This window comes from Lactobacillus sp. 23-2 (assembly GCF_044902225.1).
Lineage (GTDB): Bacteria > Bacillota > Bacilli > Lactobacillales > Lactobacillaceae > Lactobacillus > Lactobacillus absianus.
Map to the genome: position 1 here is coordinate 1 of NZ_JAOQBX010000011.1, position 57,071 is coordinate 57,071.

53 protein-coding genes, 1 tRNA gene and 1 pseudogene are annotated in these 57,071 nt (G+C 53.6%); 46 read left to right on the forward strand and 9 right to left on the reverse strand.

Annotation, left to right across the window (positions count from 1 at the left end):
* Positions 1-520: pseudogene (locus OCH80_RS05560) on the reverse strand (transposase); the annotation flags it as partial.
* A 282-nt stretch (positions 521-802) separates the two neighbouring features.
* Between OCH80_RS05560 and spxA the strand changes: the two are divergent.
* From spxA to OCH80_RS05580, 4 genes are all read left to right on the forward strand, one after another.
* Entirely contained in the window at positions 803-1,204 is a 402-nt protein-coding gene (gene spxA / locus OCH80_RS05565; RefSeq protein ID WP_154549422.1) for a transcriptional regulator SpxA, read from the forward strand.
* Between the two features lie 121 nt (positions 1,205-1,325).
* Positions 1,326-2,087 carry an adaptor protein MecA gene (locus OCH80_RS05570; RefSeq protein WP_404538733.1) on the forward strand — a complete coding sequence of 254 codons (762 nt, stop codon included), beginning with the start codon at positions 1,326-1,328 and terminating at the stop codon, positions 2,085-2,087.
* A gap of 46 nt (positions 2,088-2,133) precedes the next feature.
* The gene (locus OCH80_RS05575; RefSeq protein WP_154549420.1) at positions 2,134-2,403 is read left to right on the forward strand and encodes a PspC domain-containing protein; all 270 of its coding nucleotides are present in this window, start codon (positions 2,134-2,136) and stop codon (positions 2,401-2,403) included.
* Between the two features lie 160 nt (positions 2,404-2,563).
* Entirely contained in the window at positions 2,564-3,418 is an 855-nt protein-coding gene (locus OCH80_RS05580) for a competence protein CoiA family protein (RefSeq protein ID WP_404538736.1), read from the forward strand.
* A gap of 47 nt (positions 3,419-3,465) precedes the next feature.
* On the opposite strand, the gene OCH80_RS05585 is transcribed toward OCH80_RS05580, so the two are convergent.
* A complete protein-coding gene (locus tag OCH80_RS05585; RefSeq protein ID WP_404538738.1) occupies positions 3,466-4,107 on the reverse strand; it encodes a DsbA family protein in 642 nt (213 codons plus the stop codon).
* 95 nt (positions 4,108-4,202) lie between these two features.
* Entirely contained in the window at positions 4,203-4,814 is a 612-nt protein-coding gene (locus OCH80_RS05590; RefSeq protein ID WP_404538741.1) for a CYTH domain-containing protein, read from the reverse strand.
* A gap of 71 nt (positions 4,815-4,885) precedes the next feature.
* On the opposite strand from OCH80_RS05590, the gene OCH80_RS05595 reads away from it, so the two are divergent.
* From OCH80_RS05595 to OCH80_RS05605, 3 genes are read left to right on the forward strand one after another with little or no spacing between them, the layout of a single operon-like run.
* A complete protein-coding gene (locus OCH80_RS05595) occupies positions 4,886-5,524 on the forward strand; it encodes a GTP pyrophosphokinase family protein (RefSeq protein ID WP_154549416.1) in 639 nt (212 codons plus the stop codon).
* Entirely contained in the window at positions 5,521-6,318 is a 798-nt protein-coding gene (locus OCH80_RS05600) for an NAD kinase (protein WP_154549415.1), read from the forward strand. Before OCH80_RS05595 ends, OCH80_RS05600 begins: the two co-directional genes overlap by 4 nt.
* Positions 6,318-7,226, forward strand: a complete 909-nt coding sequence (locus OCH80_RS05605; protein ID WP_154549414.1) for an RluA family pseudouridine synthase — start codon at positions 6,318-6,320, stop codon at positions 7,224-7,226. Before OCH80_RS05600 ends, OCH80_RS05605 begins: the two co-directional genes overlap by 1 nt.
* A 91-nt stretch (positions 7,227-7,317) precedes the next feature.
* Here OCH80_RS05605 and OCH80_RS05610 read toward each other — a convergent pair whose 3' ends face one another.
* Genes OCH80_RS05610 through OCH80_RS05620 form a run of 3 tightly spaced genes read right to left on the reverse strand, consistent with a single transcriptional unit; the run spans position 7,318 to position 9,411 of the window.
* Complete coding sequence (locus OCH80_RS05610) at positions 7,318-7,506, reverse strand: hypothetical protein (RefSeq protein WP_154547630.1); 189 nt, start codon at positions 7,504-7,506, stop codon at positions 7,318-7,320.
* Between the two features lie 51 nt (positions 7,507-7,557).
* Complete coding sequence (locus OCH80_RS05615; RefSeq protein ID WP_404538746.1) at positions 7,558-8,385, reverse strand: undecaprenyl-diphosphate phosphatase; 828 nt, start codon at positions 8,383-8,385, stop codon at positions 7,558-7,560.
* A 12-nt stretch (positions 8,386-8,397) separates the two neighbouring features.
* A complete protein-coding gene (locus tag OCH80_RS05620; protein WP_404538749.1) occupies positions 8,398-9,411 on the reverse strand; it encodes a lactonase family protein in 1,014 nt (337 codons plus the stop codon).
* A 166-nt stretch (positions 9,412-9,577) separates the two neighbouring features.
* Here OCH80_RS05620 and OCH80_RS05625 point away from each other — a divergent pair, with 166 nt between their 5' ends.
* The 13 genes from OCH80_RS05625 (at position 9,578) to OCH80_RS05685 (ending at position 24,383) form a co-directional block, all read left to right on the forward strand.
* Positions 9,578-9,958: a PTS glucitol/sorbitol transporter subunit IIA gene (locus OCH80_RS05625; protein ID WP_154547624.1), complete on the forward strand. Its 381-nt coding sequence runs from the start codon at positions 9,578-9,580 to the stop codon at positions 9,956-9,958.
* 12 nt (positions 9,959-9,970) lie between these two features.
* Entirely contained in the window at positions 9,971-11,152 is a 1,182-nt protein-coding gene (locus OCH80_RS05630; protein WP_404538753.1) for an AI-2E family transporter, read from the forward strand.
* Entirely contained in the window at positions 11,152-11,706 is a 555-nt protein-coding gene (locus OCH80_RS05635) for a tRNA (cytidine(34)-2'-O)-methyltransferase (RefSeq protein ID WP_154547620.1), read from the forward strand. Before OCH80_RS05630 ends, OCH80_RS05635 begins: the two co-directional genes overlap by 1 nt.
* Before the next feature lie 44 nt (positions 11,707-11,750).
* Entirely contained in the window at positions 11,751-12,146 is a 396-nt protein-coding gene (locus tag OCH80_RS05640; RefSeq protein ID WP_404538756.1) for a DUF1149 family protein, read from the forward strand.
* 19 nt (positions 12,147-12,165) lie between these two features.
* Positions 12,166-14,583, forward strand: coding sequence for a DNA translocase FtsK (locus OCH80_RS05645; protein ID WP_404538759.1), 2,418 nt, complete (start codon positions 12,166-12,168; stop codon positions 14,581-14,583).
* An 11-nt stretch (positions 14,584-14,594) separates the two neighbouring features.
* Positions 14,595-15,800, forward strand: coding sequence for a M16 family metallopeptidase (locus tag OCH80_RS05650; protein ID WP_404538762.1), 1,206 nt, complete (start codon positions 14,595-14,597; stop codon positions 15,798-15,800).
* On the forward strand, positions 15,797-17,086 hold the full coding sequence (locus OCH80_RS05655) for a pitrilysin family protein (RefSeq protein WP_154547612.1): 1,290 nt from the start codon (positions 15,797-15,799) through the stop codon (positions 17,084-17,086). Before OCH80_RS05650 ends, OCH80_RS05655 begins: the two co-directional genes overlap by 4 nt.
* Before the next feature lie 8 nt (positions 17,087-17,094).
* Entirely contained in the window at positions 17,095-17,823 is a 729-nt protein-coding gene (ymfI, locus tag OCH80_RS05660) for an elongation factor P 5-aminopentanone reductase (protein WP_404538766.1), read from the forward strand.
* Between the two features lie 56 nt (positions 17,824-17,879).
* Positions 17,880-19,082, forward strand: coding sequence for a helix-turn-helix domain-containing protein (locus OCH80_RS05665; RefSeq protein WP_404538769.1), 1,203 nt, complete (start codon positions 17,880-17,882; stop codon positions 19,080-19,082).
* 54 nt (positions 19,083-19,136) lie between these two features.
* Complete coding sequence (gene pgsA, locus OCH80_RS05670; protein WP_154547606.1) at positions 19,137-19,700, forward strand: CDP-diacylglycerol--glycerol-3-phosphate 3-phosphatidyltransferase; 564 nt, start codon at positions 19,137-19,139, stop codon at positions 19,698-19,700.
* Positions 19,701-20,048: 348 nt separating this feature from the next.
* The gene (gene recA, locus OCH80_RS05675) at positions 20,049-21,182 is read left to right on the forward strand and encodes a recombinase RecA (RefSeq protein WP_154547604.1); all 1,134 of its coding nucleotides are present in this window, start codon (positions 20,049-20,051) and stop codon (positions 21,180-21,182) included.
* Positions 21,183-21,354: 172 nt separating this feature from the next.
* Positions 21,355-22,995, forward strand: a complete 1,641-nt coding sequence (rny, locus tag OCH80_RS05680; protein WP_404538774.1) for a ribonuclease Y — start codon at positions 21,355-21,357, stop codon at positions 22,993-22,995.
* A 185-nt stretch (positions 22,996-23,180) separates the two neighbouring features.
* The gene (locus OCH80_RS05685; RefSeq protein ID WP_302187312.1) at positions 23,181-24,383 is read left to right on the forward strand and encodes an MraY family glycosyltransferase; all 1,203 of its coding nucleotides are present in this window, start codon (positions 23,181-23,183) and stop codon (positions 24,381-24,383) included.
* Positions 24,384-24,418: 35 nt separating this feature from the next.
* Here OCH80_RS05685 and OCH80_RS05690 read toward each other — a convergent pair whose 3' ends face one another.
* The gene (locus OCH80_RS05690; protein ID WP_404538778.1) at positions 24,419-25,084 is read right to left on the reverse strand and encodes a YigZ family protein; all 666 of its coding nucleotides are present in this window, start codon (positions 25,082-25,084) and stop codon (positions 24,419-24,421) included.
* A gap of 45 nt (positions 25,085-25,129) precedes the next feature.
* Between OCH80_RS05690 and OCH80_RS05695 the strand changes: the two genes are divergently transcribed.
* The 18 genes from OCH80_RS05695 to whiA all read left to right on the forward strand — a co-directional run bounded on the left by OCH80_RS05695 (position 25,130) and on the right by whiA (position 46,849).
* Entirely contained in the window at positions 25,130-26,413 is a 1,284-nt protein-coding gene (locus OCH80_RS05695) for a DEAD/DEAH box helicase (protein WP_404538780.1), read from the forward strand.
* Complete coding sequence (locus OCH80_RS05700; protein ID WP_404538783.1) at positions 26,410-27,135, forward strand: ComF family protein; 726 nt, start codon at positions 26,410-26,412, stop codon at positions 27,133-27,135. The genes OCH80_RS05695 and OCH80_RS05700 overlap by 4 nt, the downstream gene beginning before the upstream one ends.
* Before the next feature lie 78 nt (positions 27,136-27,213).
* Positions 27,214-27,774: a ribosome hibernation-promoting factor, HPF/YfiA family gene (gene hpf / locus OCH80_RS05705; protein ID WP_154547592.1), complete on the forward strand. Its 561-nt coding sequence runs from the start codon at positions 27,214-27,216 to the stop codon at positions 27,772-27,774.
* A 168-nt stretch (positions 27,775-27,942) separates the two neighbouring features.
* A complete protein-coding gene (secA, locus tag OCH80_RS05710) occupies positions 27,943-30,345 on the forward strand; it encodes a preprotein translocase subunit SecA (RefSeq protein WP_154547590.1) in 2,403 nt (800 codons plus the stop codon).
* A 154-nt stretch (positions 30,346-30,499) separates the two neighbouring features.
* Positions 30,500-31,616, forward strand: a protein-coding gene (gene prfB, locus OCH80_RS05715) for a peptide chain release factor 2 (protein WP_404538828.1) whose coding sequence is annotated in 2 segments (ribosomal slippage) — positions 30,500-30,571 and positions 30,573-31,616 — 1,116 coding nt in all. Because the reading frame shifts where the segments join, the coding sequence is not laid out codon by codon here.
* A 45-nt stretch (positions 31,617-31,661) separates the two neighbouring features.
* Positions 31,662-31,958 carry a hypothetical protein gene (locus OCH80_RS05720; RefSeq protein ID WP_404538788.1) on the forward strand — a complete coding sequence of 99 codons (297 nt, stop codon included), beginning with the start codon at positions 31,662-31,664 and terminating at the stop codon, positions 31,956-31,958.
* 83 nt (positions 31,959-32,041) lie between these two features.
* Positions 32,042-33,022 (forward strand): HPr(Ser) kinase/phosphatase, encoded by a 981-nt coding sequence (hprK, locus tag OCH80_RS05725; RefSeq protein ID WP_404538791.1) that lies wholly within the window; start codon positions 32,042-32,044, stop codon positions 33,020-33,022.
* Between the two features lie 37 nt (positions 33,023-33,059).
* Positions 33,060-33,893 (forward strand): prolipoprotein diacylglyceryl transferase, encoded by an 834-nt coding sequence (gene lgt / locus OCH80_RS05730; protein ID WP_302187304.1) that lies wholly within the window; start codon positions 33,060-33,062, stop codon positions 33,891-33,893.
* Positions 33,894-33,927: 34 nt separating this feature from the next.
* Positions 33,928-34,944: an NAD(P)H-dependent glycerol-3-phosphate dehydrogenase gene (locus OCH80_RS05735; protein ID WP_302187303.1), complete on the forward strand. Its 1,017-nt coding sequence runs from the start codon at positions 33,928-33,930 to the stop codon at positions 34,942-34,944.
* Positions 34,945-35,015: 71 nt separating this feature from the next.
* On the forward strand, positions 35,016-35,945 hold the full coding sequence (gene trxB, locus OCH80_RS05740) for a thioredoxin-disulfide reductase (protein ID WP_404538796.1): 930 nt from the start codon (positions 35,016-35,018) through the stop codon (positions 35,943-35,945).
* 188 nt (positions 35,946-36,133) lie between these two features.
* A complete protein-coding gene (uvrB, locus tag OCH80_RS05745) occupies positions 36,134-38,170 on the forward strand; it encodes an excinuclease ABC subunit UvrB (RefSeq protein WP_404538799.1) in 2,037 nt (678 codons plus the stop codon).
* Positions 38,170-41,016: an excinuclease ABC subunit UvrA gene (gene uvrA, locus OCH80_RS05750; protein WP_404538802.1), complete on the forward strand. Its 2,847-nt coding sequence runs from the start codon at positions 38,170-38,172 to the stop codon at positions 41,014-41,016. Before uvrB ends, uvrA begins: the two co-directional genes overlap by 1 nt.
* Positions 41,017-41,175: 159 nt before the next feature.
* Positions 41,176-41,718 (forward strand): DUF308 domain-containing protein, encoded by a 543-nt coding sequence (locus OCH80_RS05755; RefSeq protein ID WP_206987541.1) that lies wholly within the window; start codon positions 41,176-41,178, stop codon positions 41,716-41,718.
* Between the two features lie 260 nt (positions 41,719-41,978).
* A complete protein-coding gene (locus OCH80_RS05760; RefSeq protein WP_404538807.1) occupies positions 41,979-42,791 on the forward strand; it encodes a M55 family metallopeptidase in 813 nt (270 codons plus the stop codon).
* Between the two features lie 10 nt (positions 42,792-42,801).
* Positions 42,802-43,914, forward strand: a complete 1,113-nt coding sequence (locus OCH80_RS05765; protein WP_404538810.1) for a P1 family peptidase — start codon at positions 42,802-42,804, stop codon at positions 43,912-43,914.
* Between the two features lie 68 nt (positions 43,915-43,982).
* Entirely contained in the window at positions 43,983-44,858 is an 876-nt protein-coding gene (gene rapZ, locus OCH80_RS05770; protein WP_154547568.1) for an RNase adapter RapZ, read from the forward strand.
* Between the two features lie 9 nt (positions 44,859-44,867).
* Positions 44,868-45,893 (forward strand): uridine diphosphate-N-acetylglucosamine-binding protein YvcK, encoded by a 1,026-nt coding sequence (gene yvcK / locus OCH80_RS05775; RefSeq protein WP_154547566.1) that lies wholly within the window; start codon positions 44,868-44,870, stop codon positions 45,891-45,893.
* A gap of 23 nt (positions 45,894-45,916) precedes the next feature.
* Positions 45,917-46,849: a DNA-binding protein WhiA gene (whiA, locus tag OCH80_RS05780; RefSeq protein WP_154547564.1), complete on the forward strand. Its 933-nt coding sequence runs from the start codon at positions 45,917-45,919 to the stop codon at positions 46,847-46,849.
* A gap of 80 nt (positions 46,850-46,929) precedes the next feature.
* Here whiA and OCH80_RS05785 read toward each other — a convergent pair whose 3' ends face one another.
* On the reverse strand, positions 46,930-47,553 hold the full coding sequence (locus OCH80_RS05785; protein ID WP_154547562.1) for an ATP-dependent Clp protease proteolytic subunit: 624 nt from the start codon (positions 47,551-47,553) through the stop codon (positions 46,930-46,932).
* A 207-nt stretch (positions 47,554-47,760) separates the two neighbouring features.
* Here OCH80_RS05785 and OCH80_RS05790 point away from each other — a divergent pair, with 207 nt between their 5' ends.
* The 4 genes from OCH80_RS05790 (at position 47,761) to OCH80_RS05805 (ending at position 52,289) form a co-directional block, all read left to right on the forward strand.
* Complete coding sequence (locus OCH80_RS05790) at positions 47,761-49,272, forward strand: SH3-like domain-containing protein (RefSeq protein ID WP_404538815.1); 1,512 nt, start codon at positions 47,761-47,763, stop codon at positions 49,270-49,272.
* Positions 49,273-49,643: 371 nt separating this feature from the next.
* Positions 49,644-50,636 (forward strand): tryptophan ABC transporter substrate-binding protein, encoded by a 993-nt coding sequence (trpX, locus tag OCH80_RS05795; protein ID WP_404538818.1) that lies wholly within the window; start codon positions 49,644-49,646, stop codon positions 50,634-50,636.
* Positions 50,633-51,529 carry an ABC transporter permease gene (locus tag OCH80_RS05800; protein WP_404538821.1) on the forward strand — a complete coding sequence of 299 codons (897 nt, stop codon included), beginning with the start codon at positions 50,633-50,635 and terminating at the stop codon, positions 51,527-51,529. Before trpX ends, OCH80_RS05800 begins: the two co-directional genes overlap by 4 nt.
* Positions 51,522-52,289 carry an ABC transporter ATP-binding protein gene (locus OCH80_RS05805; protein ID WP_404538823.1) on the forward strand — a complete coding sequence of 256 codons (768 nt, stop codon included), beginning with the start codon at positions 51,522-51,524 and terminating at the stop codon, positions 52,287-52,289. Before OCH80_RS05800 ends, OCH80_RS05805 begins: the two co-directional genes overlap by 8 nt.
* A gap of 126 nt (positions 52,290-52,415) precedes the next feature.
* Here the strand turns inward: OCH80_RS05805 and OCH80_RS05810 are convergent.
* A tRNA-Arg gene (locus OCH80_RS05810) sits at positions 52,416-52,487 on the reverse strand.
* 297 nt (positions 52,488-52,784) lie between these two features.
* Here OCH80_RS05810 and OCH80_RS05815 point away from each other — a divergent pair.
* The 4 genes from OCH80_RS05815 to tpiA all read left to right on the forward strand — a co-directional run bounded on the left by OCH80_RS05815 (position 52,785) and on the right by tpiA (position 56,969).
* On the forward strand, positions 52,785-53,828 hold the full coding sequence (locus tag OCH80_RS05815) for a sugar-binding domain-containing protein (RefSeq protein WP_206987524.1): 1,044 nt from the start codon (positions 52,785-52,787) through the stop codon (positions 53,826-53,828).
* 36 nt (positions 53,829-53,864) lie between these two features.
* Complete coding sequence (gene gap / locus OCH80_RS05820; protein WP_154547546.1) at positions 53,865-54,881, forward strand: type I glyceraldehyde-3-phosphate dehydrogenase; 1,017 nt, start codon at positions 53,865-53,867, stop codon at positions 54,879-54,881.
* A gap of 100 nt (positions 54,882-54,981) precedes the next feature.
* A complete protein-coding gene (locus OCH80_RS05825) occupies positions 54,982-56,193 on the forward strand; it encodes a phosphoglycerate kinase (RefSeq protein WP_154547544.1) in 1,212 nt (403 codons plus the stop codon).
* 17 nt (positions 56,194-56,210) lie between these two features.
* Entirely contained in the window at positions 56,211-56,969 is a 759-nt protein-coding gene (gene tpiA / locus OCH80_RS05830) for a triose-phosphate isomerase (protein ID WP_154547542.1), read from the forward strand.
* Positions 56,970-57,071: the final 102 nt, after the last annotated feature.

Genomic DNA, 57,071 nt, shown 5'->3' on the forward strand with positions numbered 1-57,071 from the left:
CATCGATCTCGCGAATGAAGCGCGAGATTGTAGAGTCGCTGTAAATCTTGTTCTGTGGCGTCATCAATGGGTGGTTGTAGGCATAATCCGGGAAGTGCTGAGCCACGTTGCTTTCTGCGATAACTGAATACGCGGCGAGATCAAGAAGCAGTCCTTTTCCCCGGTCATCCCAACGCTTCAAATGTTCAGCCAGCTTGTAGTCTTCAATAATTCGTCTGACTACAGAGAAGGCACCAATGCGGATACAGCTGCTTCTGGATTCGCTGACTGGCTCAGCCGCCGTTCCTTCGGCGGGAATCTCGATATCTGGGAAGAACTTTTCGAAGTTGAGGTTAGGAAACATCATTCCAGGATGATCTGGGTCAGCTTTCCCAATGGTCGTTCTTCTAGCAACGTTGTATTTCTTCTCGGGAAGGTACTCTCTAGCATAAGTGTATTCGATGTAGGTAGTCTTACCCCGTTTATTTCTGGAAATTTTACCAGTGTTCTTAGGAATATTAACCAGGCAGTTGTAGTACATGATGGCCTCCTTTGTTGAGTATGATATCATACTCGAATTATAACATAGAAAAGCACATCAATGCAAGCAAAGATGTGCTAAAAATACAGTATTTTTGCGGGTTTAGGGCACTTTCTCAGAGGACTTGAGTTTGATTGCCCTGGGAAGTTAGCATTCAAAGAATCATTAAGAAATTCCAAAGAAGTGGCAAATGCCCCTTCCTTTTTGTAAGTACGAGTGATACACTATAATTCAATCATGAATGTGTGTTCATGCAATATAGTCTTAAAGGAGCGTGGGAATATGGTTGATTTATATGTTTCTCCAAGCTGCACTTCCTGCCGCAAGGCAAAGCAATGGCTTGAAAAGCACAACATCCCTTACAAGGAAAGAAACATTATTGCGGATCCCTTGAGCAGGGACGAAATTGTCCACATCTTAAGAATGACCGAAGAAGGCACGGAAGAGATCGTGTCTACTCGCTCTAAGGCTTTTCAAGAATTGAATATTGACTTGGATGAGATCTCAATGAACGAACTGATCGACTTGATTGAAAAGAATCCAAGCCTGCTTAGAAGACCAATCATTCTTGATGACCGGAGAATGCAGGTCGGCTACAACGAAGATGAGATTCGCCGTTTCTTGCCTAGAAGCGTGCGCCGCTTGGAAATGGCCAAGGCAAAGCGCCTCGCCGACCAAGATTAGCTTGACCGAAATTAATAGTTTGGCGTTGGTTCATTCTTTTTGAATGAGCTAACGCTTTTATTTTTGGCCGGCTTTAGGTTACAATATCCATAAGCTGTTTAGCGATTAAGGAGGGATGACGATGCGAGTTGAGAAGGTAAATGACAATACGCTCCGCGTCAGCATGACCCGCGAGGACCTCAACAAGCGAGGCCTCAAGATTTTGGACCTTTTGGGCAACCGGGAACGGGTACAGGAATTCTTCCTGTCCATCCTCCATGAGGTTGACAAGGAGCATTCTTTTGCCAGCGATGCTCCCGTAACTTTTCAAGTAATGCCGAATGATGGCGGCATCGACTTGCTGATCACCAAGATGAAGGGGGATAGCGGCGGCATGTCGGAAGAAGTGCGCCGCTTCTTTGACCCCAGCGATGGCCAAGACGATGATGATGACGCCTATGGGGAAGAGTATGAGGCTGGAGGCGATGAGCCGCGGCCTTACTTTGACTTGGATCCAAATGATGACGCCAACACGGAGATGGACCCGGTCGTCATGAAGGATTTAAACCTGGATGCCAATGACGGCGATGACGACTACTGGAATTACCAGGACCACCACTGCGTCAGGTTTGCCGATTTTGACGATCTGCTGGCTTTGGCCGACGGCCTGAAAGTCAGTGACCTGGCGTCCAGCGTCTACTATTTTAATGGCCAGTTCTACCTTAAGCTGGCCTTTATGGACGAGAACTACGAGGAGATCAAGCCGGCCGATGCCTGGGCCATTGCCAATGAGTTTGGCTACCGGGTTGAAGATGACGAGATGGGCAAGGCGCAGAAATTGGGCCAGTGCATCTTCCAGCAGGACGCCTTGGGGGCCTTGCGTCGTCAGCACGCGGGCAAATGAGGCTGATGAAAAGCGGAATTTGTTTTATTAGATTTGAGGCACAATTATGAAACGCTTGTACAAGTCCAACAAGGACATTATGATTGCCGGCGTTTGCGCCGGGATTGCAGAATACTTTAATGTTGATCCAACCCTCATCCGGCTTTTGTGGCTGATTTTCGGCCTGACTGGCGGGACAGGGATTTTCGCCTACATCGTGGCGTCAATCATCATCCCGCGGCGGCCGGATGACTGGGAAGGCGGCAGCCACCCAAAGCGCCACTTCACGGAAAGCGACCACGAGGATGACGATATTGACATTGACGACGGCGATTAAGCTGGGTCAACCAGAACAGAAAAAATAGCAAAAAAAACGGAATTCAGGCGAATTCCGTTTTTTTGTTGCGCTTGACTTGATTCTGAATTAACTTGAAATTTTTTAAAAAAATTTCGGTAAAATTGGCTTTTTTCGGGTAATTAATCTATGGGGGATTAATTTGTATGCTGCACTTTTAAAAGATGAACTGGTGCTGGCCGTAACCGAAGCGGCCAAGGCCAGAGCTGACATGTCTTATTTAAACCGTGAGCCCTATCGCTGTCCCAATTGCCGCCAGCGGGTAATCTTAATCCTGTCGGAGCAGGCGGAGGCCTTCTTCAAGCACCTGCGCAGCTATCAAGGAAGCGCGGGCGAGCAGGCTGAACACCATACGGCCAAGATGATGCTTAAAGCGGCCCTGACGGCGGCTGGCTTTCCAGCCCAGGTAGAGGTGCCGCTGGCCGGCGGGGGCATCAGGGCGGACGTATTGGCTAATAGCTGCCTGGCCTTTGAGGTCCAGTGCGCTCCTTTGGGGCAGGCCGAGTTTGCCCACCGCCATGCCTTGTACCAAGAAGCCAGGGTCAAGGATATCTGGGTCGTGGGTCAGCGGCATTATTTGCGCGGAAAGCTGAAGCAGACCCAGCTGATCTATTTTCGCGAAAACCCGCACTGGCAGAGCTACTATCTGGAAGTCGACCCGGTCCGGGGGCTCTTGCGCCTGAAATACCAGGTTCTTCAGGAGCCCTTGACGCAGAACTTGGTTTACCGCCAGCAGGATTTCACCCTTGACGCCAAAGGGATTGCCAGCTTGTGGCACTACCGCCCGCCCAAGCTGCCTGACTTTCAGGCCGACTGCCGCCGCCAGCGGCAGTACCTGCAGGGACAAATCCAGCAGAAGACGCGCTTTGGCCTCAAAATCGCGGAGGCCATGTACTTGAAGCACTTGACTCTGGCTGACCTGCCAAGCGCGGCTTTTGCCAGCTGGCGCAAGCCAGGGGAAGCATCATGGCTGGAGCGGTATCTGGGGTCAAAATAAAGCAGCTCCAAGCTTGTGGCTAGGAGCTGCGAAGCGTTTATTGGAGGTTAGAGCAGGCGCAGGTGGCTGGAGCAGTCAGACCAGTAGAAGGCGTCATTGTCGGCCACGTCCAAGCAGGCGCTGGCTGATGGATCCGTAAAGATCTCGCGCAGGTCGTCGTAGCTGAGGTCGCCGTCCAGCAAGAGGCCGGAGTCATCGCTTTCGTCGTTGAAGACGACTGTGGATGGCAGGCTGGTAACGTTGAACTTGCTGGCTAAAGTGGAATCCTGGCTGATGAATTCGCGCAGGCAGGTGTCAGTCAGGGAATTCTTGACCTTTTCCAGATTAAGGCCCAGGTCTTGGACCAGGGTTTCGGCTAGGGCTTCGGAATAATTGGTCTTGCCATCGCTCAAAGCTTCCTGCAGCTTGAAGAGGAACAGTCTGGCCCGCTTCTTGCCGTAGGCAATCTGGATGGCGTAATAGAACTTCTGCACGCTCAAAGAAGCCAGGTGGTAGTTGGTCAGGTTGATGGAAGTGTTGAAGTTCCAATTGCGCTTGACCAGGTCCTGCTTCATGGCAGTCATGGTTACCAGTGGAATGTAGTTGATGCAGATGTCCAAATCGAGTTCTTCGGCAATTTTTCTAATTTGTTTTTCGAGATGGTAGCAGCTGAGCCCCAGCGGATTGATAAATAGAAAAAGTTCGAACATGTCCGACCTCCAAAAAATTATTCATCTGTTACTTTAGCAAAAGTTTTCTAGGAAAACAAAAAATAAGTTTTGGAAAGGACGCTGCGGTGACTGGATTACTTTTTAAGGGCGTGCTGGCTGGCCCGGGCGATTTTACTTAAATTATTGGCATTCTTGGCTGAAAAAGCAAATTTTTCGCTCAAGATGGCCAAAGCCCGCTTAATGGCGGCTGGATCAGGATTTTCGACTTCCAGCTCATAGTCGGAATACCCATCCGGGTAGCGGGTGTGGTCTAAAGTCAGCTCACAGTCCTCCGGCCCGTTCAAGAGGGTCCGGTGGGTCTTGGACCAGGTAAAGGCGGCAATCTTGTCCCAGTCGTCTGGGTAAGTCTTCTTCAAATAGTCGCCAACGCTGCCGTCAAGCTTGAGCGCGGCATTTTGCAAGAGCTCGCGGGCCTGCGTCAAGGACAGCTCATCGTTGATTTCGATTACTTCATGGTACTTGTCCTGAACCTGCTTTTGACTTGGCACCTTGATCGTTTCCTCCGCGTGATCGGCGAAGGTGCGGATGCGCAGGGCGTTGCGGTGCGCCTTCAAAAGCTGCTTGTCCGTGTCGTAGTAGGTATTGGTCTGGCGGAAGTCCTCCTTGACCGGGTAGGCTGCTTTGATGGCTTCATAGGTCTGCTTGTCCAAGGATACCTTGGCTTCGATTTCACGGTTTTTGCTCATGATTTAGAATCTCCTTTACTAGTTGTTTTCTGAATATATGTTAAAATGAATTTGTTTGATAGGGAAGGAAAATGTCTGTGATTAAAGACTGGGATACTTTTTTATGGCCATACAACCAGGCCGTCAAAGAATTAAAAGTTAAATTTAGGGCTCTCCGGCAAGGCTTTTTGACCAAAGGAGAGCATTCGCCAATTGAATTCGTGGTTGGCCGGGTCAAGACCGTGGACTCCATCAAAGAAAAGATGAAGCGCCGGGTCATCTCCCCGGACGTCATTGAAAGCGACATGCAGGATATCGCGGGCATCCGCATCATGTGCCAGTTCGTCGACGACATTTACCGGGTGGTTGATCTGATCCACCAAAGAGACGACATGGAAGTCATCGAAGAGCGGGACTACATCCAAAACGCCAAGCCTTCCGGCTATCGGTCCTACCATATGGTGGTAGCCTACACCGTCTACATGCCTGAAGGCTCCAAGCGCCTGCTGGCAGAGATTCAGATCAGAACTTTGGCCATGAACTTTTGGGCCACGGTTGAGCACACCCTGAACTACAAGTACCAGGGGGTCTACCCGGAAGATATTTCTGAGCGCTTGAAGCGGACGGCCGAAGCGGCCTACCAGCTGGACGAGGAGATGTCCTCCATCCGCAACGAAGTCAAGGAAGCGCAGAAGCTGTTTACCAAGAACAAGGGCAAGGAAAAGTCATGAAAGCTGCAATCGTCCATAATGATTACCCAACCACCCAGATCGCGGTGCGTCACTTAAAGGGGCTGCTGGCCGAAAAGTCCATCATGCTGGACAAGCGCAACCCTGACCTTGTGATCTCCGTGGGCGGGGACGGGACCCTGATTTCCGCCTTTCACAAGTACCAAGACCAGCTGGACCGTGTCTGCTTTGCCGGAATTCACACAGGCCACTTGGGCTTTTATACCGACTGGCGCAACTACGACATGGAGAAGCTGGTCGATGCCCTGGTCAAACACCCGGTGGAAGAAAACGAGGTGTCTTATCCGCTTTTGTGCATGAAGGTGACCACCAAGAAGGGCGTGTTGAAGTTCCTAGCCTTGAACGAAGCAACGATCAAGCGGATCTCCAAGACCATGGAGGCTGAGGTCTGGATTGGCGGCGAGCGCTTTGAGCGCTTCAGAGGGGACGGCTTGTGCGTGTCCACGCCGACGGGATCGACGGCATATAGCAAGTCCCTGGGCGGGGCGGTCATCCACCCGCGCCTGAAGGCCCTGCAGCTGACGGAGATTGCCTCCATCAACAATCTGGTCTTCCGGACCGTGGGCTCACCCGTGGTCATCGCGCCGGATGAATGGATCACCATCATCCCCCGCATCCCCGATAAGGCGGTCGTGATCGTCGACGGGAAGCGGATTGACCTCCTTGACGTGCAGAAAGTAGATTATGAGATCGCACCGGAAGAGATCAGCTTTTACCAGTATGGCCACCACCATTTCTGGGAGCGGGTCAACGATGCCTTCATTGGTGACAATTAATGCAAGTATATAAACTGATCGTGCAGAAGAATGACCCAGGCGAACTGAGTCATTTTTTGCTGAAAAAGGGCTTTTCCAGAAGAGCCGTCAACAATGCCAAGAACCGGGGCGGGATGCTGCTGGTCAACCACCACCGCCGCCACACTGGCTACCGCTTAAAGGAGGGGGACGTGGTCCACTTCCTGATGGGACAGGAGAAGGAAAATCCGGCCCTGCGCCCATCCGACAAGCCGCTTGAGGTGGTTGCTGAAGCCAGCGACTACTTGGTCGTCAACAAGCCGGCTGGCCTCTTGTCGATCCCGTCTGGCTTTCACCATGAGGATGCCGTGATCAACCGGGTGCTCAGCTACTTCCAAAAGCAGGGGGCTGACCCCGCCTACATCAAGCCACACATCGTGACGAGATTGGACCAGGATACTTCCGGTCTGGTTTTGCTGGGCAAGAACGCGATTGCCCATGACCGTTTCGCCAAATTGGGCAAGAACCGCTTTATCAAGCGCTACCACGCCATCGTGCACGGCAACTTCCCAGAAGACGAACTGACGGGGCTGATCGACAAGCCCTTGGCTAGGGTAGGCGAGACCGTCAAGCGGGAAGTCAACCCGAATGGGCAGAAATCGCTGACGGCCTACCGGGTCATTGACCAGGTCCCAGGGGCCAGCTTGGTTGAGCTCAGGCTGCTGACGGGGAGAACCCACCAGATCCGGGTGCACATGATGTCGCTGGGACACGTGCTCTTTGGGGATGACTTGTACGGGGCCAAGGACCATTTTGCCCGCCAGGCCTTGAACTGCTTCTATTTATCCTTCCCGGACCCCTTCAGCGGGAAGAAGCAGACGATCGAGCTGCCTGACCCCAAGGACATGCAGGACTTGTGGCGAAAGCTGCAAGAACAGGCCGGAAAGTAAGCAATAAGAAAAGTCCAGAGTCAGCTGACTCTGGACTTTTTGCATATATAATTGCTATTGATTCTTTTTCTTAATCTGCTTGTTTCGTCAATTAAAAGCGCTTGATCGCGGCCCAGGCAATGCCGCCAGCGGCCAGGAGGCCGAGGAGCGGCAGGACCAGGGAAGAGACAAAAGCGAAGAGGAGGCCAATGCCCAGCAGGAACATCAAGACCTTAAAGAGGCCGACGCCCAGCTTGAAGCAGAGCCACAATACAAACAAGAGACATAACAGCTCCAGCATTTTCTCACCGTCCTTATCCTATAAGAGGCAATCATAGCAGATTTTGCCAGCTTAGGCAAAGATTAAGCCGCAAGCAATTACGATAATCCCGAGGATGATCCGGTACCAGCCGAATGGCTTGAAGTCGTGGGTCTGCACGTACTTAAGCAGGAACTTGATTGACAGGTAGGCCACGATGAAGGAGACCACCAGGCCGACCAGCAGGATAGCCAGCTGGTTGCCGACGAAAACGTGTCCGGTCTTGAAGAACTTGACCAGCTTCAGCAGGGAAGCCCCAAACATGGTTGGGATGGCCAGGAAGAAGGAGAATTCCGTGGAAACGAAGCGGCTGCAGCCAATCAGCATGGCCCCTAAAATAGTAGCCCCAGAGCGGGAAGTCCCAGGAACCAGGGACAGAACCTGGAAGCAGCCGATCAGCAAGGCCGTCTGGTAGCTCAAGGAGTTCAGGTTGGTCAAGCTTGGCTCCTTCTTGGAGTAGTAGTTTTCCAAGATGATGAAGAGCACGCCGTAGATAATCAAGGTGGCTGAGATCACCTGCCAGGTAGTCGCGTGGGCTTCAAGCCAGTCGTTTAAGGGCAAGCCGATGATGACTGACGGCAGGACGGCCACGATGACCTTGAACCAGATCTGCCAGGTCTGGCCCTTTTCCCGGCTGCTCTTCTTTGGCGAGAAGGGGTTCAGCTTGTGGAAATAGATCACGATCACGCTGAGGATGGCTCCCAGCTGGATGACCACCATGAACATGTCGATGAAGGCCTTTGGCTGACTAAGCTTGACTATGTAGTCGGCCAGGTACAAGTGGCCCGTGGAGGAGATTGGCAGGAATTCCGTGATCCCTTCAACGATGCCGAGGATAATTGCTTTAAAGATATCTAACATAAAACTTCCTAACTATTCAGTAAACAAGACGCGGGTGCCTTCTGGCACTTGAATATTTTTGACCAATGGGGTCAGGCTGCCGTCAGCCGCGTTTCTGGCGTAGAGAGTCGCGTTGTTGGTGTTTTGGTTGGCCGCGACGATGTACGCTTCTTCTTCATCCCAGTTGAAGTCGCGGGGGAATTCGCCAAAAGTTGAAACTCTTTGGATCAGCTTCAGGGTGTGGTCAGCCTTGACTTCAAAGACGGCAATGGAGTCGTTGCCGCGGTTGGAGATATAGATGAAGCGGCCGTCCTTGGACATGCGGATGGCCGCGGCCCCGTTGTGCTTGTCCCAGTCAGCCGGGATCGTGGAGTAGGTGGCCACGTTCTGGAACATCCAGCTGGCTTCGTCAAACTTGACCACGTTGACCTGGCTTGAGAGCTCCCCGGCCACGTAGAAGTACTGGCCGCTTGGATCAAAGACCAGGTGGCGGGTGCCGAAGCCGTCCTCGTTCTGGTAGCTGGCCAGGTGGCTGAGCTTGCCGTCCTTAAAGGCGTAGAAGTCGACTCTGTCTTGGCCCAGGTCGCAGGAGACCAGGTGGCCGCCTGGCGTCTCATCGAAGTAGTGAGGGTGGGCGGTATCCTGCTCAGGCTTTGGCCCCAGGGCCCGGTCTTCGTGCTTGACCTGGTCCAGCAGGGTCAGCTGGCCTTGTTCGTCATAGCTGATCACGGACAGCATGCCAGTGTGGTAGTTGGCCGTGTAGAGCAGCCGCTTGTCCTGGTTGATGCCGACGTAGGCCGGGGATGACCCGTCGTGGATCAGCTGGCTGACCAGCTTGCCGCGGCGGTAGGCGGCGATGCCGCCTTGGCCGTTTTCGTTCTTGATGGTGAAGATCAAGTCGCCGGCCTTTTGAAAGTAGGTTGGGCCGCCAACTTTAACTACGTTCCGGCCTTGTTCAAGGTGGGCTTCATTGCCAGCGCCGATGAAGTCAAACTGATAGATGCCTTCAGATTCGTGCTTGGTGTAGCCACCAATTAAAATATGCATGTTAACCTCCTTAATCAATACACAAAAGTTCAACTTACATATTAATATGATAAGATGCAATTGTCGACAGTTCCTTAAGACGCGTTAAGAATTATTAAGCTTTTTTCTTGGCCGTGCTTCTTAAGTTGTGCTGGCTAGTATGTTAGAATTTAATCAGGTGATAAAAATGAAATGGATTTCTACTATTAAAAAAATTGGGCCAAAAGCAATCAGCCCAGAAGACCGAGTTGTTATTTTGTTTGGCGAAAGCGCCAATGAAGAGTTAGCTGACGTTTCCGTCATTCAAGAATTTGACGCGGACACCCCAGCTGCCAGCATCGTATTGAAGAAGGGCGATACCATCACGATTGACGGCATTACCTACGATATCGAATACACTGGCTCCCTGGTCAACAGCAACCTGAAGAAGCTGCAGCACGCAAGCCTCTTCTTCACGACTGAAGTGCCAAAGAAGCCAATGTCCAACGCTATCTACGTCGACTGCCCAGCCGACCAGGAAATGCCAGTCTTCAGAGTGGATGACGAAATCGTTTACGAACACCTTTAGAAGAGTGGCAAGATGAAGAAGAAGAAGGACAGCATCTTCACGCAGTGGGTGCTTGACAACCGCTTCAGCGTGGGCCTGATCAATATTTTTCTGTGTCTGGTCATCGTCCTGATCTTCAACAAGGTTTCCTTTGTCCTGAACCCAGTCAAGACCTTCATGTGGGCCATCCTGCCGCCAGTGATTTTAGCCTTGCTGCAGTACTACTTGATGAACCCGGTGGTGGACTGGCTTGAAAAGAAGTTCAAGGTGCCGCGGACGGTGACGATTCTACTGATTTTCGCCCTCGTCATCTGCTTCCTGGTTTGGATGATCAATACCCTGATTCCTTTGCTCCAGCACCAGATTCAGTCATTGATCGACAACTGGCCTTCAATTTGGAAGAATGCCTCTGAAACCGTGCAAGGAGTCCTCAAGGACCCCAGAATGGGGACGGTGCGTGCTTCCATCGACAAGCAGCTGGCCAGCCTCCAGAAGAACATGAGCCAAATTGGGGACAAAGCGATCGGCAATGCCCTGAGCAGCCTGACCAGCGCCGTAAACGTCGCGGCAACGGTCTTCATGACCCTGTTCACGGCTCCCTTTATCCTGTTCTTCATGCTCAAGGACGGGCACGAATTGCGGCCTTACCTGGTCAAGTTCGCGCCTGAGCGCTGGGAAAAGGCAACCAGCGAGCTGCTGCATGAGGTCAACGCGGCTTTGTCCTCTTATGTCAGAGGGCAGATGAGCGTGGCCTTCTGCGTTGGCATCATGTTCTTCATCGGCTATTCCATTATCGGCCAGTCCTATGGTGCGGCTTTGGCGATCTTCGCGGGATGCATGAACCTGATCCCTTATTTTGGGACCACGATCGGCTTGATCCCGTCTTTGATCGTCGCGGCCGTAACCTCCTGGTCAATGGTCTTGAAGGTTTTGCTCGTCTTTGCCATTGAACAGGTGATCGAAACCCGGGTGATCAGCCCGATGATCGTGGGCAACCGGATGAAGATGCACCCAGTGACGACCATCATCGTCATGCTGGGGGCAGGATCCGTCTGGGGCCTGTGGGGCGTAGTTGCCGGAATTCCTCTGTATGCCGTTTTGAAGATTTTTGTCAGTCGCTTCTACAACTACTACCGCAAGGTTTCACATTTGTACAACGATGACGGGGAAGCGGAGGCCAAGGCTGACTTAGGCGAAGAGCAGAAAGGAAAATAATGACCAATCATATTGTTTTGTTTGAACCGGAAATTCCGGATAATACGGGCAACATTGCCCGGACCTGCGCGGGGACCAATACCGTCCTGGACTTGATTGAGCCTCTGGGCTTCCAGCTGGACGACAAGCACCTCAAGCGGGCCGTCCTGGACTACGGCGGCGAGGTCGAGCTTCACCGCCACGACGACTTGCGCGCTTTCCTGGCCAGCCTGCCGGAAAACGCGGAGATGTACCTGATCTCCAAGTTCTCCAGCAAGTCCTATACGGACGTGGACTACACTGACGAGAGCAAGGACTACTTCTTCGTCTTCGGACGGGAAACGACTGGCCTACCTGAGACCTTTATGCGACAATATGAGGAACGCAACCTGCGCATCCCCATGTCTGACAAGATCCGGGCCTTCAACCTGTCCAACTCCGCGGCGATCGTGATTTTTGAAGCCCTGCGTCAGCAAGGCTTTCCAAATATGGAAAAGTCCCACCACTACGCCAACGACAAGCTGAAGGACGACTACAACCGGCCTGGCCGCTACCAGCGCAGCCTGGGGCACTAGGCCGGCTTCAGAAAGAAAATTAAAGAAATACACGAGGTATCAAAATGGATTTTAACAAGCAAACCCCAATCATTGTCCGCGCCTTCCACTATGACCTGCTGGACGAGCCAGAAGAAAAGAACGAAGTCAACGTAGCCATCCGCCAAGTGGTCGCAACCGCTGACGACGGCACTGAAGACACGGGTGAAGCGGGCGGCTATTACGAAGTTGCCGTTGTTTACGACGTGACTCCAGATGAAGAAAACTCCATTGAAATCTCCGGCGTGAACACCCAAGTAGTCCAATTGCTGGGCTACCACGGCGACGGCCAGGACCTGGACCAGGAAACCTACCGCCTGCTCAGCCGGCCATTGGTTGAGTACATTGAAACCTTGACTTACGAAGTAACGCAAGTTGCTTTGGAAGAACCAATCAACCTGGACTTCCAACCTAATTTTTAAGCGCTAAGCAGGTGAGTACATGCCTAAAAGAAAAAGGCAGGCAAGAAAAAAGAAAGCATCAACTAAAAAAACAGAATCATTGAACTGGGTGGTTACCGGGATTTTACTGATCTTGGTAGCCATTTTGGCGTTTTTGCGCTTTGGCTGGCTTGGCAATCAGACGGCCAACCTCCTGCGCCTGCTGGTCGGCGACAGCTACCTGCTCTTGGCGGGGCTCATGGCGATGTTTGGCTTGGTCATGCTGGTCTACAGCAAGCCGCCCCGCTTTGGCTTCAAGCGCAGCAGCGGCTTGGTCATGGCCTATCTGGCCCTGCTCGTGCTCTTCAGCAGCCGCTTCTTTTTGACCAGGGACGTCCACAGCGACTTCATGCTGGCCTTTAAGACGATCATGGGTGAGGAATTTGCCCGCGCCAACGTGACAGTCAAAGTCGGCGGCGGCTGGCTGGGCAGCCTCCTGTTTTCCTGGCTTTACCCGCTTTTGGGCGAGGCCGGCAGCAGCTGCCTGGCCGTCTTGGCCTTGATCAGCGGGATCTTGATGTTCTTTGACGTCAAGTTCCGGACCATCCTGGGCCTTTTTCAAAAAATCAGCCGGACCTTTATTGCCCAAACCCGGGATGGGGCCGGGCAGATGAAGAGCCACTATGACCAGGCTCGGGAAAAGCGCCAGGAGGCCCGCTTGCAGGCGGCTAAAGCCGCTCCTGAAGCAGAGTCGCCAAACCGGGCCAAGCTGCGCGACCCATTGGCTGGCCTTGGGCCGGTCAAAGACAAGATCAAGGACCAGGTCAAGGCCAAGCAGCCGGTTCCTGAAGAAGCGCCATCGCTGCCGACGATTCAAGTGGCCGAGCAGCACGCTGATCCCGATGACCTGCAGGTCACCCATTCCCTTGAGGCTGACGATTTGCCAAAGCCGCGCTCACGTGCTGAAGAAGACCAGAAGATGATCTTGGCCGACAGCCAGGTTGACCACGGCCTGGACCAAGAAGTGGAGCCAGCTGGGAGCGACCATTATGAATTGCCGCCGATCTCGCTGCTCAACCCGGTGAAGGCGAGCGACCAAAGCCAGGACAAGGACCTGATTGCCAGAAACACGGCGATTTTGGAAAAGACCTTCAACAGCTTCGGCGTCAAGGTTAATGTCAAAAAGGCGATTCTGGGGCCGACGATCACCCGTTATGAGGTGCAGCCGGCCGTTGGGGTCAAGGTATCCAAGATCGTCAACCTAGCCGATGACCTGGCCTTGGCCCTGGCTGCCAAAGACATCCGGATTGAAGCTCCGATCCCAGGCAAGCCGTACATTGGGATTGAAGTGCCCAACCAGAAGAGCACGGTCGTGGCCTTTAAAGAGGTCATGGAGCACCAGGATTCCAAGTCCCGCGAAGACCCCATGTGCGTGCCTTTGGGCAAGGACGTTACCGGCCAGATCATCAGCGCCAACCTGGCCAAGATGCCCCACCTGCTGGTGGCCGGGTCAACCGGCTCCGGCAAGTCCGTGGCCATCAACACCATTTTGACCAGCATCTTGATGAAGGCGCGGCCTGAAAAGGTCAAGCTGGTTCTGATCGACCCCAAGATGGTCGAATTGTCAGTCTACGCTGGCATTCCCCACTTGCTGATTCCCGTCGTGACCGATTCCAGATTAGCCGCCAAGGCCTTGAAGAAGGTCGTTGACGAGATGGAACGGCGCTACAAGATTTTTGCCGCGGGCAGCGTCCGCAACATGGACGAGTATAATGCCAAAGCCGAAGCCAACAACGCGGACAAGTCCAAGCCAGTCATGCCGGTGATGCCATACATCCTGGTCGTGGTCGACGAATTGAGTGACTTGATGATGGTCGGGGGCCACGAAGTCGAAGGCTCAATCGTCCGCTTGGGGCAGATGGCCCGGGCAGCCGGCATTCACATGATCCTGGCGACCCAAAGACCCAGCGTTGACGTCATTACTGGCCTGATCAAGGCCAACGTGCCATCCAGAATTTCTTTTGCCGTTTCCAGCGGGGTCGACTCCCGGACCATTTTGGACCAAGTCGGCGCCGAAAAATTGCTGGGCCGCGGGGACATGCTCTACATGCCGATCGGGGCTTCCAAGCCGGAAAGAATCCAAGGGGCCTACATCACGGTCGACGAGGTCGAGAACGTGGTTGACTGGGTCAAGAAGCAAAAGGAAGCGGACTACGATGAAGAGATGATTCCGCAGGCCGGAGACGAGGAGGAAGACAGCAAGAGCGAGGAGCCAGACGATGAGTACTACCAGCAGGCCGTCGACCTGGTCCGCCGCCAGCGCCAGGCTTCCGTCTCCATGCTTCAGCGCCGCTTTAGAATCGGCTACAACCGGGCCGCCCGGCTCATTGATGAAATGGAAGACCATGGCGTGGTCGGACCTTCAGAAGGGTCTAAGCCGCGCAAGGTCCTCCTGCCAGCTGAAGGACAAGACGAATAATGAACAATGACATGAATATTGCAATTGAAAAAAACGAAAAATTCACGACAGCCAATCTTGGCTGTTTTTTGCGCTTGCCGCTGACCCGCCACAACATGGCCTTTGCCTCCTTGCTGTGCCGGATGCAGATGGACGCCTCAAACGCCTACCCGTCAGTGGGCCAGCAGCTCTTGCGCTTGGAAGAACTGTATTCCATGCGCTTTGAGGCTACGGTCCAGCTGTATGGGAAGGACCTGATCCTGTCCTACCTGGCCGATTTTGTCGAGCCCCAGCAGATCCTGGACCCTGACTACACCTATGAGACCGTCATGGAGACTTTTGCCAAGCTGGTCACGGGGCCGCTGCTCAGCAAGGAAGTTCTGGAATTGGCCCAAAGACAGCTGGCCGATGACTACCAGACCCTGATGGCTGAGCCAAGCAACTATGCCCTGGCGGCCTTCTTTGACAACTGGTACGCCAGCCAGCCCGACTATGCCAGCTCCTTCATGGGGCCGATTGACCTGATTGAAGACGCGACGGTGCAAGAGATGAACCGTTTCGTGGCCAGCCTGCCGGCCATGCCGGTCGTCTTTTTGGGCAATGCCTATGACAAGGGACAAGTCGAGCGTCTGGCCAAAAAGTACTTCAACTACAAGGGGCTGACCCGCGAATTCGCAGACAATGCCTTAAGAATCAAGGCGCCAAAGCTTGACCTTGAAAAAGCCGAAGTTCAGGGCAACCAGCAGGCCCAGCTCTTTTTAGGCTATGCCTATAGCGGGGCGGGCAATTTGCCAGACCAGATCACTGGCCTGGTCCTGCGCCACTATTTAACCGGCGAGCAGTCTTCCCGCCTGTTTACCAAGGTCCGCGAGGAGAATGGGGCGGCTTACGCGGTTGAGTCCAGCTGGTTTGTCGATAATTCCCTCTTTTTGATCAACGCGGGTTTGGATCCGGAAAAAGTGGACCGGGCCAAGCAGATCATTGTTGAGGAAATGAAGAAGGTTGCCGCGGGCCGGATCGATCCTGGCCTGCTCAAGCAAAGCAAGCAGGCGCTGGTCAACCAGACCCTGTTAGGCCAGGACCAGGAAAGCTGGCTGCTCTCCAAGCAGCTGCGCAGGGAGCTGAAGCCAGAGTACGCGGCTTTTGACCAGATCAAGGCAGCCAAGGCCGTGACGGTCAACAAGCTGCGCGAGTTTGCCCAAAAGCTGATTTTGAATGAAAGCTATGTATTAAGATGATAAAACCGACGATTATTAAGAAAAACTACCCGTCCGGCTTCAAGGCTGAGATCATCCTCCGCCCCGGCTTCAACCGCCGCTTCATGGGGATCATCGTCGACTTTGGCTCAAGCGACGACCAGCCCGTGCCCGGCTTGGCCCACTTTTTGGAGCACAAGCTGTTCGCGCAGGAGTCAGGCGACCTGTCCCTGGAATTTGAGAAGCTGGGCAGCGACGTCAATGCCTTTACCTCTTTCAACGAGACCATGTATTACGCCAGCGGGGTAAAGAACGTGGCGCCGACGATCGACCTGCTGTTTGATTTGGTCGGCAAGCCCTACTTTACCGATGAAAACGTCAAGAAGGAAATTCCGATCATCCAGCAGGAGCTGGCCATGTACCAGGATGAGCCGGACTGGCCCCTGGGGGATGTATTGATGCGAAGCGTTTATGGCGACAGCAACCTGGCCATTGACGTAGCCGGGACTAAGGAGTCCATAGCCAGCGTCGACAAGAAAAAGCTGCAAAAAGCCTATGATGACAACTACCTGGCTGGCCGGATGTCCTTCGTGGCCTGCGGCGATTTCTCAGACAACCAGGTCAAGACCATCTTCCGCCAGGTCGGTCATTTGCAAGAAACGCTCATCAAGCCAGGGAGAGGACCGCAGGCGGGCAAAAAGGTCAGGAACAAGCGCCAGCCGAAGGAGCCCCTAGTTCTTTCCGGGGGGAGCGTGCCATTGTTTGCCGTCTGCCTCAACTTGAAAAACTTTAAGAAAGTGTTAGACAGTCAGGACCTGGCCCAAATTCTCCTGGAAATCATGTTAGAATCAAAATTGGGCTCAGCCAGTGCCTGGTATGCTAAAATGCGCCGTGGCCAGCTGCTCAACCAGCCGCTCCAGATCAACGTCACCTATACCCGCCAGGGCAACTATGCCGTGATCATGGGGATGAGCCCAGATGCCCGGAAGGTAATTTCCGCCATCAAAGAAGAACTGGCCCCCAAGGCCCTGTTTGCTGCCAGCAAATTGCCTGCCATGCGGGAGTTCTTCAACCTGCAAAAGCGGGTCTGGCTGGCCCAGACCGTCCGCAGCCTGAACAATATCGCGGGCTTGGCGGTGGAATTGGCCGAAGAGAGCCTTGACGATGAGGATCTTTTTGAGAACGTGGCCAAGATGCAGGCTTTGAATTTTGACGAATACTGCAATTTCTGTGCCAGTCTGCTGGACAAGGCGGGCTTTTACTCAGCCTTGATCGAAGTGGATGACGCGGACGAGGAAAAAGACGAAAACGACGAGGAAGAGGACTGATAAACGCAATGAAACGCGCGATCATCTTTGGGGCGACCGGCGGGATCGGCCAGGCAATTGCCAAGCGCTTGGCCAAGTCCGGCTGGTCCCTTTATCTGCATTGCAATTCCAACTGGAACGAGGCGGAGAATCTGGCCACCAGTTTAATGGACCAATATCCCAGCCAGGACTTTCTGCCAATTAAGCTGAACTTCTTGGCTGAAGACGAGGAGCTGCTGGCTTTTGTCAAGGGCTTGCTGCCGGTCAACGCGGTCGTATTTGCCCAAGGGATTACCAACTATGACTTTTTGGGCCGGCAGAGTTCAGAAATCATTGACCGGATCATCAAGGTCAACCTGGAAAACCCGATCAAGCTGACCAAGATGCTGGAAGACCAGCTGCTCAAGCACGATCACAGCCGGATCGTCTACTTGGGGTCGGTCTATGGCGGCCAGGGGTCAGCCATGGAGGCGGTCTACAGCGCCACTAAGGGCGGGATCTCCCGCTTTGCCCAGGCCTATGCCCGGGAAGTGGCCTCGAGCCGCTTCACGGTCAATGTGGTCGCGCCTGGGGCCGTCAATACGGCCATGAATGCCATGTTTTCCGCGGAAACCCTGGATGAGCTGGCTGAGGAGATTCCAGCAGGCCATTTGGCCAAGCCAAAGGAAATTGCTTACTGGGTCGACTGCCTGTTGAATCCCGAAAGCGATTACTTGACAGGGCAAACCATCTATGTTACCGGGGGATGGCTAGAATAATCAAGTTATTGTGCTATAATTGGTAATCAGATTTTAAGTTTTTGAAGAGGTTAACAATGTCAGGCATCGGAGAGAAGTTACGCAAAGCAAGAGAGGCCAAAGGCCTTTCCATTTCAGATATTGAAAAGACGACCAAGATTCAAAGCCGCTACTTGGAAGCGATCGAAAACAATGAATTCGACAAGCTTCCAGGCGACTTTTACGTACGGGCCTTCATCCGCCAGTACGCCCAGATCGTTGGTCTTGACGGCAAGGAGCTACTGAATGAGTATTCTGAAGCGCCAGCCAATGAAGTTTCAAACGAAGACTACGCTGAGGCAGAGCAGCCAGCTGAAGAGGAAGAAGCAGAGCCGGAAAAACCGGAAGAACCTGAGCCAAAGGCAGAGCCAGAGCCAAGATACGAAGCCCCGGCCCGTCCAGCTGCCCCGCAGGCACCAAGAAAGCCAGCAGAAAACCGCGGAAGCGACAATGCCAAGTGGCGCCGGCTCGTGCCGCGCTTGGCCATCGGCTGCGGGATCGCTTTGCTGGTCCTGGTAGCCGCCATTGCTTTTGCCAACTCCCGCAAGGGGCAAAATACTGCCGGTGAGGGTGCTTCAGGCTCAAGCGTGACGATTTCTTCCAAGAAGAAGTCCTCAAAGAAGAGCAGCTCAGCCTCATCATCAAGCAAGAAGAAGACCAGCGCGGTCAAAGTGGCCAAGCTTGGCGGCAATGCTTACCGCGTCACTGGCCTGAAGAGCTCAGCGCCATTGGTTGTCCGTTCAAGCAGTCAAAGCATCTACTACTACGTTTCAGTCAACAACGCGATCACCAACCAAGGCACCCTGCAGTCTGGTGAAAAGCACACTGAGAGCGTGAAGAACAACTCAACCGTGATCGTCTACCTGGGCACGGACACTGGCGTCAGCGTAACGGTTGCCGGCAAGAAAATTCCGTTCACGCCAGTCAACGGCACCAGCCGCCTGACGATCTACTTGGGCAAGGAAAGCTCAAGCAGCCAGTCCAGCTCAACGACGCACCAAAGCAGCACGCAGAGCAGCTACAGCTCAGCAAGCCGCTCACAAGCTTCAAGCTCATCGTCACGTGCTGTACAAAGCAGCCAAAGCCATGCAAGCTCAGCTTCATCCGCGTCATCATCAGCAAGCAGCCAGCAGTCCAGCAGCCAGAAGGACACTTCAAGCTCATCTCAAAGAGTCAACGCTGCTAAGAGCAGTGCTCCAGCAGTCAGCTCATCCAGTTCAGCTGCTTCCAGCAACAAGTAAGTCAAACTGAATATCGAAACAAGAACAAGCAATATTAGTGAGGGTTAATAAGAAATGAATTTACCAAACAAACTGACCGTTTTCCGGATCTTCCTGATCCCTGTCTTTATGCTGCTGATCATTTGCGGCTGGCCAGCAGGCTCATTCACGCTTGCCGGCACGACCATCTACTGGAGCAGAGTAGTGGCCATGATCGTTTTTGCCGTAGCTTCAGCAACTGACTGGTTTGACGGCCACATTGCTCGTTCACGCAACATGGTTACCAACTTTGGGAAGTTTGCCGACCCATTGGCGGACAAGATGCTGACCATGACCGCCTTCATCTTCTTGGTATCCTTGAACCTGGCTCCAGCTTGGATCGTAGCTATCATCGTCTGCCGTGAGCTGGCCGTAACTGGCTTGCGGCTGATCGTCGTTGAAAACGACGGGGAAGTTATCGCGGCCAAGATGCCAGGCAAGATCAAGACGACTTGCCAGATGCTGTCAATCATCTTCCTGCTTTTTGGCGACATCTTCCACATTGGGACGGTTCTGCTGTGGCTTGCCCTGATCTTCACCATCTACTCAGGGATTGACTACTTCCGTGGCTCATGGAGCGTCTTCAAAGGCTCAATGTAATTATGATTAGAAGTTGCCCTTAAACGGGCAGCGCTTTAAAACACCCATCGTTAGATGAGTGTTTTTTGTTTGGTTTTGAAAAAGCTTTACGCAGCCTTGGGGGCACAGTTGGGTACTTTTCGAGACTTGATTTTGGCAAAACCACGCGCCAGGTTCCCCGCAACCAATGCCGCTTATCCAAGGCAGCTCTTTTTTGGCAGATTCGCTGTTTTTTCGGTAAAAAGGGGCTGTTTTCGTGTAATAGTAGGTGGAGGGAAATTATTTTGAACTGCTGTTCGCTTTTTTCTTGCATTTACGCATGAGTTCAAAGTATAATACATTTAGTGAAAATCTCCAGGAGGTTACAATTTGGCTAAAGATGAAAAGCAAGCCGCTCTTGAAGCTGCTTTAAAGAAAATTGAAAAGAACTTTGGTAAGGGTGCCGTAATGCGGATGGGCGAAAAGGTTGATACCCAGATCTCAACCGTTCCATCAGGCTCATTGGCACTGGACGCGGCCCTTGGCGTGGGTGGCTATCCCCGGGGCAGAATCGTGGAAGTCTACGGGCCGGAATCATCCGGTAAGACCACGGTTGCCCTGCACGCCGTGGCTGAAGTGCAGAAGCGCGGCGGCACGGCTGCCTATATCGATGCCGAAAACGCCATGGACCCAGCTTACGCTGAAGCCTTGGGCGTCGACATTGACCAATTGATTCTGTCGCAGCCAAACACTGGTGAAGAAGGGCTGCAGATCGCTGACACCCTGATTTCCAGTGGGGCTATTGACATTGTGGTCGTTGACTCTGTTGCGGCCCTTGTCCCACGGGCGGAAATTGAAGGCGAAATGGGCGACTCCCACGTTGGCCTGCAGGCCCGGCTGATGAGCCAGGCCCTGCGCAAGCTGTCCGGGACTATTGCCAAGACCAAGACCATCGCCATCTTCATCAACCAGATCCGTGAAAAGGTTGGCGTCATGTTCGGCAACCCGGAAACTACTCCAGGCGGCCGCGCCCTGAAGTTCTACTCAACCATCCGGCTGGAAGTCCGCCGGGCTGAGCAGATCAAGCAGGGGGCCAACGTGATCGGCAACCGGGTCAAGATCAAGGTCGTAAAGAACAAGGTCGCTCCGCCATTCAAGGTAGCCGAAGTCGACATCATGTACGGGCAGGGAATCTCCCAGTCCGGTGAGCTGCTGGATATGGCGGCTGACCAGGACATCGTGGACAAGGCCGGCTCATGGTACTCCTACAAGGGCGAAAAGATCGGCCAAGGCCGGGAGAACGCCAAGAAGTACCTGGAAGAACACCCAGATATCTATGAGGACATCCAAGGGCAAGTCCGCAAGGCTTACGGCATTGACGCTGAATCAATTGCTGACCGTGAAAACCCAGAGAAGATCAAGGAAAAGCGGGAAAAGGAAGCCGACGGCAAGGCCAAGGCAGCTGACAGCAAGCAGGAGAAGGATCCTGAGCCAGTTGCCAAGGACGACAAGGCCCAAGGCTAATAAGAAGGCCAGAGCTCATCGGCAGCTCAATCTTAAGGATAAGGACCAGCCAAGCGGCTGGTCCTTATCCTTTTTTGATGTTGGTCGCCAGTTAATGTAGATTGACTAGACCCCAGATATAAATTATGATTAACTATGTGCGAATAATTCTAGAAATAAGGGCGACGAAACTATGACGAATACAACTTTGATTCTCGCAGGAGTCGCTGTAATTTTTCTTATTTCGATTGTCGTGGGATTCTTGATCGGCTACGGGGTGCGCAAGCACCTCTGGGAAAGCAAGGCGGCCAACGCCCGGCATGACGCCGACCATATTTTGGCTGACGCCAGGGCGGAAGTTGAAACCGCCAAGGCTGAGGTTTTGGCCCAGAAGCAGGCAGCTGAAGCCGTCAAGCGGGATGCTGAAACTGACAAGAAGGCCAAGATCCTGGAAGCCCAGGAAGAGATCAGGGATTACCGGCAGAAAGTTGAAGACGAGCTCAATGTCCGCCGCGATGAAGCGGCCCGCAAGGAGAACCGTCTCCAGCAGAAAGAAGATACCCTCGATCACCGGAGCAGCATGCTCGATGACCGGGAAAATCAACTCACACAAAAGAAGAACCAAATCAAGCAGCAAGAGGAGCGGGTCTCCCAGAAGCTGGCTGAGGCGGATGAACTGGTGGCCCAGCGTCAGGCCAAGCTGCTGGAAGTAGCGCGCTTGGACGAGGATGAGGCCAAGAAGCTGGTCCTGGCCAACGTTTCTGACCACTTGGTCAAGGAAAAGGCCGACATGATCCGGGCCAATCAAGAAGAGATTGATGCCAAGGCGGATCGCTATGCCCACCAGGTCATTATCGATGCCATCCAAAGCAGCGCGGCGGACACGGTCGCTGAAACCACGGTTTCCGTGGTGGATCTGCCAAACGATGACATGAAGGGTCGGATTATCGGCCGCGAAGGGCGGAACATCCGCTCCTTTGAGGCCATGACCGGGGTCGACTTGATCATTGACGATACGCCAAAGACGGTCACCCTGTCTGGCTTTGACTCGATCCGCCGGGAAGTAGCCAAGCGGGCTTTGCAGAAGCTGATCAAGGATGGCCGCATCCATCCGGCCCGCATCGAAGAGATGGTTGACAAGGCCCGCAAGGAAGTCAATGACGACATTTACGAGGCTGGTGAAAGTGCCCTGATGGAACTGGGCATCCACCGGATGAACCCAGAACTGGTTAAGACCCTGGGTCGCCTTAAGTACCGGACTTCCTATGGCCAGAACGTCTTGGCCCACTCAATCGAAGTCGGCAAGCTGGCCGGCACGATGGCCGCTGAGCTTGGTTTGGATGAAAAATTAGCGGTTCGCGCGGGATTATTACACGATATTGGCAAGGCGATTGACCACGATATTGAAGGTTCCCACGTTGAAATTGGTGTTGAACTGGCACGCAAGTACCATGAACCTGACTTGGTAGTCAATGCGATCGCGGCTCACCACGGCGATGTGCCAAAGCTGTCCTTTATCGCGGAACTGGTTGTTGCGGCTGATACGATTTCATCAGCCCGCCCAGGTGCAAGAAGCGAGAGCTTGGAGAACTACATCCGCCGCTTGACTGAACTGGAAGACATTGCTGGCAGCTATGACGGCGTCAAGCAGGCTTATGCCATCCAGGCCGGACGCGAAGTCCGCGTGATGGTTGAGCCGGGCAAGATCTCTGATGAGCAGACGACCGTTCTGGCCCACGAAATTCGTGACCGGATCGAGAAGGAACTCGATTACCCAGGCAATATCAAGATTACAGTAATACGTGAGAAACGAGCAGTTGCCGTTGCAAAATAAAACTAAAGGGGTCCAGTTGACTGGATCCCTTTTTTGCTGATATTATTTCTTTTCTTTTGTTTTTGCCTTTATTTTTTCCTGGCGACTGGCTTTTTAGGTCAATTATCGCTAAAATTGCTTGTGAATTTGGCGAAAAGGCCGACAACTTGTATAATGTTTCTAGTTTATTAAGAAAGTTGCGTTACATGTTTAAGATTATCGTTGACCTCTTTTTGATGGTCATTATCCAAGCGGCGATCACCCCCTTTATCCGGCGTCTGGCCTTCGTTTTAGGGGCGGTCGACAACCCCAATGCCCGGCGGGTGAACAAGAAGCCAATGCCCACCATTGGCGGCTTGGGGATTTTTGTTACCTTTAACATCGGGGCTTTCATCCTCTTGCGCGAGCAGTTTCCGACCCATGAGCTGTTTTCGGTGCTGCTGGCTTCAAGCGTCATTATTTTGACGGGGATGATCGATGACATTTTAGAACTTAAGCCGGGGCAAAAAATGGCTGGCATCTTTGTCGGGGCCATGATCGTCTACTATTTGGCGGGCATTCAAATGAACGTGATCAATATTCCCTTTACCCACCGCAGCTTCTACCTGCCGTGGTACTTAAGCCTGCCGATCACGATTTTCTGGATTCTGGCCCTGACCAACGCCGTCAACCTGATTGATGGCCTGGATGGGCTGGCTAGCGGGGTATCCTGCATTTCCCTGTTGACGATGGGGATCGTGGGCTACTACTTCTTGAGAAACCAGGGCCTGTACGTGCCGATTGCCTGCTTCATGCTGGCCGTCTGCCTGATTGGCTTTTTGCCTTACAATTTCAATCCGGCAAAAATCTTCCTGGGTGACACCGGGGCCTTGTACCTGGGCTTCATGATCGCGGTCCTGTCTTTGAAAGGGCTCAAGAACGTGACCTTTATCTCCCTCTTGGTGCCGGTGCTCATCCTTGGCGTGCCGATTTCAGACACGGTCTATGCGATGATCCGCCGCAAGCTCAACAAGCGGCCGATTTCCCAGGCGGACAAGCACCACCTCCACCACCAGCTGATGAGTCTAGGCTTGACCCAGCGGCAGACGGTCTTGGTCATCTATGCCTTGTCTTTGATCTTCTCCTTCGTGTCCATGCTGGCCCTCTTATCGCCGGGCTGGGCGATGACGCTTTTGATCATCGGCTTGCTGGTGGCCGTGGAGCTTTTCGTGGAGTCAATTGGGCTTTTGGGTGAAAAATACAAGCCGCTGACCCACTTGATCAGCCACCTGGTGCTGGGCTCAACCAAGCATCAGGAGCCAAAGGTCGAAGTCTGGCACCAAGGGCAGGCCAAGCCGGAGCAGCTCAAGCACGAAGTCCAGCCGCCTGCTGGCAAAAAGACCAAAAGCAAGCAAAAGCATAAGAGCTAGCATGCAAAAGCACGCCGCGTTCGCGGCGTGCTTTTTTAGCCTTGTTCGTGATAGTTGAAGTCCTTGAGCGGAATTTCATTGTAGCGCTGATCGCCTTCAAGGAAGTCGATCTTGCCGGCCATGAGGTCGGTCAGCTTGGCCTCAAAGACCGCGACCTGGTCCAAGTCCAGGAAGACGGAAATCGTGATGTCAGCCGCGTACTCCCGGCTTTCCACGAAGATGTCCGCTTCTTCCAAGTAATGGTTGATCTCGTCGTAGCGGTTGTAGGGAATGGCAAAAATAATTTCCTGCTGCATGACCCGCTTGACCACGCCGATCGCCTCGGCAGCCGAAGTGACGGAGTTGGAATAAGCCCGGATCAGGCCGCCGGCGCCCAGCTTGATCCCGCCAAAATAACGGGTGACGACGACCGCGACGTTCTTGAGCTTCATGAGCTGCAGGGCCTTGAGCTCGGGGATGCCGGCCGTGCCGGAAGGCTCGCCGTTGTCTGAGGCCTTGACCTGCTCGTCGTTTAGCCCCAGGGTGTAGGCGTAGGTGTTGTGGGTGGCGTCGTGGTACTTCTTGGACACCGCCGCGATAAAGTCCTTGGCCTCTGCCTCGCTGGTCACCCGGCCCATCGTGGCGATGAAGCGGCTCTTTTTGATGACCAATTCGTGGTCGCCATTTTCTTTAATCGTTAAAAAATCTGCTTTATTTGACAAAAAATTGGCCTTCTTTCGTGTATTAGCTTATAGGGGGGATTTTTTATGAAAAAATTAAGCGATTACGCCGGCCGCCAATGGCCGGCTGACGTCTTGGATAATAGCATAAAAGGGCAAGTCGTGGCAATTCCGGCCATTCAGGACGGAATCTGCCAGCGCTGCGGGAGTCGGGTCAGCGAAAAATTGCCCAGCGGCCAGCTGTATTGCCGCGGCTGCGTCGGGATCGGGCGTCTGGATGCCGGTCAGCTGCTCGTGCGCTGCCCGGCCCAAAGCGGCTTTCCCAAGTCAGAAAATGGCGGCCTGGTCTGGCAAGGGCACTTGCAGCCAAGGCAGGAAGAGGTTTCCAAGGCCCTGCTTGCGGCCTATAAAGAGCGGCGTGACATCCTCGTGCACGCCGTGACTGGGGCAGGGAAGACGGAGATGATCTTCCCGCTCTTGGCCGCCGCCTTGGCTGAAGGCGGCCGGGTCTGCCTGGCCACGCCCAGAATCGACGTGGTCAACGAGCTTTATCCGCGCCTGTCAGCGGCTTTTGCCGTCACGATTGGCAAGTATCATGGCCGCGAGGAAAAGGAAGCGGCCAATGAGCAGCTGGTTCTGGCCACGACCCACCAGCTGCTCAAGTTCTACCAGGCTTTTGACCTCTTGATCATCGATGAGGTCGACTCTTTTCCATACGCGGGCAGTCCGCAGCTGCATTTCGCGGCCAAAAATGCCGTCAAGGAGACGGGCTGCCGGGTCTTTTTGACGGCTACGCCCACCAGCGATCTGCTGGCCGAGGTCAAAAAGGGCAATTTGGCCATCGTCCGCCTCAACCGCCGCTTTCACGGGGGCCTGTTGCCCGTGCCGCGGCGGGACTTCTACGTCAGACCCTTCTTAAGGGGTGGGCGCTTGCATCCGAAAATGGCCCGGCAGATCGTCAAAGCCGTCAAGGCCGGTCACCCGCTCTTGGTCTTCGTGCCCAGAATCGCCGAAATTCCGGCCTACCTGGCCGCGGTCAAGGCAATCAAGGACTTGGGGCCGGTCCGCCTGGCCGGCGTTCACGCGCAGGATCCAGACCGCCTGGAGAAGGTGGAGGCCTTCAGAAAAGGGGAGCTGGACCTCTTGCTGACGACGACCATCCTGGAGCGGGGCGTTACTTTCAAGCATGTCTGGGTCATCATCATTGCCGCTGACGACGCGATCTACCCGCCGGCCAGCCTGGTGCAGATTGCCGGCCGAGTGGGGCGGGATAAGGACGATCAGACCGGCCTGGTTTTGTTTTGCTATCACAAATATACCAGGGCTATGCGGGAGGCCATCCGCCAAATCAAGGAGATGAACGGAAAATGACGGCATGTCTGCTATGCGGGCAAGAGCAGGCTGAGCAGCTGGATTTTGCCCAATTGCTCTTGCCTTTTTTGCTAAAAGGAGAAAATGCTTCCGCTTGCGGCCAGCAATTGCCTCAGCCTGGCCGCCTGTGCGCCAGCTGCCAGGCAAATTTCGCCTTGATTGGTCCCGTTTTTTGCCCCCAGTGCGGGCGAAAGCAAGCGACCAGCGAGCGCTGCTTTGACTGCAACAAGTGGCAGCGGGTCTATCACGGGCAAGTCTTGCTCAACCACGCTCTTTATGCCTATAACGACGCCTTTCACGACTTGATGGTGGCCTATAAGCGCTATGGCGACTATGCACTTAGGGAAGTTTTGCAAGTGCTCGTTGCCCCCGCTTTGGCAAAAATGGATTATGATTATTACATACCCATTCCCACTTCCCCTGAACACCAGGCGAAGCGTAAGTATGATACGATCCAGGCGATTTTTGCCAACCTGGTTTCCTTGACGCCGGCCTTAAGCAAGCTGCCCGGCAGCCAGGCCCAGGGCGAAAAGGGCAAGAGAGCCAGGATGGAGGCCCCGCAGAAGTTCGTCCTTAATCCGGCCTTTAGCGGCCAGTTATCTGGCAAAGTTCTCCTGCTGGACGACATCTATACGACGGGGCGGACCCTGTATCACGCGCGGGACAAGCTTTTGGAGGCTTTTCCACAAATTTGGATCGAAAGTTTTGCAATAAGTCACTAAAAGTTTCACAAAGCGCTTACAAGTTTGGTATAATATGGGTGTAAAGAAACCGCGCAAGCGGGAAAGGAGATACTTATTATGTTAAAGTACAATGTTCGTGGCGAAAATATTGAAGTTACTCAAGCTTTGAGAGACTACGTTGAAAAGCGTCTGAAGAAGTTGGAAAAATACTTCGAATTGGACCAAGACGTAATCGCTCACGTTAATTTGAAGGTATACCGTGACCACTCAGCTAAGGTCGAAGTTACTATCCCGCTTCCATACCTGGTTTTGAGAGCTGAAGAGACGACGGATGACATGTACCGCAGCATTGACTTTGTTTCTGAGAAGCTTGAACGCCAAATCAGAAAGTACAAGACTCGCGTAAACCGCAAGAGCCGCGAAAAGGGCGTAACTGAATTCTTCGTTCCAGAAGCACCTGAAGCCGCAGAAGCTCCTGAAGAAGAAAAGGCGCCAATGTTCAAGATTGTCCGCAACAAGCGCGTCAACTTGAAGCCAATGGACCCAGAAGAGGCCATCTTGCAAATGGACATGCTGGAACACGACTTCTTCGTCTTCCAAGACGCGGAAACCAACGGCACCAGCGTTGTCTACCGTCGCAACGACGGCAGCTACGGCCTGATCGAAACCAACGAATAAGTCCGCTGGCTTGATCTAAATCAATCTGAATACCAGCCGTAAAGGCAAAGCAGGGCACGAGGCCGACTCGGGTCCTGCTTTATTTTGTATAATGTTTTAAATTTGCTCATTTACATGTTAAAATTATTCTGTGTTTTTAGACTTAATATCAATAATAAGGACGATTAGATGGCAAATATTTTAAAGAAGTTATATAACGCTGACAAACGAGAGTTGAAGCGCTTTGAAAAAATTGCTGCACAGGTTGAAAGCCATGCAGATGAAATGGCCGCGCTTTCTGATGAGGAGCTGCAGGCCAAGACTCCGGAATTCCGCGACCGTCTGCAAAAGGGTGAGACTTTGGATGACCTGCTGCCTGAAGCTTTCGCCGTAGCCCGGGAAGGGGCCAAGCGAGTTTTGGGTCTGTATCCTTTCCACGTGCAAATCCTTGGGGGGATTGCCCTGCATAAAGGCAACATCGCCGAAATGATGACTGGTGAAGGCAAGACCTTGACCGCCACCATGCCGGTTTACCTGAATGCCTTGACTGGCAAGGGCGTGCACGTGGTAACGGTCAACGAGTACCTGTCCAGCCGTGACGAGACCGAAATGGGCCAGCTCTACCGCTGGCTGGGGCTGACGACTGGTCTGAACATCAGCACCATGTCTTCAGAAGAAAAGCGGGCCGCCTATGCCTGTGACGTTACCTACTCAACCAACTCCGAACTGGGCTTTGACTACCTGCGGGACAACATGGTGGTCTACAAGGAACAAATGGTTCAAAGACCTTTGAACTACGCGATCCTCGACGAAGTTGACTCCATCCTGATCGACGAAGCCCGGACGCCTTTGATCATTTCCGGTGAAGCTGAACAAGCCAACGCCGACTACATCAGAGCTGACCGCTTCGTCAAGAAGCTGGTAGAAGACAAGTCAGATGATGACGCCGATGACGATGAAGACCACGGCGACTACAAGATCGACTGGCCAACCAAGACCATTTCCCTGACCCGGACTGGGATTCAGAAGGCCTGCGACCACTTTGGCCTGAAGAACCTGTACGACGTTGAGAACCAGAAGCTGGTCCACCACATCGACCAGGCCCTGCGCGCCAACTACATCATGCTCAAGGACATCGACTACGTCGTGCAAGACGGCGAGGTTTTGATCGTTGACTCATTCACGGGCCGCGTCATGGAAGGCCGCCGCTACTCAGACGGCCTGCACCAGGCCATCGAAGCCAAGGAAGGGGTCAAGATCCAGGAAGAATCCCAGACCCAAGCCACCATCACCTACCAGAACTACTTCAGAATGTACAAGAAGCTGGCCGGGATGACGGGGACGGCCAAGACCGAAGAAGAAGAATTCCGTGAAATCTACAACATGGAAGTCATCACGATTCCAACCAACCGGCCGGTCATCCGCCAGGACATGCCAGACCTGCTGTACCCGACTCTGGATTCCAAGTTCAACGCGGTCGTCAAGGAGATCAAGGAGCGCCACGCCAAGGGCCAGCCAATCCTGGTCGGGACGGTCTCCATTGAATCTTCAGAGCGCTTGAGCAAGATGCTGAACCAAGAGCACATTCCGCACGCGGTCTTGAACGCCAAGAACCACGCCAAGGAAGCGGCAATCATCATGAATGCCGGTCAGCGCGGCGCGGTAACGATCGCCACCAACATGGCCGGGCGTGGGACTGACATCAAGCTTGGGCCTGGCGTCAAGGAACTGGGCGGCTTGGCCGTGATCGGGACTGAGCGGCACGAATCGCGCAGAATCGACAACCAGCTGCGGGGCCGGTCTGGCCGGCAGGGTGACCCGGGCTATACCCGCTTCTACCTGTCTTTGGAAGACGACTTGATGAAGCGCTTTGGGGGCGACCGGGTCAAGGACTTCCTGGACCGCTTGTCCGACAACGATGACGACAAGGTCATTGAAAGCCGCCTGATCACCCGCCAGGTTGAATCCGCCCAAAAGCGGGTTGAAGGGAACAACTACGACACCCGTAAGCAGACTCTGCAATACGACGACGTAATGCGGATCCAGCGTGAGATCATCTACGGCGAGCGGATGCAGGTCATCGATGAGCAGAAGTCTTTGAAGTCAGTCTTGATGCCGATGATCCACCGGACCATCGACCACCAGATCGACATGTTCACCCAAGGCGACCGCAAGACTTGGCGCCTGGACTCACTGCGCGACTTTATCGTCTCCTGCCTGGCAGATGAAGACTACGTTGACGACCAGATCGACTTCAAGACCTTCACCCCGCAAGAGCTGAAGCAGCAGCTGTACGATTTGGCTGAAGAAAACTACCAGGAAAAGGAAGCTGCCTTGGCGGATCCAGAACAGATGCTGGAATTTGAAAAGGTGGTCATCCTGCGCGTGGTCGACGAGCACTGGACCAACCACATTGACGCCATGGACCAGCTGCGCCAGTCAATCGGCCTGCGCGGCTACGGCCAGCTCAACCCATTGGTTGAATACCAGGACTCTGGCTACAACATGTTTGAAGAAATGATCGGCGATATTGAATTCGATACCACCCGGCTCTTCATGAAGGCACAGATCAGAGACAATCTGACCCGTTAAGCTTTTTTAACAAGGCTGAATATTTGATTAAGGGGAGGCGAAAGCCGCCTCTTTTTCTTTATTAACGCCGCGAAAACTGCAATAATTAAAGAGCATAGAAAAAGCAAACAAACTACCGCGAGACTTAGAAAGCAGGTATAGCAAAGATATGGAAATGGAAATTAGTGACATCCAAAATGCCATTGATGAATTGCAAGTGCGTTTAAACCACTTCAGGGGGTCTCTTTGACTTCGATGGCATCAGCGAAAGCATTGGCATCAATGAGCAGAAGATGGCCGAGCCGGACTTTTGGAATGACCAGGAGGCCGCCCAGAAGCTGATCGGGGAGACCAACGTGCTTAAGGAAAAGCGCGACTCCTTTGCGGCTTTGGAAAAGAGCCTGGGAGACTTGGAAACTTCGCTTGAGCTTTTGCGCCTGGAGCCGGATCCGGATTTGCAGGCAGAAACGGAAGCTTCTTTAGCCCAGGTCCAGGACCAGTTCCACCAGTACGAGCTGAACCTCCTTTTGTCAGGTGAGTACGACGGCCACAATGCCATGATGGAGATTCACCCAGGGGCCGGCGGCACTGAAGCCATGGACTGGGGGAACATGCTGCTGCGGATGTACCAGCGCTACTGTGAAAGCCATGACCTCAAGTTTGAAGTCAACAACTTTGAGCCGGGGGATGAAGCAGGCTTAAAGAGTGCCAGCATCCGGGTCGTAGGCAAGAATGCCTATGGGCTGCTCAAGTCGGAACATGGGGTCCACCGCTTGGTCCGGATTTCCCCATTTGACTCTGCCAAGCGGCGGCACACGTCATTCGCTTCAGTAGAAGTCATTCCGGAAGTCGACGATTCGGTCAACATCGAGATCGACCCCAAGGACTTGCGCATTGACGTCTACCGGTCATCCGGGGCGGGCGGCCAGCACATCAACAAGACTTCCAGCGCGGTCAGAATCACCCACATTCCAACCGGGATCGTGACGACCTCCCAGGCCCAGCGGTCCCAGTTCCAAAACCGGGATACGGCCATGGCGGAAATGCGGGCCAAGCTCTTCCACTTGGAAGAAGAGAAGAAGCGCAAGGAGAAAGAAGCCCTGAAGGGTGAGCAGAAAGATATCGCCTGGGGCTCACAGATCCGCTCCTACGTCTTCCACCCTTACAGCATGGTCAAAGACCACCGGACCAACTACCAGACCGCTGACGTCAATGGCGTCATGGATGGCAAGCTGGATCCCTTTATTTATGCCTACCTGCAGTGGCGCCTGAGCCAGGAGAATCCAGACTAAGGCGGACTGCCAGGAAGGCAAGGAGACAAGCAATAGGTGAAAGAAATGGAATTTTCATTTAAAACTGCAGCACGGACGATTTTGACGGCGGTCATTGTTTTGGCCCTCCTGTCGGTCGTCTTTAAAGCGATCATCGTGCTTTTGCCAGTCGCTTTGGTCTTGCTTTTGGCCTTTTGGCTTTACGCCAAATTCACGGGCAAGAAGACCAAGCGGGCAGAGCGGCCGCTGGCTGACTCAAGCAGCGACTTTTTTGACGCTTTCGGACAAAAGGCGGGCCGGGAGAACCCGCGAACTGGCCGCAAGCCTGCCAGAGACGTGACGACCAAGGACGTCGATGAATAATTCTGCTTTGACCTGAGTCAGTGATGAATGATGAAACAGGACTTTTTTGTGAGATACGCAATTTAAATTAGTGAGGCAAAAAAATGGGAAACGTAGTTAAACTGACGGATATGATCAAGGACAACCCAACCCTGCGGGTCTACCAAGGGCAAGGCTATCTGGATGAAAAGACGATCAGCGTTTCTGACGTCTACCGGCCGGGGCTGGAGTTGACCGGCTACTTTGACTTTTACCCGGAAAAGCGGGTGCAGCTGATGGGGCGGACGGAAATCTCATACGCGGCTGCTTTGGACGGCGACATGCGCCAGCGGGTCTTCAGCCGGATCTGCCAGCCGGATACCCCCTGCATCTTGATTTCGCGGGGACTGCCAGTGCCAGAGGAATTGACGGAGGCGGCCGCTGAAGCGCACACGCCAATCTTGATTTCCAATGACGCCACCACCTACTTGATGAGCATGGTGACCCAGTATCTGGCCGTCAAGCTGGCCGTGCGGACCAGCATCCACGGGGTTTTGGTTGAAGTCTTCGGGATGGGGGTCCTTTTGACCGGGGACTCTGGCGTCGGCAAGTCAGAAACGGCTCTGGCCCTCGTGCAGCACGGGCACCGCTTGATCGCGGATGACCGGGTCGATGTCTACCAGAAGGACCATGATACCGTGATGGGCGAAGCGCCGCGGATTTTGAAGCACCTGATGGAAATCAGAGGGATCGGGATCATTGACGTTTTGTCCCTGTTTGGCTCAGGCGCCATCAAGGATGAGACTGAGATTTCCTTGGTCATCTACCTCAGCAACTGGGACCCAAAGGCCAACTATGACCGCCTGGGCTTCCAGGAAAACACCAGAGTCATCTGCGGGATTGCCATTCCGCAGGTTACGATTCCGGTCAAGGTTGGGCGGAACATGGAGAACATCGTTGAAGTCGCGGTCATGAACTTTAGAGCCAAGACCATGGGCTTTGACGCGACCCAGACCTTTGACAACAACCTGACCAGCCTGATTGCCGAAAACACGGCTGAGGAAAAGCGGGAAAAGGCTGAAAAAGACAAGAAAAGCGGAAAATAAGCAAGTCTGAGAGCATTTTTTAGAGAGAAGAGAAGCAGTGGAATTAGCATTAAATCCAATCGCCTTTAGCTTCGGACCCTTCCACGTCCGTTGGTATGGGATTATTATCGCGACTGGCATCCTCCTGGCCACTTTCATGGCTATCAGGGAGGGCCAGCGCCGGCAGATCATGAGCGACGACTTTATCGACCTCCTCTTATGGGGCGTCCCGCTGGGCTTCATTGGGGCGCGGCTTTACTACGTCATCTTCGAGTGGGGCTATTTTTCCCAGCACCCAAGCGAGATCATCGCCATCTGGAACGGGGGGATTGCCGTTTACGGCGGCTTGATTGCCGGGGCGATCGTCCTGCTCATCTTCTGCTACCGACGAATGCTGCCGCCATTTTTGGTCCTGGACATCGTGGCGCCTGGCGTCATGGCGGCCCAGGTTCTGGGGAGATGGGGCAACTTTATGAACCAAGAGGCCCACGGGGCCCAGTGCACCTTGGCCTACCTGCAAAATCAGCACCTGCCCCAGTTCATCATTGACCAGATGTACATCAACGGCCACTATTACAAGCCGACCTTCCTGTATGAATCCTTCTTCAACCTGATTGGCCTGGTCATTATTCTGGCCCTGCGCCACAGAAAGCACCTGTTCAAGCAGGGGGAAGTCTTCATGCTTTATGTGGCCTGGTATGCTGTGGTCCGCTTCTTCGTTGAGGGGATGCGGACGGACAGCCTTTACGCCTTTGGGACGATCCGGGTTTCCCAAGCCTTGAGCGTCGTATTGCTGCTGGCTGATCTGGCCTTGTTTGTCTACCGCCGCGTCAAGGTCAAGCCGAAGTGGTACCTGGACGGATCTGGTCTGAAATACCCGTATGAGCGCTAAAAAGGCGCGCGAAAAAAGATAAAAGGAGAACGCCATGACGAAAATTGCAGTTTTAGGTGCCGGCTCCTGGGGGTCAGTTTTAGCCTCCATGCTGGCTGACAATGGCCACGCCGTGGAGCTTTATGGCAACCGGCAAGAAGTGGCAGATGAGATCAACCAAAAGCACAGCAATTCCCGCTATATGAAGGACTGGTCCATGAACCCCAAGGTTCATGCGACTCTGGACCTAGCCGAAGCGCTGGCGGGCAGCGACATCATTTTGTTCGTGCTGCCGACTTCCGCGATCCGTTCCGTAGCTAAGCAGGTCAAGGCGATTTTGGACCAAAGCGGCTCCAAGCCTTACCTGGTCAGTGCCACCAAGGGGATTGAGCCTGGCAGCAAGAAGCTGGTCACCCAGATCTTCCGCGATGAGCTCTACCCAGATAATTCCGACCGGATGATCGTCCTGTCTGGTCCAAGCCATGCCGAAAACGTGGCCCAAAAGGACCTGACCGCGATCACCCTGGCTTCAACCAGCTTGGACAACGCGGCCAAGATGCAGCGGATTTTTTCAAATGAATACGTCCGCTTCTACACCAGCAACGACCCGGTTGGGGTCCAAGTCGGCGGGGCGGTGAAGAACGTCATTGCCATCGCGGCGGGGATGCTGGCGGGCATGGGCTACGGCGACAATGCCAAGGCGGCTTTGATGACCCGGGGCTTGGCGGAAATTACTCGTCTGGGCGTAGCCTTTGGTGGCCAGCCCTGGACTTTCAGCGGCCTTTCCGGGATTGGCGACCTGATCGTAACCTGCACCTCAGTCAATTCCAGAAACTGGCGGGCCGGCTACCAGCTGGGCCAAGGGCAAAAATTGGCTGACGTTTTGGCCAACATGGGCCAGGTAGTAGAAGGGGCAACGACCGTTAAGGCGGTGCACGAAATCTGCGACAAGTACTCGTTGGACATGCCAATCTCAGAAGCCATCTACCATGTCCTCTATGAGGGGGCCGACATCAAGAGCGAGATCAAGCTGATGATGAACCGGCAAATGGGTCCGGAAATCAGAATTTGAGCCAAAAGCTTGCAATCTTGGCCAAGCATGGTATGATTTTACTTGTAAAAAGTAAGCAATGGAGGTTGACCATGACCAAGAAAGCAGACGTAATGATTATCGGTGCGGGTCCAGCTGGGATGGCCGCGGCTGTCTACGCCGCCCGGGCAAACTTAAAGACGGTCGTATTGGACCGCGGGATCTATGGCGGGCAGATGAACAATACTGCCGGCATCGACAATTACCCAGGCTTTGTGGAGATCCAAGGGCCGGAATTGGGCGAAAACATGTACAAGACCATGCAGAACGCGGGTGCTACTTATGAATACGGAGAAGTGCAGCAAGTCGTTGATGAAGGCGACGTTAAGCGCGTGATCACCGATTCAGAAGAATACGAAGCCAAGGCAGTGATTATCGCCAGCGGCTCCGAGCATAAGCACCTGAACGTGCCAGGGGAAGAAAAGTACTCTGGCCACGGGGTTTCCTACTGCGCGGTCTGCGACGCCGCTTTCTTCAGAGATGAAGACGTGGCCGTGATCGGCGGCGGGGATTCAGCTATTCAAGAAGGGATCTACCTGGCCCAGTCCGCCAAGTCAGTGACGGTCGTTCACCGGCGCGACCAGCTGCGGGCTAAGCCTGAGCTGCAAAAAATGGCCTTTGCCAACCCGAAGATCAAGTTCATTTGGAATGGCTTGACCGATGAAATCGTCGGTGAAGACGAGAAGGTTTCCGGCGTGCGCTACCACGACAAGCTGACTGGGGAAGAAAAGCTGCTGCCGGTCAAGGGCGTCTTTATCTATGTCGGCGTCTTGCCGATGACCGCGCCTTTTAAGGACTTGGGCATTTTGGACCAAGAAGGCTGGATTCCAACCGACGAGCACATGATGACCAAGATTCCTGGCATCTTCGCGGCCGGCGACGTCCGGGCCAAGGACTTGCGCCAGATCACCACGGCGGTCGGCGAGGGCAGCACGGCCGGTCAAGAAGCCTACAACTACCTGCAGAATCAAGGCCAACTGTAAGCACGAAGCAATTTGGACAAGGACACTCATCTATTTAGATGGGTGTCTTTTGCTTTAAGAAATTGGGTTAGGGATGTTTCCGGGAAGCGATTTACATCAAGCATTATGCTGTTAGAATCTATGTTCGGTGTAGTACAATAGGGTGGAAACTTTTTCGGCCTTGATTTATTTTTTAAGGAGAACATAAATTGATCAAACGCCAAATGAATCATAAATTTGAACTCGTTTCGCCTTACGCGCCAGCTGGCGACCAGGCCCAGGCCATCGAGAAGCTGACCGCGGGCTTTGAAGCAGGCGAAAAGGAGCAGATCCTGAAGGGGGCCACGGGGACCGGGAAGACCTACACCATGGCCAACGTGATCGCCAAGCTGAACAAGCCAACTTTGGTCATTACCCATAACAAGACTCTAGTTGGCCAGCTATACAACGAATTCAAGCAGTTCTTCCCCAACAACGCGGTAGAATACTTCGTGTCCTACTATGACTACTACCAGCCAGAAGCCTACGTGCCCCAATCCGATACTTATATTGAAAAAGATGCCGCCATCAACGATGAGATCGACCAGCTGCGCCACGCGGCCACCAGTGCCCTGATGACCAGAAACGACGTCATCGTCGTGGCTTCCGTGTCCTGCATCTATGGCTTGGGTGACCCAAAGGAATACGCGGCCAATGTCCTGACCCTTTTTCAAGGGGAAGAATATGAGCGCAACACCTTGCTCAGAGACCTCGTGAACATCCAATACGACCGCAATGACATTGACTTTCAGCGGGGACGCTTCCGGGTTCACGGCGACATTGTCGAAGTCTTCCCGGCCGGCTTTTCCGACCGGGCCTACCGGATCGAATTCTTCGGGGACGAAATTGACCGGATCGTGGAAATCGATCCCTTGACCGGGGAAGTCAAGGGCGAGCGCGAAAGCATCTCTTTGTTCCCAGCTACCCACTTCATGACCAATGACGAGCAGTTGCGGGCAGGTCTGGCCAGAATCAAGCAGGAGATGGATGAGCAGGTCAAAAAGTTCGAAGCTGAAGGCAAGCTGCTGGAGGCTGAAAGAATCAAGCAGCGGACGACCTACGACATTGAAATGATGAGCGAGGTCGGCTACACCAATGGGATCGAAAACTACTCCCGGCAGATGGAGGGCCGTAAAGCCGGCGAGCCGCCATATACCTTGATGGACTTCTTCCCGGAAGACTCCTTGATCATGATCGATGAATCCCACGCCACCATGCCGGAAATCCGGGCTATGTACAACGGAGACCGCAACCGCAAGCAGACCTTGATCGACTATGGCTTCCGCCTGCCATCGGCCTTAGACAACCGGCCCTTGAAATTGGAAGAATTTGAAAAGCACGTCAACCAGATCATGTATGTTTCCGCCACGCCTGGCGACTATGAGCTGAATCGCTGCCACCATATCGTGGAACAAGTCATCCGGCCGACCGGTCTGCTGGATCCAAAAATTGAAGTCCGGCCGATCAAGGGGCAGATCGATGATCTGGTCGCGGAAATCAACCTGCGAATTGACCGTCATGAGCGCGTTTTTGTCACGACCTTGACCAAAAAGATGGCCGAAGACATTACCGACTACCTGAAAGATCTGGGCATCAAGGTCCGCTACCTGCACTCAGACATCAAGACTCTGGAACGGATGCAGATCCTGCGGGACCTGCGTCTGGGCAAGTTTGACGTCCTGGTCGGGATCAACCTGCTCCGGGAAGGGATCGACGTGCCGGAAGTCTCCCTGGTCGCGATTCTTGACGCCGACAAGGAAGGCTTCCTGCGGGCCTACCGGCCGCTGATGCAGACCATGGGGCGGGCCGCCAGAAATGCTAACGGGATGGTCATCATGTATGCCGACAAGGTGACCGACTCCATGAAGCTGGCGATCGATGAGACCAACCGCCGGCGGGCGATCCAGGAGAAGTTCAACCGAGAGCATGGAATTACCCCAAAGACCATCATCAAGCCGGTCCGCGACATCATTTCCGTCGTCAAGCCAGCTGAAGGCAAGGAAGAGGAAAATGGCAGCTTTGCGGACCTGAACTTTGATGAACTGACTGCCAAGCAGAAGCAACAGATGATCAAGAATCTGCGCGAGCAGATGGAAGAAGCCGCCAAGAAGCTGGACTTTGAATCAGCCGCCAACCTGCGCGACGCGATTATTGAACTGGAAGGGTCGGTCAGAAAGCCGATTAAGAAGAAAGGTGCAAACGTATAATGGCAAGCAGCAAGATTGTGATTCGCGGAGCCCGCGAGCATAATTTGAAAAACATTGATGTGACGATTCCCAAGGACCAGCTGGTCGTGATTACCGGCCTGTCGGGGTCAGGCAAGAGCTCCCTGGCCTTTGACACCCTGTATGCCGAAGGGCGGAGACGCTATGTGGAATCCCTGTCCAGCTATGCCCGTCAATTTTTGGGGCAAATGGACAAGGCCGACGTTGATTCGATTGACGGCCTGAATCCGGCCATCTCAATTGACCAGAAGACCACCTCCCACAACCCGCGCTCAACGGTCGGGACCGTCACGGAAATCAATGACTACCTGCGTCTGCTTTGGGCCAGAGTCGGCCACCCGATCTGTCCCAATGACGGAACCTTGATCCAAAGACAGTCAGTCGACCAAATGGCTGACCGGATCCTGGCCTTGCCGGAAAGAAGCAAGATCCAGATCCTGTCGCCCATCATTAGGGCCAAGCGGGGCGCCCATAAGGATGCTTTTGCCAGAATTCAGCGGGCTGGCTTCGTCCGGGTGATCGTGGATGGCGAAATGCACGACATCAGCGAGGAATTTGATCTGGACAAAAACAAGCGCCACACCATCGACATCGTGGTCGACCGGCTGGTAGTCAAGGACGGGATCCGCTCGCGCCTGTTTGACTCAATTGAAGCTGCCCTGCGGCTGTCTGACGGCTACATGGACGTCGACGTGATCGGCAAAGAGAAGCTCAGCTTCTCAGAATACTACGCTTGCCCGCTTTGCGGCTTTACGGTCGGGGAAATGGAGCCGCGGCTCTTCTCCTTCAACGCGCCTTTTGGGGCCTGCCCGGCCTGTGATGGTCTAGGGATGAAGCTGACCGTGGACCCGGATCTGGTCATTCCTGACCAGGACAAGACTCTGGCTGAGGGGGCCATTGCCCCCTGGGCCAAGTCCAAGTACTATATGGGGATGCTGGAGCAGACCTGCCAAGCCTTGAAGATTCCAATGGACAAGCCATTCAAGAAGCTGACCAAGCGGCAGAAGGACCTGGTCCTCAACGGGTCGCCAAAAGAGATCAGCTACCACTTGGAAGGGGACTTTGGGGTTAAGGATACCAAGCAGCCTTTTGAAGGGGTCATCGCCAACATCGACCGCCGCTATTCCCACCCCATGTCCAAGTTCATGCAGGAAGCCATGTCCAAGTACCTGACCGAATTGCCCTGCGACGTCTGCCACGGCAAGCGGCTGAATGAGAAAGCCCTGGCCGTCAAGGTGATGGGCAAGGATCTGGCCCAGGCCAGCGACCTGTCCATCCGCGAAGCCTTGAACTTCTTCAGTCACGTGGACTTGAGCGAGCAGGAAGCCGTGATTGCCAAGCCGATCTTGAAGGAAGTCCGCGACCGGCTGAATTTCTTGGTTTCCGTTGGTCTGGACTACCTGACCCTGTCGCGGTCGGCTGGAACTTTGTCCGGCGGGGAGGCCCAGCGGATCCGTTTGGCTACCCAGATCGGGTCCAACTTGTCCGGGGTCATGTACGTGCTGGATGAGCCGTCCATCGGCCTGCACCAAAGAGACAATGACCGGCTGATCGCTTCCTTGAAGCGGATGCGGGACTTGGGCAACTCCTTGATCGTCGTTGAGCACGATGATGAAACCATGCGGGCGGCCGACTACCTGATCGACATGGGGCCAGGCGCCGGAGTCTACGGGGGTCAGGTTATGGCCGCCGGGACGCCAAAAGAGATCATGGCCAACCCGAATTCCCTGACTGGCCAGTACCTGACCGGCAAGAAGTTCGTGCCGGTTCCCCTGGAGCGCAGAAAAGGCAATGGCCAGCAGATTTCCATCAAGGGGGCGGCTGAGAACAACCTGAAGGGGATCGACGTTGACTTCCCTCTGGGCAAGTTGATCGTCGTGACCGGGGTTTCAGGCTCAGGCAAGTCAACCTTGGTCAACCAGATCCTGAAGCGGGCCCTGGCGCAAAAGCTCAACCACAATTCGGCCAAGCCCGGCAAGTACGAGCAGATCACGGGCTGGGAAAATATCGAAAAAATCATCGATATCGACCAAAGCCCGATTGGCCGGACGCCCCGGTCCAATCCGGCAACCTATACCAGCGTCTTTGACGACATCCGGACCCTGTTTGCCACGACCAATGAAGCCAAGATGCGGGGCTATACCAAGGCCCGCTTCTCCTTCAACGTCAAGGGCGGACGCTGCGAGACCTGCCACGGCGACGGGATCTTGAAGATCGAGATGAACTTTTTGCCTGACGTCTACGTTCCCTGTGAAGTCTGCCATGGGACCCGCTTCAACTCCGAGACCCTGGAAGTCACTTACCGGGAAAAGAATATCGCGGAAGTTTTGGACATGACCATCAGCGAAGCCTGCGACTTCTTCAAGAACATTCCCAAGATCCACCGCAAGCTGCAGACGATCGTGGACGTGGGCCTGGGCTACGTGAAGCTGGGCCAGTCTTCAACCACCCTGTCCGGCGGGGAGGCCCAGCGGATGAAGCTGGCCAGCGAGCTGCAGAAGACCTCGACTGGCAAGAACTTCTACATTCTTGACGAGCCTACGACCGGCCTGCACGTTGATGACATCAAGCGCCTGCTTGAAGTCCTCCAGCGCTTGGTGGACCAGGGCAATACGGTCTTGATCATTGAGCACAACCTGGACGTGATCAAGACGGCTGACTGGCTGATCGACCTGGGTCCAAACGGGGGCGATGGCGGCGGCCGGGTCGTGACGACCGGCACCCCAGAGCAAGTCGCACAGTGCCAGGACTCCTGGACCGGGAAGTACCTGAAGCCAATCTTGGCCAGAGATACGGAGCTGACCAAGCGGGCCGCGGCTGGCAAGTAAAGAAAAATTATGCAGAAACCGGAAAAGCCGCGCGAGCGGCTTTTTTGATAAGCTTTTTTGATACTTGTGCTCTTTCTCACTTGAAAAGAGTAAAATTAACTTGGAAGATCAAATCGATATTAGTTATTGCGCAGATTCCATTACGAAAGGGTGAGATTTATGTTTGGCTACGATTCAAACGTAAGGCACGAATTTGATTGGGTGGCCTTTTTGGCCGGCGTTGTTTCAGTTTTATTGAGCATCTTCCTCTTCCGCAACCCTGGCAAGGGGCTGAAGGGACTGGTAGTGATTTTCGCGGTCGTCTCGATCATGCAAGGGATTGTCTGGCTGTCAATGTACGCCGGCTTTCACCGGATCTTTGGTCCATCCTGGACCACTTTGATTTCCGGGATCTTTGACCTGGTCGTCGGGATCTTCTTCCTGGCCAACAATCAGCTTGGCGCGCTCACGATTTCCTACCTCGTTGCCATTTGGTTCATCGTTGACTCAGTCATCGGGATTGTCTTTGCCTGGCACCTCCGCTTCTTTGAAACGGGCTGGTACTTCTTCTTTAACCTGCTGCTCAATATTCTGGGCCTGGTTTTAGGGGTTATGCTGCTCTTCCAGCCGGAAGTTGCCGGCTTGAGCACGATCTGGCTGATCGCGGTCTACATGATGGTCTTCGGGATCAATGAGATCGTTCTGGCCTTCATGCACCGGTAGCGGCCATGAATCAAAAACCGTCAATCCTTAACCTGGAGTTAAAGGATTGGCGGTATTTTTATCTTGCTGGACAGAACCAGTAAAAAAGCAGGCTTGACTTCGGTCAAGCCTGCTTGCAAGAATAAGCTGGTCGTTCTCAGAAGCTGTAGGCTGCGCGTGAGCACTAGCCTATAAAGAAACCCCCGACCTTGGTCGGGGGAGCATGTCATGCTAAAATTAGGACAATCTTAATAGTTTTTGGCAAAAAGGAGGGACTGCCAATGAAAAAGGTCTATATCGACGTTGATTTGGAAGGCTGCGCGGGCGTCAGCTCCTGGCCGGAGACCCACTATGGGGAAAAGGGCTATGACCTGGCCGTCAGGGAGATGACCCAAGAAGCCATTGCGGCTTGTGAAGGAGCCATGGCTTCCGGCTGCAGCGTTGTCTTAAAGGATGCCCATGAGGACGGGATGAACATTGATCCCAGTCAGCTGCCTGAGGGGGTGGAAATCATCCGTTCCTGGGATTCATCGCCGGAAGAGATGATGGCCGGCATTGATGAGACCTTTGCCGCGGCCATTCATATTGGCTACCACTCTCCGGCGGGCTCCAGCGAAACGCCGCTGGACCATACCGTGGAGCATGACTGGTATTCCTGGGTCAAGCTGAACGGGGACTTGGCGTCAGAGTTTTCCTTCAACTGGCTTTGCGGGGCCAGCTATGGGGTGCCCTCGGTCTTCTTGTCCGGGGATGCCGGAATCTGCCGGCGGGCCGCGGCGGCCTGTCCGGGAATCGTGACCTACGCGACCAAAAAAGGGCGGGGCAGCGCCACCTGGTCCAAGCACCCGGCCGACGTTTTTGTCGGCATCAAGCAAGGCGTGACGGACGCCTTGCAGAAATTGGCGCGAGGGGCGATCAAGCTGCCGGATTTGCCTGACACGTTCACGGTTGAGTTCTGCTTCTCCAGCGCGGGCCGGGCCAGAGCGGCGGCTTTTTACCCGGGAGCGGAAGCAGTTGATGAAAGGCGGGTCAGGTATACCGCCAAAAGCGTCCAGGAGCTCTTGGTCGCCAAGATGTTTATGACTGAGATTTAAGGAGGCTGTCATGGGTGTTGATGCCAGTCAATTAGAAAAATACGGCTTAAGCCTGCACGCCCGCTTTAAGGCGGGGAAGCTGAACAAGATCACTGACGTGCCTGGGGTCAAGGTGGGTCAGGTCACCCTGAATGATCCAGCAAGGAACCTGCATACGGGGGTCACGGCCATCATCCCGGCCCAAGGCAACGTCTTTCAGGACAAGCTCCTGGCCAGCGGCCAGGTGCTCAACGGCTTTGGCAAGACGACCGGCCTGGTCCAGGTTCAGGAACTGGGAACTTTGGAGACGCCGATTTTGCTGACCAATACTTTTGCCGTGGGCACCTGCTGGAATGCCTTGACCCGCTACATGCTGGCGCGGAATCCAGACATCGGCATCAAGACGGGCACGGTCAACCCGGTCGTGATGGAATGCAATGACGGCGACTTGAACGATATCCGCGCCGCGGCAGTAACCGAGGCCGACGCCTTGGCGGCTTTGAGGGCAGCCGAAAGCGGCCCAGCTGATTTCGCTGAAGGGGCCGTCGGCGCGGGAACGGGCATGTGCTGCCTGGGCTTCAAGGGCGGCATTGGGTCCGCGTCAAGAGTCTTAAGCCTGGGCCAAGCGGACTACCATCTTGGGGTCCTGGTCTCCAGCAACTTCGGGGTTCTGGGCAACCTGCGGATCGGGGACCGTTTCGTGGGCGAAGAGACCAAGGAGGCAGTAATTGCCCGGGCCAAAGCTGAGCAGAATCCCCGCTATGCCCGCTACTGGCAGCAAAAGGACCAGGGCTCGATCGTGATGGTCATTGCCTGCGACCTGCCGCTGTCCAGCCGCCAGCTGGGCCGCTTGGCCAGACGGGCCGCGGTCGGGCTGGCCCGGACCGGCTCTTATATTGGCGACGGGTCCGGCGACATCGCCCTGGCTTTTTCAACGGCCAGCCGGATCAGCCATTACGCCAAAGATCCTGTGTCCATTGCTGCCTTGCCTGACAGCCAGCTGGATGACGTTTTTGCCGCCGGCGCTGAGGCCGTGGAAGAAGCGGTCATCAGCGCCCTGCTCCACGCCCAGACCCTGGCTGGCATCCGCGGCAATACGGTTTACGCCTTGCGGGACTTTTTAACCGAGCAGCTGCAAGATTAAGACTATCTTAAGGGAAAAGAAACACCCGGTGTGCTATAATTTATCGTCAGGAGGAAGCAAGATTCGCTATGAATAAACAAAAGAAACAATTATTGATCCTCACGGGGATGAGCGGGGCCGGCAAGACCGTCGCCATGCACTCTTTGGAAGATATCGGCTACTTTGTGGTCGACAATCTGCCGCCCGAGCTGCTTGGCAACTTCTGGGACTTGATCAACAACTCAGAAGACTTCAACAAGGTCGCCGTCGTGATCGATCTGCGGGTCAAGTCCTTCTACAAGGACCTGATCGATGAGATCAATTCCCTGGAAGACAGCGGCGATACCCAAGCCATCATCGTCTTCCTTGATGCCTCAGACGACACTCTGGTTGCCCGCTACAAGGAAACCCGGCGCCTGCCGCCTCTGGCCAAGAACGGCCGGCTGCTGGACGGGATCCAGGACGAGCGCCTGGCCCTGATGCCGGTCAAAAACCGGGCCAACTACATCATGGACACTTCCAAGATGAAGCCCAAGGAGCTCAAGCAGCGGCTCCAGGATAAATTTGGCGAATCACATGACCAAACCTTTGGGATTGAAGTCATGTCTTTTGGCTTTAAGTACGGGATGCCAATCGATGCTGATATCGTGATGGACGTCCGCTTTCTGCCAAATCCCTTCTATATCCCAGAACTGCGGCCATTTACCGGCTTGGACAAGCGGGTCTTCAACTATGTCATGGACAAGGATGAAACCAAGGTCTTCTACAAGAAGTTCTTAGACCTGTTGCAGACGGCGATCCCCGGCTATATTGCCGAGGGCAAGGAGAAATTGACCATTGCTATTGGCTGCACGGGCGGCCAGCACCGGAGCGTCTCCATTGCCCAGCAGCTGGCCCGGGATCTGTCCAAGGACTACCCAGTTGACATTACCCACCGGGAAATCAGCCGTTACATCAGAAAGTAGGAAATGCAGATGCCTGTTGGTGAAAACAAAATCATTCGCATCATCAAGCGCCGGCGCCCCCGCGTAGTCGTGATTGGCGGCGGGACCGGCTTGCCGGTGATCTTGAATGCCTTAAAGAAGCAAAACGCGGAAATCACGGCGATCGTCACCGTTTCAGACGACGGCGGCTCATCTGGCGTGATCCGCAATTATATCAACGTCGTGCCGCCTGGCGACATGCGCAACGTCTTGGTCTCTCTGAGCGATTTGTCGGAAGAGGAGAAGGCCATCTTCCAGTACCGTTTTGAGTCAAATGATGCCTTTTTCTCAGGCCACTCAATCGGGAACTTGATTATTGCCGCCTTGAGTGAAATGCGGGGGAACATTTTTGACGCCATTCAAAGCCTTTCGGGGATGATGAAGGTGGACGGGCACGTCTACCCAGCTTCCAATGAGCCTTTGACCCTGAACGCGGAATTCATGGATGCCACGACGCAAGCCGGTGAAACGGAAATTACTGGCATGCACAAGCAGATCAAGCGGGTCTGGGTAACCAACACCAATTCCAGCGATGAGCCAAGCGCCATGCAGCCCGTAATTGATGCCGTGATGGGGGCGGATGCCATCGTCTTGGGGCCAGGCTCCTTGTTCACGTCGATTCTGCCCAACCTGATGATCCCCAACTTGGGTGAAGCGGTCAGAAAGACCCGGGCCCAGGTAATCTACATCTGCAACATCATGACCCAGGCCGGAGAAACCGTTGGCTTCTCCGATGCCGACCACGTGCGCGTGATCAACCAGCACCTGGGCGGGGACTACATCGATACGGCCCTGGTCAACGGGGCGCCGATCGATATGACGAAGTTCCATCCCGAAGACTATGACGAGTACCTCCTGCCAGTGAAGAACGACTTTGAGGGCTTGCGGGCCCAGCACTGCCGCGTTATCATGGATGATTTTACCGACCAGAGAAACGGGCTGGTCTTCCATGATGGCGACAAGGTCGCCGGCGAGATCATCAACATCGCCTTGCAGGAAATGTTTAAGAGAAAGTAATGCAATAGAAAGCAGGTTGGTCCATGGCAAGCTATGCCAGTGATGTAAAGAAAGAACTGACTTCCATTGAAGTCCACCCCGAGCATGCCAAGGCGGAACTGGCGGCCTTCTTGCGAATGAACGCGGTCTTGAGCCGGCATGACGGGCAGATGAGCCTGGATATCGTGACTGAGAATCCTGCCATTGCGCGGCGGATTTTTTCCCTGATCAAGATTGCCTACGGCTTTGAGCCGCAATTGATCGTGACCCGGAAGATGAAGCTGAAGAAGAATCACCAGTACTTGGTCCGGGTAGCCAAAGAGGTGCCGGAGATCATTGCCGACTTGGAGATCTTCACCCCGGAAAAGGGCTTCGTGACCGGGATTCCGGACAAGATCAAGAATTCCGAGCAGCGGTCCATGTCCTACCTGCGGGGGGCCTTTTTGGCCAGCGGGAGCGTCAACAATCCCGAAACCAGCCGCTACCACCTGGAAATCTACTGCACTTACGCCAACCACTGCCGCGACCTGCAGGAGATCATGAACAAGTACTTTGACTTGAACGCCAAGGTCACGGCCCGCCGCAGCGGCTCCATCGTCTACTTGAAGGAAGCGGAAAAAATTGGCGACTTCCTCCACGTGGTCGGGGCAGTCAATGCCATGCTGGCCTTTGAGGACCTGCGGATCATGCGCGACATGCGCAACTCCGTCAACCGCCTGGTCAACTGCGACACGGCCAACCTGAAGAAGACGGCCAACGCGGCTGCCAAGCAGGTGGAAGACATCGAATTCATCGAGGAGAAGCGGGGAATCGACAGTCTGCCGGACAAGCTGGCCAGCCTGGCCAGGTTCCGCCTGCAGCACCCGGAATTGTCCCTGAAGGAGCTGGCTGAGCAGGTGCCGGATGGCCCCATCTCCAAGTCCGGGGTCAACCACCGGCTCAAGAAGATCCATGAGATCGCGGAAAATCTTAGATAAGCCGCTAGCGACACAAAAAACGACTGGAACGCAAGGTTCCAGTCGTTTTTCGGTTATTGTGCTGATTAATTGCTTAAGGCTTACTTGTCGCTGTTTTGGTTGACCATGATGTCATCGATCAGGCCGTAGTCCTTGGCTTCTTGCGCGGTCATGTAGTGGTCGCGCTCAGTGTCGCGCTTGATGGTTTCGATGTCTTGACCAGAGTCCTTGGCCAAAAGTTCATTGATCATCTTGCGGGTCTTCAGGATTTCTTCAGCCGCGATTTGGATTTCGGTTGCCTGCCCTTGGGCCCCGCCCAGTGGCTGGTGGATCAAGACCGTGGCGTGTGGCAGGGCAAAGCGCTTGCCCTTTTCGCCTTCAGCCAGGATGATGGAAGCCATGGAAGCCGCCATCCCAGTGGCGATGGTGGAAACCGGAGACTTGATGAAGTTCATGGTGTCCACGATGGCCATCCCGGAGGTGATCACGCCGCCTGGTGAGTTGATGTACATGTAGATGTCTTTGGTGTTGTCTTGCGCGTCAAGGAAGAGCAGCTGGGCGATGATGGAGTTGGCCATTTGGTCGTTGACTTCACCGCTGAGCATGATGATTCTGTCTTTCAGCAGGCGGGAGTAAATGTCGTAGGCACGTTCGCCGCGGGCTGTTTGTTCAATAACAGTAGGTACTAACATAGTTTTCCTCCTAGTAAGTTGATTAGCACTCATTTGAATACAGTGCTAATTAAAACACTCTCGCCAGCGGCTGTCAAACAAAGAGGCTCAAATTGAACAAGTCTTTGCGATCATTTTTGGCCATTTTTTCAGATTCGCGAGTGCTATAATGAAATTGGATCTGGTGGAAAAGGACTTTTTCCGATGCGCCAATTAGTTTATAGATGCAGCAATTTGTGTAATATTGGAAGGGAAGAAAAAATGAAGAAGACGTTGTTATGCGCTGCTTCGCTCAGCGCGCTGGCTCTTTTGTCATTGGGGCTGCCGGCAAAGGCATCTGCCGCGACGGTCACCAAGGCGCCAGGGACCAAGACCGTGAACATCTATGCCAAGGTATCAGCCAAGGGGGCCTCAAAAAAGGTTACGACGACTTCTGCCTTTAAGTACAGCAAGATCCAAGCGACCGCGTCAAAGAAGACCAAGTCCGGCGTTTACGACTATATTTATGTCAACGGCCGGCCAGTCGGCTGGGTCAAGGAAAGCTGGTTTACCCGCAACAAGATCTCAGCCGCCAGTGACGTTTACCGCGTCAAGGGCGACAACAACTTCAACTACAAGGATGCTTTGAACTACGTGGCCGACAGCCACGGGACAGTAGTCACTGACTCCGGCGCGGTCAAGGCCAGCTACAAGAAGGGCAAGCTGACTTACAGCTATGGCAAGCTCAAGAAGACGGTCAACGTGCACTGGTCCAGCAACCCTAATAGTGCCGTGCCGGCTTCTTATGATCAAGGCGACTTTAAGCTGATGAAGGGGCCAAAGGAAGCAGCAAGCACCGGCAAGCACAAGGGGACCTCAGCCAAGTGGAACCCGGCTCACCGCTACGCGCCGGAAACGACCAGCAACAGCTGGACCAGCGGCGGCTTGACCCTGCGCACCAGCTTGTGGGAGCCGCGCAACCTGAGCCTGGCCGGGAGCGGCTGGCAGCAGGTCGGGCCAGTTGAAGAAGGATTAGGCGTGAACGGCGGCTGGGCCTACAGCACTTGGTACCGCAATTCCGGTGCTTCTGACGTCAAGAATGCCAAGGGCAACTTGGTGGCCTTCAACCTGCCGAAGCTGAACAAGTACACGGTGCAATACCTGGCACCAGCAGCCTACCTGTACAAGCGGCTGAATTTTGGCACTTTTAGAAACTACTGTGCCAACATCAAAGTCAGCCCATACATGAAGCTGGGCCATGGGCAGTCAATTGGGGTAAGCAAGAACTACATCTATGTTCTGGCCAACTACAACAAGATCAATAATGGCGACAATGCCGAGGAAATTCTGCAGATCCGCCGCAGCGACCTGCAGATCAACAAAATGTGGACCATCAGAATCAAGACGGCCAGCGGCACGCCGCGCTACTTCCACAACGCGACCTTCAGCGGCGACGACACCATGTACGGCTTGTTCCACAATGGCCGCGGCTGGTATGAATATTGGACTCTGAAGCTGGTGGACAATGCCTGGAAGGTGGTCAAGGTTACCGGGACCAAGGGCAATTTCGTCAAGCAGGTTGCCGGCAAGTCCCCGGTTCAGGGCTTCACTTACGGCAATGGCAACTTCTATGTGGCCTTCAACAACATGATCTTCAAGGTGAAGGCTGACGGGACCTACCAAAAGACTTGGAAGCACGTCACCAACCGGGAAATCGAAGGCCTGGCCTACTCAGGCAACACCTTCTATGCCCAATTGGCCCAACGCGGGGAAATTCTTTCCGGAAAATGGTAGAAATTGGCGCTTGACAGCCACAAAGGCTTTCAGTACAATTTAAGCAAATTAAGCAAGAGGTAAAGAACGATGAACTTTAGATTAAGCACGACACAAGCCTGGTGGCAATTCAGATAGCTGATTGACTCGCATTTTCAGACAGCGGTTCAATCAGGCATTTTGCGTGAACCGCTATCTGAACGTGCTTAAGAACAAGTTCTTAAAGAATCCGGATAGCGTTATGAATAAGAACGCGTCCGGATTTTTGTTTGACCAAGAAACAGGAATTCCGACTCTGGGATTCCTGTTTTTTATTGCTTGCGTGTTCTTGTTCTGTTAGTCAGATTATTGCCTGCCAGCTGGCGGGCGAAAGCAAGAAAGGATTATCTACGATGAAAAAAGTGGGAGCAGCTTTTGCCATCCTGTTCGTTTTCCTGGCTGTGGCCTTTGGCCTTGAGTCCAAGCCGGCGCGAGTCAAGCAGGGTCAGGTCAAGATCGGGGTCTTGACCCTGATGCGCCACCCGGCCCTTGATGCCATCTACAAAGGCTTCAAGGCGGAATTGGCCAAGGAGGGCTACCGGGACGGCAAGAAAATCAAAATTGTCTACCAAAATGCCAACAACGACCAGAGCAACCTGAAGACCATGGCGGAAAAGCTGGTCAATGGCGGCTCAAAGGTCCTCTTCGGAATCACGACGCCGTCCTCTCAGGCCTTGGCCAACGCGACCAAGCAGACGCCGATCGTCTTAGGGGCGGTGACGGATCCCCGGTCCGCCAACCTGGTCAAGAACAATGAGCACCCGGGCGGCAACATTACCGGGATCTCCGACCAGGCCCCGATTCATGAGCAGCTGCGGCTGATCCAGCGCTTCATGCCCAGACTCAAGACCTTAGGCGTGATCTATACGTCAAGCGACGCGTCGGCCGTGGCTGGCTACCGGCAGATCGTGGCTGAATGCAAGAAGCTGAAGCTGAGCCTGAAGGCCTATTCCATTGCCAATTCCAATGACTTAAACCAAGTCTCCCAGCAGATGCTGACTCAGGTCGACGCGGTAATCGTGCCGACCGACAACACGATTGCCGGGGCCATGCAGACTTTGGTCAAGAACGCCAACGCGGCCAAAAAGCCGGTTTTTCCAGCCGTGGATACCATGGTCAAAGAAGGCGGGGTGGCCACCTACAGCGTGGACCAGTACCAGCTGGGCGTTGAGGGGGCCAAGATGGTGGTCCAGATCCTGAAGGGCAAGAAGCCGGCCAACATGCCGGTCCGCTACCTTAAGCACGGCACGCCGGTCTTGAACCTGAAAGCGGCCAAGAAATTGGGGCTTACGGTGCCAAAGGACTTTTACCAAGAAGCAAAGCAGAAAGGAACGATTTACAAATGAACTTGATTGTCTCCGCTATTGGCCAGGGCTTCTTATGGGGCCTGCTCGGCTTGGGCTTGTACCTGAGCTTTCGCATTATGAACACGACTGACATGACAGTGGAAGGAACCTTCCCGCTGGGGGCATCCGTGGCCGTCAGCCTGATCGTCAAGGGGGCCAGCCCATGGCTGGCGACTTTGGCGGCCTTTATCGCCGGAAGCTTGGCTGGCCTGGTTACGGCCCTGCTGATCACGAAGGGGAAGATCCCCAGCCTGCTGGCCGGGATTTTGACCATGACCGGGATCTATTCAGTGGACTTGATGGTCATGGGCAAGTCCAACGTGTCCCTTTTGGGCAAAAGCACGATTTTTGCCAATGCTTTCCTGAAATCCTTGCCCCAGTACTTTGACTCGGTATTTGCCGGAACTTTGATCATGCTGCTGGTTACGGGCCTGCTGATCTGGTTCTTGTACACCGACTTTGGCCAATCCTTCATCGCGACTGGCGACAATCCGCAAATGGCCAAGTCTTTGGGGATCCACGTCAATCAAATGACCATTGTCGGCTTGATGCTGTCAAACGGTCTGGTCGGCCTGTGCGGGGCCGTCGTGGCGCAAAGCAATGGCTATGCCGACGTCAACATGGGGATCGGGACGATCGTCATCGCGCTGGCCTCAATCATCATCAGCGAGGTCATCTTCAGAAACCTGGACCTGGGCAGCCGCCTGTTTGCCGTAACCTTGGGCTCCATCATCTACCGGCTGATCCTGCTGGCGGTGCTGCAGATCGGCTTGTCTTCAGACAACCTGAACCTGATTTCCGCGCTCGTCTTGGCGCTCTGCATGATGCTCCCGCAAGCTGAACAGCAGCTGCATTTGAAAAAGACCCTGTTAGGAGACATGAAAAATGACTAGCGAAGCAACCTTAATCAAACTGGAAAATATTGAAACGACCGTCAACCCTGGCACGGCGGATGAAGCCAAGATCCTGAAAGGGATCAACCTGGAGATCAGGGAAGGGGACTTTATCTGCCTGCTTGGCGGCAACGGGGCGGGCAAGAGCACGCTGTTGAACGTCTTGGCGGGGGAAGTCAGCCCGTCCAAGGGGAAGATCTTCTATAAAGGAAAGGACATCAGCAAAGAGAGCGAAGAAAAACGGAGCCGCTTCATCGCCCGAGTCTTTCAGGATCCCAAATTAGGCACCGCGCCGCGGATGACGGTCGCGGAAAATCTGCTGTTGGCCGCCAAGCGGGGAGAGCGGCGGCCGTTGAAATTGCGGAAGCTGAAGGCACAAAGGGCGGCTTTTGCCAAAGCGCTGGCGGCAATCAACAACGGCCTGGAAGACAAGCTGGACGTGGCCGTTGACCAGCTCTCTGGCGGCCAGCGCCAGGCCTTGAGCTTCGTGATGGCGACTTATAAACGGCCAGACCTGCTTTTGCTCGATGAGCACACGGCGGCCTTGGACCCAAGATCCAGCCGGAAGCTGCTGGAAGCTACGGACGCCAGCATTCGCCAAGAGCAAATCACGGCCGTGATGATCACCCACCACATGGAGGACGCCTTAAAATACGGCAACCGCTTGCTCGTGCTGGAGGACGGACAGGTCATCCGGGATTTCCGGGGAGTGGACAAGGCCAAGCTGACCCTGAGTGACTTAGCCAAATTCTTTGAATAGCAGGCAAAAATAAAGCAGACAAAAAAGGAAGAAGCAGGCAGCGCGCTGCCTGCTTCTTCCTTTGCTATTTGATAAAAAAATGAATAAAAAAAGCCGCTACAGGTCAGCAGCGGCTTTAAGTCCTTATGGACCCCCTGGGAGTCGAACCCAGATTTCAAGAACCGGAATCTTGCGTGCGATCCATTACACTAAGGGTCCATCCGATTACCTAATCTATTATAACAAACAATTTTAAATTGGGAAGAGCTAAATTTAGAAAGTCCGCAAAAATTAAGACTTAGTTTTTGCAATTTTAACTTTTTGTAAAGGCTTTTTAGGAAATGGCAAAGTCGTTCAAAAAGCTTGCATACAAAATAAATTCTGCTATACTAGGGAGTGTCGAGAGAGAAATGGAGATTTAAGCGAAAGTCTTGTTTCTCTTATATTTTTAAGCAATGTGGGACACAAAACGTCAACACTATGGTCGACATGCGTCCCACTAGAAGGATGGTTACTTTGAACACGGATTTATCCTTGCTCGAACTGCTTGTTCCTGATGCTTTAAAGATCTTTCGGCAAAGATACCTGATCCTGGAGCAGATCAGCCTGCATGCCCCGATTGGTCGGCGGAATGTGGCAATCAGGCTCGGCTTAAGCGAACGCAATATTCGTACCGAGACTGAGAATCTGCGGAAATTGGGCCTGATCGAAATTCATAATTACGGGATGGTCCTCACGGAGAAGGGAGAAAGCGTCGTAAAAGACGCAGCACAGATTGTTGATCGACTTTTTAATGCCAGCCAAGCAGAAGTGAAGCTGGCCGAGAAACTTGAAATCGACCGGACAATCATTGTCGCGGGCGACTCTGATCTGCAAGGCCGGGTCTATGACCTGGCAGGCGAGGAGCTGAACTCAGCCCTGAACCTGCTCTTGCCCCTGGCTGACTGCATTGTGACGGTCATGGGCGGCAAGACGATTGCCAAGGTCGCCAAGAAGCTGACCCCGTCATTGAGCGAAAACCGGAAAATCAAATTCGTTCCCGGCCGCGGTGCTCTTGGCGGCAGAGTCAACACGGAAAGCAACGCCATCGTCCAAGAGATGGCCCGTGCTACCGGCGGCAATTATGAATCGCTTTTCTTGCCGGAACAGGTTCCCAAGGATGCCTACCGCTCCTTGCTTCATGATCCGGAGATCAGCGAAGTGCTACAAGACATCTCGCAAAGCGACGTCGTCATCCATGGCATTGGCTTAGCCGATGAAATGGCTAGACGGCGGGGGTACGGCCCCTTGGCTTTGGCTAAGTTGCGCGAGAGCAAGGCAGTCACCGAATGCTTTGGATGTTTCTTCGATGACGAAGGACACGTAGTCGAACGAATCAGACAGGTTGGTTTGCAGTTCGAAACATTAACGAATGTCCCGCATATTATCGCGGTGGCCATGGGAGCCCGCAAGGCTGAGGCCATTCAAGCATATATGCGCAATGCTCCTCATCAGACCTGGCTAATTACTGATGAGGCAGCCTCAAATCTGATTTTAAACGGGAAAACCCGCTTAAAATAAAATGTTGTTTATAGTTCTTAAGGAGGACTTACGAATATGACAGTTAAGATTGGTATTAACGGTTTCGGCCGTATTGGTCGTTTGGCTTTCCGTCGTATTATGGACTTGGGCGAAGCTTCAAAGGACATCGAAGTTGTTGCTATTAACGACTTGACTACTCCAGCTATGTTGGCTCACCTGTTGAAGTACGACACTACCCATGGCACTTTCGACCACGAAGTTTCAGCTACTGAAGACTCACTGGTAGTTGACGGCAAGAAGTACCGTGTTTACGCTGAAGCAGACGCCAAGAACATTCCTTGGGTTAAGAACGACGGCGTTGACTTCGTTCTTGAATGTACTGGTTTCTACACTAGCAAGGCTAAGTCAGAAGCCCACCTTGAAGCAGGCGCTAAGCGTGTATTGATCTCAGCTCCAGCCGGCAACGACTTGAAGACTATCGTTTACTCAGTAAACCAAGACACTTTGAACGCTGACGACAAGATCGTTTCAGCTGGTTCATGCACCACTAACTCACTTGCTCCAATGGCTAACGCTTTGAACAAGGAATTCGGCATCGAAGTTGGTACTATGACTACTATCCACGCCTACACTGCTACTCAAAAGGTTTTGGATGGTCCTGACCGTAAGGCTAACTTCCGTAACGCACGTGCCGCTGCTGAAAACATCATCCCTCACTCAACTGGTGCTGCCAAGGCTATCGGCCTTGTATTGCCAGAATTGAACGGCAAGCTTGATGGTCACGCACAACGTGTTCCAGTTCCAGATGGCTCAGAAACTGAACTTGTTACTATCTTGAACAAGAAGGTAACTGCTGAAGAAGTTAACGCAGCTATGAAGAAGTACGAAAGCCCATCATTTGCTTACAACGATGACGAAATCGTTTCAAGCGACGTTCTTGGTATGACTGCTGGCTCAATCTTTGACCCAACTCAAACCCAAGTTATCACCGCTGGTGACAAGCAACTTGTTAAGACTGTTGCTTGGTACGACAACGAATACTCATTCACTTGCCAAATGGTTCGTACTTTGTTGCACTTTGCTACTCTTTAATTTTAAGTTAAAGACTAAATTTAATTAGTAGTGTGAAAGAAGGCGGAGGGAAATATCTTCCTTCCGCCTTTTTTCGATGAAATATTAGGAGATTTTTTCAATGGCTAAATTGATTGTTTCTGACGTAGACGTTAAGGACAAGAAGGTTTTGGTTCGCGTTGACTTCAACGTGCCAATTAAGGATGGCGTGATTGGTGACGACAACCGTATCGTAGCCGCATTGCCAACTATCAAGTACATCATCGAACACGGCGGCAAGGCAATCTTGCTGTCACACCTTGGCCGTGTCAAGAGCGATGAAGACAAGAAGAGCTTGAGCCTGGCTCCAGTTGCCAAGCGTTTGGGCGAATTGCTGGACAAGCCAGTAACTTTCGTACCTTCAAACGAAGGCAAGGAAGTTGAAGACGCCATCAACAACATGAAGGACGGCGACGTAGTTGTTTTGGAAAACACCCGTTTCCAAGACATCGACAACGACTTCGGCAAGCGCGAATCAAAGAACGACCCTAAGCTGGGCGAATACTGGGCATCATTGGGCGACGTCTTCGTAAACGACGCCTTCGGTACTGCTCACAGAAGCCACGCTTCAAACGTTGGTATTGCTACTGCCATGAAGGCTGCTGGCAAGCCTGCTGCTGCCGGCTTCCTGCTTGAAAAGGAAATCAAGTTCTTGGGCAACGCCGTTGCCAACCCAGTTCACCCATTCGTAACCATCTTGGGTGGTGCTAAGGTTTCAGACAAGATCGGCGTGATCACCAACTTGATTCCTAAGGCTGACCACATCATCATCGGTGGTGGTATGGCTTACACCTTCCTGAAGGCTCAAGGCCACAAGATCGGCAAGTCATTGGTTGAAGACGACAAGGTTGAATTTGCCAAGGAATTGTTGGAAAAGGCTGGCGACAAGCTGGTTCTGCCAATCGACAACGTAGCCGCAACTGAATTCAACAACGATGCTGCTTCAGAAGTCGTTGGCGACGACATTCCTGACAACGAAATGGGCTTGGACATCGGTCCTAAGACTGTTGAACTCTTCAAGAAGACTCTTGAAGGTGCCAAGACTGTTGTTTGGAACGGGCCAATGGGCGTGTTCGAAATGCCTAACTTCGCCAAGGGGACTTTGGAAGTCGGCCGTGCTTTGGCTGACTTGCCAGACGCGACTACTATTGTCGGCGGTGGTGACTCAACTGCTGCTGCCAAGCAATTGGGGATCGCTCCTAAGTTGACTCACATCTCAACTGGTGGTGGCGCATCTCTTGAATACCTTGAAGGTAAGGAATTGCCAGGTATCGCTTGCGTTTCAGACAAGTAGTTTAGGAGGAATTATAAATGTCACGTACCCCAATTATTGCTGGTAACTGGAAGCTGCACAACAACCCAGAACAAACCGTTGAATTCGTTAACGCAGTTAAGGCCCAATTGCCAGACCCATCAAAGGTTGAATCATTGATCTGTGCACCAGCTGTTGACCTTGACGCTTTGCGCAAGGCTGCTGAAGGCTCAAACCTGCACATCGGTGCAGAAAACTGCTACTTCGAAGACGAAGGTGCCTTCACTGGTGAAACTTCACCAAAGGTTCTGCACGAAATGGGCATCCAATACGTAATTATTGGCCACTCAGAACGTCGCGGCTACTTCCACGAAACTGACGAAGACATTAACAAGAAGGCTAAGGCTATTTTTGCTAATGGCATGACTCCAATCATTTGCTGCGGTGAATCATTGGAAACCCGTGAAGCCGGCAAGGAAGCTGAATGGGTAGTTGGCCAAATCAAGGCTGCTTTGGCAGGCTTGACTGCTGAACAAGTTTCATCACTCGTAATTGCCTACGAACCAATCTGGGCAATCGGTACTGGCAAGACTGCTTCAAGCGACCAAGCTGAAGACATGTGCAAGACTATCCGTGAAACTGTTAAGGACTTGTACAATGAAGAAACTGCTGAAAACGTCCGCATCCAATACGGTGGTTCTGTAAAGCCAGCCAACGTTAAGGAATTGATGGCAAAGCCTGACATCGACGGTGGTTTGGTCGGCGGTGCTTCATTGGTACCAGACTCATACTTGGCTTTGGTAAACTACCAAGACTAATTTTGAATAACTGTCATAAAAAGTCGCTCCCGTTCAGGGACGCGGCTTTTTATTACGTTGAGGGCGAGAAAACTTGGCATTTCAATGCCGAGTTGAATCGCC

Coding starts and splice junctions, on each gene's coding strand:
- rny (WP_404538774.1), top strand. CDS start 21,355: ATGACGAATACAACTTTGATTCTCGCAGGAGTCGCTGTAATTTTTCTT.
- OCH80_RS05785 (WP_154547562.1), bottom strand. CDS start 47,553: ATGAGTGCTAATCAACTTACTAGGAGGAAAACTATGTTAGTACCTACT.
- OCH80_RS05790 (WP_404538815.1), top strand. CDS start 47,761: ATGAAGAAGACGTTGTTATGCGCTGCTTCGCTCAGCGCGCTGGCTCTT.
- secA (WP_154547590.1), top strand. CDS start 27,943: ATGGCAAATATTTTAAAGAAGTTATATAACGCTGACAAACGAGAGTTG.
- OCH80_RS05600 (WP_154549415.1), top strand. CDS start 5,521: ATGAAAGCTGCAATCGTCCATAATGATTACCCAACCACCCAGATCGCG.
- pgsA (WP_154547606.1), top strand. CDS start 19,137: ATGAATTTACCAAACAAACTGACCGTTTTCCGGATCTTCCTGATCCCT.
- OCH80_RS05570 (WP_404538733.1), top strand. CDS start 1,326: ATGCGAGTTGAGAAGGTAAATGACAATACGCTCCGCGTCAGCATGACC.
- spxA (WP_154549422.1), top strand. CDS start 803: ATGGTTGATTTATATGTTTCTCCAAGCTGCACTTCCTGCCGCAAGGCA.
- gap (WP_154547546.1), top strand. CDS start 53,865: ATGACAGTTAAGATTGGTATTAACGGTTTCGGCCGTATTGGTCGTTTG.
- OCH80_RS05605 (WP_154549414.1), top strand. CDS start 6,318: ATGCAAGTATATAAACTGATCGTGCAGAAGAATGACCCAGGCGAACTG.
- OCH80_RS05825 (WP_154547544.1), top strand. CDS start 54,982: ATGGCTAAATTGATTGTTTCTGACGTAGACGTTAAGGACAAGAAGGTT.
- OCH80_RS05655 (WP_154547612.1), top strand. CDS start 15,797: ATGATAAAACCGACGATTATTAAGAAAAACTACCCGTCCGGCTTCAAG.
- OCH80_RS05695 (WP_404538780.1), top strand. CDS start 25,130: ATGAAAAAATTAAGCGATTACGCCGGCCGCCAATGGCCGGCTGACGTC.
- OCH80_RS05735 (WP_302187303.1), top strand. CDS start 33,928: ATGACGAAAATTGCAGTTTTAGGTGCCGGCTCCTGGGGGTCAGTTTTA.
- hprK (WP_404538791.1), top strand. CDS start 32,042: ATGGGAAACGTAGTTAAACTGACGGATATGATCAAGGACAACCCAACC.
- rapZ (WP_154547568.1), top strand. CDS start 43,983: ATGAATAAACAAAAGAAACAATTATTGATCCTCACGGGGATGAGCGGG.
- OCH80_RS05755 (WP_206987541.1), top strand. CDS start 41,176: ATGTTTGGCTACGATTCAAACGTAAGGCACGAATTTGATTGGGTGGCC.
- OCH80_RS05760 (WP_404538807.1), top strand. CDS start 41,979: ATGAAAAAGGTCTATATCGACGTTGATTTGGAAGGCTGCGCGGGCGTC.
- ymfI (WP_404538766.1), top strand. CDS start 17,095: ATGAAACGCGCGATCATCTTTGGGGCGACCGGCGGGATCGGCCAGGCA.
- OCH80_RS05700 (WP_404538783.1), top strand. CDS start 26,410: ATGACGGCATGTCTGCTATGCGGGCAAGAGCAGGCTGAGCAGCTGGAT.
- OCH80_RS05635 (WP_154547620.1), top strand. CDS start 11,152: ATGACCAATCATATTGTTTTGTTTGAACCGGAAATTCCGGATAATACG.
- OCH80_RS05610 (WP_154547630.1), bottom strand. CDS start 7,506: ATGCTGGAGCTGTTATGTCTCTTGTTTGTATTGTGGCTCTGCTTCAAG.
- trpX (WP_404538818.1), top strand. CDS start 49,644: ATGAAAAAAGTGGGAGCAGCTTTTGCCATCCTGTTCGTTTTCCTGGCT.
- OCH80_RS05640 (WP_404538756.1), top strand. CDS start 11,751: ATGGATTTTAACAAGCAAACCCCAATCATTGTCCGCGCCTTCCACTAT.
- OCH80_RS05665 (WP_404538769.1), top strand. CDS start 17,880: ATGTCAGGCATCGGAGAGAAGTTACGCAAAGCAAGAGAGGCCAAAGGC.
- OCH80_RS05630 (WP_404538753.1), top strand. CDS start 9,971: ATGAAGAAGAAGAAGGACAGCATCTTCACGCAGTGGGTGCTTGACAAC.
- OCH80_RS05720 (WP_404538788.1), top strand. CDS start 31,662: ATGGAATTTTCATTTAAAACTGCAGCACGGACGATTTTGACGGCGGTC.
- yvcK (WP_154547566.1), top strand. CDS start 44,868: ATGCCTGTTGGTGAAAACAAAATCATTCGCATCATCAAGCGCCGGCGC.
- OCH80_RS05805 (WP_404538823.1), top strand. CDS start 51,522: ATGACTAGCGAAGCAACCTTAATCAAACTGGAAAATATTGAAACGACC.
- tpiA (WP_154547542.1), top strand. CDS start 56,211: ATGTCACGTACCCCAATTATTGCTGGTAACTGGAAGCTGCACAACAAC.
- OCH80_RS05615 (WP_404538746.1), bottom strand. CDS start 8,385: ATGTTAGATATCTTTAAAGCAATTATCCTCGGCATCGTTGAAGGGATC.
- OCH80_RS05590 (WP_404538741.1), bottom strand. CDS start 4,814: ATGAGCAAAAACCGTGAAATCGAAGCCAAGGTATCCTTGGACAAGCAG.
- uvrA (WP_404538802.1), top strand. CDS start 38,170: ATGGCAAGCAGCAAGATTGTGATTCGCGGAGCCCGCGAGCATAATTTG.
- whiA (WP_154547564.1), top strand. CDS start 45,917: ATGGCAAGCTATGCCAGTGATGTAAAGAAAGAACTGACTTCCATTGAA.
- OCH80_RS05650 (WP_404538762.1), top strand. CDS start 14,595: ATGAATATTGCAATTGAAAAAAACGAAAAATTCACGACAGCCAATCTT.
- hpf (WP_154547592.1), top strand. CDS start 27,214: ATGTTAAAGTACAATGTTCGTGGCGAAAATATTGAAGTTACTCAAGCT.
- OCH80_RS05585 (WP_404538738.1), bottom strand. CDS start 4,107: ATGTTCGAACTTTTTCTATTTATCAATCCGCTGGGGCTCAGCTGCTAC.
- OCH80_RS05645 (WP_404538759.1), top strand. CDS start 12,166: ATGCCTAAAAGAAAAAGGCAGGCAAGAAAAAAGAAAGCATCAACTAAA.
- OCH80_RS05765 (WP_404538810.1), top strand. CDS start 42,802: ATGGGTGTTGATGCCAGTCAATTAGAAAAATACGGCTTAAGCCTGCAC.
- OCH80_RS05685 (WP_302187312.1), top strand. CDS start 23,181: ATGTTTAAGATTATCGTTGACCTCTTTTTGATGGTCATTATCCAAGCG.
- trxB (WP_404538796.1), top strand. CDS start 35,016: ATGACCAAGAAAGCAGACGTAATGATTATCGGTGCGGGTCCAGCTGGG.
- OCH80_RS05620 (WP_404538749.1), bottom strand. CDS start 9,411: ATGCATATTTTAATTGGTGGCTACACCAAGCACGAATCTGAAGGCATC.
- OCH80_RS05595 (WP_154549416.1), top strand. CDS start 4,886: ATGTCTGTGATTAAAGACTGGGATACTTTTTTATGGCCATACAACCAG.
- OCH80_RS05575 (WP_154549420.1), top strand. CDS start 2,134: ATGAAACGCTTGTACAAGTCCAACAAGGACATTATGATTGCCGGCGTT.
- OCH80_RS05625 (WP_154547624.1), top strand. CDS start 9,578: ATGAAATGGATTTCTACTATTAAAAAAATTGGGCCAAAAGCAATCAGC.
- OCH80_RS05800 (WP_404538821.1), top strand. CDS start 50,633: ATGAACTTGATTGTCTCCGCTATTGGCCAGGGCTTCTTATGGGGCCTG.